This is a genomic window from Paracoccus luteus, assembly GCF_004522155.1.
Lineage (GTDB): Bacteria > Pseudomonadota > Alphaproteobacteria > Rhodobacterales > Rhodobacteraceae > Paracoccus > Paracoccus luteus.
In genome coordinates this window covers 168,007-223,245 of record NZ_SDEA01000002.1, presented here as the reverse complement: position 1 = coordinate 223,245, position 55,239 = coordinate 168,007, and the positions used below count along the sequence as shown (strand labels likewise).

Sequence of the window (55,239 nt, the reverse complement as noted above, 5' to 3'; positions counted from 1 at the left end):
CCATCCGTTCCATCACGGACAGGATGAACTGCCAGATATCGCTGAACACGCCGGTCATGGCGCGACCATGCCTTGCGGCGCGGCGGCAGGCAACCGCGCCGGTTCAGCCCCCCGCGGCCGCATAGCGCAGCCAGACCGCGTTCGCCCCCAGCCGGGCGACAAGAGCCGCGTGGGCCTGCGCCTCGGCCGCGGTCAGGCGCGGGGGCAGCGGCACGGGCCGGGGCGCGCGGGGGCGCAGGTCGGTCGCGGCGCCGCCCACCGGTCCGCGCGTGGGCGCGACCAGCACCAGATCCGGCTGGCGGCCGCCGATCAGTTCCAGATAGACCTCGGCCAGCAGCTCGCTGTCCAAAAGCGCGCCGTGCAGCGTCCGCCCCGAGTTGTCGACGCCGAACCGCCGGCACAAGGCGTCCAGCGTGACCGGCGCGCCGGGGAACTTTTCCCGCGCCATCGCCAGCGTGTCCAACGCGCGGGGCTGCGGCAGAAGGGGCTGGCCGCAGCGGCGCAGTTCGGCGTTCAGAAAGCGCATGTCGAAGGACGCGTTGTGGATGATGATCCGCGCGTCGGTTCCGATGAACGCATTGAAGTCGCTGCAGATTTCGTGAAACCTGGGCTTGTCGCGCAGGAACTCGGACGTCAGGCCGTGGACCGCCAGCGCCTCGGCCGGCATGTCGCGGTCGGGGTTGATATAGACGTGGAAATGCCGGCCGGTGGGCAGGTGGTTCAACAGCTCGACCGCGCCGATTTCGACGATGCGGTCGCCGCGGTCGGGGTCGAGGCCGGTGGTTTCGGTGTCCAGAACGATTTCACGCATCGGCTTGTCCCAGGATTTCGGCGCGGATCGCATCCACCGCCGCGCCGGCGCGGGCCGGGGTGTCGGTCGGGATGACCCAGGTGGCGCGGGCGCGCTTGGCGGCGTCGGGCATCTGGCGCGACAGGATGAGGTCCAGCATGTCGGCCGTCATGCCGGGGCGGGCCAGCACGCGGGCGCGCTGGATATCGGGCGGGGCCGACACGACGGCGGTGCCGTCCATGAGGGCGTCCGCGCCCGTTTCGAACAGCAGGGGGATGTCCAGCACGACCAGCGCCGCATCGGCATGACGGGCCACAAAGGCCGCGCGGTCGGCGGCGACCAGCGGGTGGACGATGGATTCCAGCCGCGCCAGCGCCTGCGGGTCCACGGCCAGCGCCGCTTTCAACGCGGCGCGGTCGATGGCGCCATCCGCCAGCGCCGCGGGAAAGGCAGCGTGAACCGGGCCGACCGCCGCGCCGCCCGGCGCGTAAAGCCGATGCACGGCCGCGTCGGCATCCCATACCGGGTGGCCGCGGTCCGCGAACAGCCGTGCGGTCGTGGTCTTGCCCATGCCGATGCCGCCGGTCAGTCCCAGCCGAAAGCTCATGCGAGGACGACCCGGCGCAATTCGTCGTCCACCTGCGGGCGCACGCCGAACCAGCGTTCGAACCCCGGTGCGGCCTGGTGCAGCAGCATGCCGAGGCCGTCCACCGTCTCGCATCCCCGCGCGCGGGCCTCGCGCAGGAAGGGCGTGTCGAGCGGGGTATAGACGAGGTCGGTGGCCAGCGCGCCGGGGGCCAGGGCCTCGAACGGGATGCGCAGCGGCTGCTTGCCGTCCATCCCCAGCGAGGTGGCGTTGACGACGGTGGTCGCACCTTCCAGCATGTTGCCGACCTGCGCCCAGTCATAGACGACGACCCGCGCGCCGAATTCGGCCCTGATCTGGTCGGCCCGGATGCGGGTCCGGTTGGCGATGCGCAGTTCCGGCACGCCGCATTCCAAAAGCGAGGCGACGACCGCCCGCGCGGCGCCCCCCGCGCCGATCACGGCGGCCGCACCCGCCTCGGGCGCCCAGCCGGGGGCCATCTGCCGCAGATTGGCGACAAAGCCGTAACCGTCCGTGTTGTCGGCGTGAATCTTGCCGTCTGGCCGAAAGACCAGCGTGTTGGCCGCCCCGATCAGCGCAGCGCGGTCGGTTACGCTGTCGGCCAGCGCCAGCGCCGCCTGTTTGTGCGGGATCGTGACGTTCAGCCCGACGAACCCCGCGCGCGGCAGCGTATGCAGCACCTGGGCCAGATCCTCGGGCGCGACCGGCAGCGGGACATAGTGCCCCGCCAGGCCATGCCGCGCCAGCCAATGGCCGTGCAGCCGCGGCGAGCGGGAATGCGCGACCGGCCAGCCGATGACGCCCGCAAGGGGGATCTGCGCCGGTGGCGGTGCGGGATCGGCTGGCTGTTGCAGGTCTGTCATGGCGGGGTCCGGGGTGATCGGCGCAAGGTTAGCCCGCGCCGCTCGCAGGGGAAAGTGGCCTGGGTGGGGACAGGGCTGTGGACAGATCGCCGGGGCGGCAGGGGATCGTCGGGGGGAAGAACGGGCGCTGGCCGGGCAGGATCGCGGTGATGGGGAAAACCCGTGAGATCAAATCAGGAACGCCCGGATTCCTTCCACAACAGGACAAGCAGGTCGGAAACTATCCACCGGCCGGGGAACATGCCGGTTATCCACATTGGTTAATGAACGGTTAATTCTTTTCCGTTCAACATCTTCACGGATTGCCTTCTCAAAATTTCCCGGATTTGTCCACAGGCCGGATCGTTGTGGACAAGCGTGCGACGGGTCGCGGGATTCACGCATCAACAGGGCCAACATCATCATCTTCCCTTTCTTTACCTTATCTAAGAAAGAGAAGCAGGAGGTGGCGCGATGACTGATCTGCTGGCGGCATGGTATCCCTGGACCAAGGCGTTCCACGTCATGGCCGTGATCTCGTGGATGGCGGGGCTGTTCTATCTGCCCCGGCTGTTCGTCTATCACGCCGAACGCGGCGGAACCGGGGCGGAACCGGTCGAGAGCTTTCGGATCATGGAGTTGAAGCTGCTGCGCGTCATCATGGGTCCGGCGTCGATCGCCACATGGATCGCAGGACTGGCGCTGGTGTTCACGCCCGGGATCGTCGACTGGTCGATGATCTGGCCCTGGACCAAGGCCGCGGCCGTGATCGGGATGACGCTGTTTCACCACTGGCTGATGATCGAGCGCAAGCGCCTGGCGCGGGGCGAGGGGGGCACGGGACGCAGCTATCGGCTGATGAACGAGGTGCCGACGCTGCTGATGGTCGTCATCGTCGCGTCGGTGATCGTCAAGTTCTGAGGCAGCGCCATCATTGACCGGCAGCGTCAAGGTCGCTATTGGGTCTGTCGCGTGCCGTCCGGCGCGATTCCTTCCGACCCCTGATTCCGCCACGGCGCCGTTCCGGCGCGGATAAGGCGCATGGTGACCCGATGAGCGACGAACGCCTCAACCTGGCCGATCTGAAAGCCAAGAGCCCCGCGGACCTGCTGGCGATGGCCGAAGAGTGGGAGGTCGAGAACGCCTCGACGATGCGCAAGGGCGAGATGATGTTCTCGCTGCTGAAGGAACATGCCGAAGACGGGTTCGACATCGGCGGCGACGGCGTGCTGGAGGTCGTGCAGGACGGCTTTGGCTTTCTGCGGTCGCCCGAGGCGAACTATCTGCCCGGCCCCGACGACATCTATGTCAGCCCCGACATGATCCGCCAGCATTCGCTGCGCACCGGGGACACGGTCGAGGGCGTGATCCGCGCGCCGGGCGAGACCGAGCGCTATTTCGCCTTGACCAAGGTCGAGAAGATCAACTTTGAATCGCCCGAAAAGGCGCGGCACAAGGTCGCCTTTGACAATTTGACGCCGCTGTATCCCGACGAGCGGTTCAGGATGGAAATCGACGATCCGACGGTCAAGGACCGCTCGGCCCGGATCATCGACCTGGTGGCGCCGATCGGCAAGGGACAGCGGTCGCTGATCGTGGCCCCGCCGCGCACCGGCAAGACGGTGCTGTTGCAGAACATCGCCCATTCGATCGAGAAGAACCACCCGGAGTGCTATCTGATCGTGCTGCTGATCGACGAGCGGCCGGAAGAAGTCACCGACATGCAGCGGTCGGTCAAGGGCGAGGTCATCAGCTCGACCTTTGACGAGCCCGCGACGCGGCACGTGGCCGTCAGCGAGATGGTGATCGAAAAGGCCAAGCGCCTGGTCGAGCACAAGCGCGACGTGGTCATCCTGCTGGATTCGATCACCCGTCTGGGGCGGGCGTTCAACACGGTGGTGCCGTCGTCGGGCAAGGTTCTGACCGGCGGTGTCGATGCCAATGCGCTGCAGCGGCCCAAGCGGTTCTTTGGCGCGGCCCGCAACATCGAGGAGGGCGGGTCGCTGACGATCATCGCCACGGCGCTGATCGACACCGGGTCGCGGATGGACGAGGTGATCTTCGAGGAGTTCAAGGGCACCGGCAACAGCGAGATCGTGCTGGACCGCAAGGTCGCCGACAAGCGCGTCTTCCCGGCGATGGACATCCTGAAGTCCGGAACGCGGAAAGAGGAACTGCTGGTGGATCAGAAGGATCTGCAGAAGACCTATCTGCTGCGGCGCATCCTGAACCCGATGGGCACGACGGACGCGGTCGAGTTCCTGATTTCCAAGCTGAAACAGACCAAGACGAACGCCGATTTCTTCGAGTCGATGAACGCCTGAGGGTGGCATGGACACCATCTTTGCCGAGGCGACGCCGCCCGGGCGCGGCGGGGTATCCGTCGTCCGCCTGAGCGGACCGGACGCCCGCGCCATTGGCGAGGCGGTGGCCGGTGCCTTGCCGGTGGCGCGGCGCGCCGAGTTGCGCAGCCTGCGCGATGGAGAGGTGATCGACCAGGCGCTGGTGATCCGGTTCGACGCCGGCGCAAGTTTCACCGGCGAGGACGTGGTCGAGTTCCAGTTGCACGGTGCGCCGGTGGTTGTGCGCAGGCTGCAGTCCGCCCTGCGCACGCGGGGCGCCCGGCTGGCCGAGGCGGGCGAGTTCACGCGGCGCGGATTTCTGAACGGGTGCATCACGCTGAGCGCGGCCGAGGCGCTGGCGGATCTGCTGGCGGCCGAAACCGAGAGCCAGCGGCGTCAGGCGATGCAGGTCGCAGGCGGGGCGTTGGACCGGTGGGCCGGGACCGTCAGGGCGCGTCTTGTGCGCGCGGGTGCGCTGGTCGAGGTGACGCTGGACTTTGCCGACGAGGAGGTTCCCGAGGAGGTCCCCGGCGAGGCGTTCGACCTGCTGGCGTCCGTGCGCGACGACATCGGGGCGATGCTGCGCGGCTATCCGGCGGCCGAGCGGCTGAGGGAAGGTTTCGAGGTTGCGATCATCGGCCCACCGAACGCGGGCAAATCGTCGCTGCTGAACCGTATCGCCGGGCGCGAGATGGCCTTGGTCAGCGACACGGCAGGCACCACCCGGGATGTGCTGGAGTGGCATGGCGATCTAGCCGGGCTGGCGGTGACGTTCCTTGATACGGCCGGGCTGCGCGAGACGGGCGATCAGGTCGAGCGGATGGGCGTGGCGCGCGCCCGTGGTCGTGCGCAGGCGGCTGATCTGCGGATTCACCTGTCGCGCGATGGTGGCCGTGACGCTACCTTGTGGCAGGACGGCGATATGGTGGTGCGGTCGCACAGCGACCTGGGCGGCGGCGACGTGTCGGCGTGGACTGGTGAGGGGGTCGTGGAGTTGTTGGACAAGGTGCGCGGCATCTTGGCGACGCATGTTGCGGGTGCCGGGCTTGTGGCCCGGCGCCGCCAGGCGGAGGCGTTGGGCGCAGCTGCTGCGGCGCTGGATGTGCCCCGGTCCGCCCCGCCAGAGATACTGGCCGAGGCGATCCGTGCCGCCGCGCAAAGATTGGAGGAGCTGGTTGGACGAGTCGCGCCAGATGATTATCTGGACGATGTGTTCGCAAGCTTCTGCATCGGGAAATAGGTGCTTCACGTGAAACAGTTCGACGTCATCGTTATCGGTGCGGGTCACGCGGGCCTGGAGGCAGCGTCGGCCGCCGCCCGGATGGGCGCGGCGGTCGCGCTGGTCACGCTGAGGGCAGATGACGCAGGCACCATGTCCTGCAACCCCGCCATCGGCGGTTTGGGCAAGGGCCATCTTGTGCGCGAAATCGACGCGCTGGACGGGGTCATGGGGCGGCTGGGCGATGCCGCCGGCATACAGTTCCGCCTGCTGAACCGCCGAAAGGGACCGGCTGTGCAGGGGCCGCGCGCACAGGCAGATCGTGCTTTGTACCGTGCGGCAGCGGCGCGGGAACTGTCGCTTGCAACCGGCATCACCTTGGTGCTTGGCGAGGCTTCCGAGCTGGTGATAGAAGGCGGCAGCGTGCGCGGCGTGACGCTGGGCCAAGGACCGGAACTTTGCGCGCCGGTGGTCATCATCACCGCCGGCACGTTCCTTAACGGACAGATTCATATTGGCGAGAATGCGCGGCCCGCGGGTCGCTGGGGTGCGGACCGATCCGGCGGACTGGCTGCGGCGCTGCTGGGACTTGGCTTGCCTATGGGCCGTCTCAAGACAGGCACTCCGCCGCGGCTGATTCGCAGCACCATCGACTGGGACGCGTTGGCGCAGCAGCCGGGTGACGACGACCCCGTGATGTTGTCGGTGATGTCGGATGGGCCCGCGGTGCCGCAGGTCAGCTGCGCGATCACCCACACCAACGCCGACACCCACGACATCATCCGCCGCAACCTGTCACGGTCCGCCATGTATGGTGGGCACATCGCCGGCGCCGGACCCCGCTATTGCCCGTCGATCGAGGACAAGATCGTCCGGTTTACCGACAAGACGTCCCACCAGATCTTCCTCGAACCCGAGGGTCTGGACAGCGACCTGGTCTATCCGAACGGGATCTCGACCTCATTGCCGGAAGACGTGCAGCTGGCCTATGTCCGCAGCATCCGCGGACTGGAAGACGCGCGGATCGCGCAGCCGGGCTATGCGGTGGAATACGACTATATCGATCCGCGCGCGCTGCATCCCACGCTGGAAACCCGCGAGGTTCGGGGCCTCTATCTAGCCGGTCAGGTTAACGGGACGACCGGATACGAGGAGGCGGCGGCGCAGGGTCTTGTCGCCGGCATCAACGCGGCGCGGCAGGTGTCAGGCGCGCCGCCCGCGATCTTCAGTCGTACGGAAAGCTATATCGGCGTGATGATCGATGACCTGGTGACCCGCGGCGTGACCGAGCCGTATCGGATGTTCACCTCGCGCGCCGAATTCCGCCTGTCGCTGCGCATCGACAACGCCGACCGGCGCATGACGCCGGCGGGTATGCAACTCGGCTGCGTGGGTCCAGGCCGCGCGGCGCATTTTACCGAACGACAGCGCCGGTTCACCACGGCTCGCGCCAGGGCCGAGGCAGTGGCGTTCACTCCGGCCGAGCTGGCCGCCAAGGGTATTCTTGTCCGACAGGATGGTCAGCGCCGAAGCGTATTTGCTTTGCTGGGCCAGGCCGACCTGGATCTTTCGCCGCTTGCCGATGAACTCACGGGCATCGACGACCAGACACTCGACGGGCTGCGGGCCGAGGCGATGTACGGGCAGTTCACCGAGCGGCAGAGCCAGGACGCTGCCGAGCTCAGGCGCCACGAGGCGATGACCATTCCCCATGATCTGCCCTTTGCGGCGATTGCCGGGTTGTCCAAGGAGCTCGCCGGAAAGCTGGAACAGACCCGCCCCGCGAGCTTGGCGGCGGCCGCGCGGATCGAGGGCATGACCCCGGCCGCCTTGACGTTGCTGATCGCAACGATCCGGGCAGGGCGCAGGGCGGCGGCATGAATGCTTCACGTGAAGCGGAGCGGCTTTCGTCCTACGCCGCCTTGCTGCGGAAGTGGAATCCCGCCATCAATCTTGTCTCGCCGTCCACCCTTGCCGATCTTGAGGCGCGCCACATCGCCGACAGCCGGCAACTTGCGGGCATGGTTCAGAACACTCCAGACACCTGGCTTGACCTCGGCAGCGGCGGCGGCCTTCCCGGCATGGTTCTCGCAATCTGCCACCCCGCGCTGACGGTCACCCTTCTCGACGCCGACAGCCGCAAGGTTGCGTTTCTTCGGACGGTCATCCGTCAGCTGCAACTCGAGAACTGCAGGGCTGTCGCTGCCCGCATCGAACAGCATGCGCCCGCCCACGCCGCCAACGTCAGCGCGCGCGCGCTTGCCCCTTTGGACCGCCTCATGCCATATCTGGTTCGGCATCTGGCGGAAGACGGGACGGCTTGGCTGATGAAGGGGCGCAACTGGCAGCAGGAAACCGACGTCGCCCGGCGTCATTGGCGTTTCGACGTGATTGCGCATCCCAGCACGACCGATCCTGGCGCGGCCATCCTGCAGATATCCCGGATCGCGCGTCATGGGTGACGCCATCATCGTCGCCGTGGCGAACCAGAAAGGCGGGGTGGGAAAAACCACCACCGCCATCAACCTGGGCGCTGCCTTGGCCGAACGCGGGCAGGCGGTCACCGTCATCGACCTCGACCCTCAAGGCAACGCCTCGACCGGGCTGGGCATCGGCGGTGGTGACCGAAGCCCCAGCAGCTATGATCTGCTTGCCGGCGACACCACGATCGCGGCGGCGACACGGCCGACTGCGCTCGCCAATCTGTCGATCGTGCCCGCGACCGCCGATCTCTCCTCGGCCGAACTCGACATTGCGGGGCGCGCGCGGCGGACTCACCTGCTCGCCGACAGCCTCAAGGATGCCAGCGGGATCGTTCTGATCGACTGTCCCCCGGCACTGGGTCTGCTGACGATCAATGCGATGGTGGCTGCCGAGGCCGTGATCGTCCCTCTGCAGGCCGAATTCTATGCACTGGAAGGGCTGTCCCAGCTGATGCTGACCATCCGCCAGGTCCGTCAATCCGCCAATCCGGCGCTGCGGATCGAGGGCGTGCTCCTCACCATGTCCGACAGCCGCAACAACCTGTCGCAACAGGTCGAGGCGGACGCCCGCAACACCCTTGGCGCCGTCGTGTTCGATACGGTCATCCCCCGCAACGTCCGCGTGTCGGAATCGCCTTCGCACGCGATGCCCGTCATCCACTACGATCCGGCATCCAAGGGCAGCGCCGCCTATCGCGCGCTGGCGGTCGAGTTGCTGGCCCGCCGAAAAAAGGAAAACGCCCGTGGCTGATCACAGGTTGCGCAAGGGTGGGCTGGGGCGCGGTCTGTCCGCCCTGATGGCCGAGGTCGATCTGACCGGCCCGCCGTCCGAGACGACGACCACCGTCCCGGTGGAACAGCTGACGCCGAACCCCGACCAGCCACGGCGCAGCTTCGATCCGCAGCTGCTCGACGAACTCGCCTCATCGCTCAGGTCGCGCGGCGTCCTGCAGCCGCTGATCGTGCGACCGCATCCTGCCGAAGGCGGCCTTTACCAGATCGTCGCAGGCGAACGGCGCTGGCGCGCGGCCCAGATCGCGCAACTGCACGAGGTGCCGGTCCTCATCCGCGACCTCGACGATACCGAGGTGCTGGAAGTCGCCCTGATCGAGAACATCCAGCGCGCCAACCTGAACCCGATCGAAGAGGCCGCGTCCTTTCGCCAGCTGATGGACCGTTTCGGCCACACGCAGGAAAAGCTGGCCGAGGCGATGGACAAAAGCCGCAGCCATATCTCGAACCTCCTGCGCCTGCTGAACCTGCCCGATCAGGTTCAGTCCTGGGTGCGGGAAGGCAAACTGACCGCGGGCCATGCGCGCGCCCTCATCACCACCCCGGACCCGGTCGCGCTGGCGCGCCGCGTCATCGACCGCAGCCTGTCCGTCCGGGACGCCGAGGAACTGGCCCGCCGCGCGACCGAAGGGCCTGCAGCCGAGGCCAAGCGGCGGGTGCGCTCGGAAAAGGACGCGGACACGCGGGCGCTGGAAACCGACCTGTCAGCGCATCTCAGGATGCGGGTGCAGATCGACCACGTCGGACACGACGGCGGGCGGCTGACCATCACCTATCGCGATCTCGACCAGCTGGACCGGCTGTGCCAGATGCTCGGCGGCTCGGCGTAACCGTCAACAAAGGTCGCTGATCAAGCCAGTTCGCGCAGGATGGCGTTCAGGATCGGACGGCCCTGCGCCGTCGCCCGCAGCCGGCCGTCGCTGACCTCGACCATCCCCATGTCGGCCATGCGCGCCACGGCCTCGGCCGACAGGGGCCGCCCCGCCAGCCGCTGAAACCGCGCCATGTCCGCGCCTTCGGCCAGCCGCATGGCCATCAGCAGATATTCCGTCGCCTGCTCGTCCGCCGGCAGCAGCACGCGGGGCATCTCGCCCGAACCCGCAGTCTCGACCGCCGAAAGCCATGCACCGGGCGGACGGGGCGCCTCGGTCGCCCATCTTTGCCCCTGCAGTGTCAGACGCCCGTGTGCCCCGGGCCCGACCGCCGCCCAGTCGCCCTGCCGCCAATAGACCAGGTTGTGCCGGCTTTCCGCACCGGCGGCGGCATGGTTCGACACCTCATAGGCCGGCATCCCCGCCGCCGCGCATATATCCTGCGTTTCCAGATACATGTCGGCCGCCACCTCGTCATCGGGCAACCCCCGCAAGCCCCCGGCAGCGGCGCGCGCGCCAAAGGCCGTGCCCGGCTCGACCGTCAGCTGATACAGGGACAGATGATCCACCGCCATCGCCAGCGCCTCGCGCAATTCGGCTGCCCACGCGTCGCGCGATTGATCCTGCCGCGCATAGATCAGGTCAAAGCTGACCCGCCTGAACACGCCCCGCGCAACGTCGAAGGCCGCCCGCGCCTCGGCCACCGAATGCAGCCGTCCCAGCCGGCGCAAATCCGCGTCGTTCAGCGCCTGCACCCCCATCGACAGCCGGTTTACCCCGGCGTCGGAATAACCGGCAAAGCGGCCCCGCTCGACGCTGCCGGGATTTGCCTCCAGGGTGATCTCGATGTCGTTGGCAAACCCCCAGGCGGCTCGCGCGGCATCGATGATGCCCGCGACGACAGCCGGGTCCATCAGCGACGGGGTGCCGCCGCCGAAAAAGATCGACCCCAACACCCGCCCCGGCGTCTGCTCGCCCAAGCGGCGGATCTCGGTGCGATAGGCGTTCAGCCATCGCGACTGATCGACCGTTGCCGACACATGGCTGTTGAAATCGCAATAGGGGCACTTGGACGCGCAGAACGGCCAGTGGACGTAAAGGCCGAACCCGCCCGCCCGCCAATCGGCGGCAAGATCGTCGGCATTGTCATGGGATAAGGGCTGCATCCCGGCGTCTTAACGGCGGCGTCCGGAAAAACCCATCACTCTTTCATCGCGGTCACTTCGACCTCGATCAACATCTCGTCGCGGATCAGCCTGGCGATGACCATTGTGGCTGCAGGCCGAACCTCGGCCAGAACATCGGCCAGCACCGGCGCAACCTCATCGATCCAGGCGCGGTCGCTCAGCGTATACTGCACCCGCACGATGTCGCCCATCGCAAAGCCCGCCTCTTCCAGAACCCCGGCGATGGTGGCGAAACAGTTGCGCGCCTGCGCCGCGGCGTCGGGCGGCATCGACATCGTGGCATAATCATATCCGGTCGTCCCGGACACAAAGCACCAGTTCCCCTTGACGATCGCGCGGCTGTAACCGAACGCGGCCTCGAAAGGTGACCCGGTCGCGATCCTACGCAAGCACCTGCTCCAGCAGGGCGAAGGCGCGGGCGCGGTGGCTGATGCGGTTCTTCTCGGCGGCGCTCATCTCGGCATAGGTCCGCGTGTCGCCGTCGGGCACAAACATCGGATCATAGCCGTGCCCCAGTGCGCCCCGCGGCGGCCAGACCAGCCGTCCGGGGGCAACGCCCTCGAACACCGCCTCCTCGCCATCCGGCCACATCAGCAGCAGCGTGGCGCGGAACTGGGCGGTCCGCGGCTCGGGCACGCCGCGCGCGTCCAGCTCGGCCCAGGTCCGGGTCATCGCCTGCATGAAATCGCGGCCGCTGGGCGTGTCCGCCCAATCCGCCGTGCGAACCCCCGGCGCGCCGTCCAGCCCGTCGACGGCGATCCCGCTGTCATCGGCCAGAACCGGCAGGCCGGTGGCCTGCATCGCCGCGCGGGCCTTCAGCCGCGCGTTGCCGACAAAGCTGTCTTCCGTCTCGGCCGGCTCGCCCAGCCCCATCTCGGCGGCGCCCACGACCTCGATCCCGTGCGGCGCGAACATGGCGCGCATCTCGTCCAGCTTGCCGGCGTTGTGGGTGGCGACCAGCAGCTTGCGCTCGCGCAGCGTTCTCATGCGATCGCGGCCTTCTGCGCGGCCACCAGCCCCTGCATCCCGGCCTCGGCCAGATCCAGCAGCCGCCCCATCTCGTCGCGCGAAAACGCAGCGCCTTCGGCCGACATCTGCACCTCGACCAGCTTGCCCCCGCCGGTCAGGACGAAATTGCCGTCCGTGCCTGCGGCGCTGTCCTCGGCATAGTCCAGGTCCAGCACCGGCTGCCCGGCATAAAGCCCGCAGCTGACTGCGGCGACGTGCTCCATGATCGGATCGCTGGTCACCAGACGCGCCGTGATCAGCTTGTTGACCGCCAGCCGCAGCGCGACCCAGCCGCCGGTGATTGCCGCGCAGCGGGTGCCGCCGTCGGCCTGCATCACGTCGCAATCGACGACGATCTGGCGTTCCCCCAGCGCCAGCCGGTCCACGCCAGCGCGCAGGCTGCGCCCGATAAGTCGCTGTATTTCCTGCGTTCTTCCCGACTGCTTGCCGGCCGCGGCCTCGCGCCGGTTGCGCGTGTGGGTGGCCCGCGGCAGCATCCCGTATTCGGCCGTCACCCAGCCCTGCCCGGTGCCCTTCAGGAAGGACGGCGGCTTTTCCTCGATCGAGGCGGTGCACAGCACATGCGTGTGCCCCATGCGGATCAGGCACGACCCCTCGGCGTGGCTCATCACACCGGTTTCGATTGAAATCGTCCGCAGTTCGCCTAAATCTCGGCCAGAGGGTCGCATCCGTCGTCCTTTCCCTTGCCCGTCGCCGGGCCGGTGCCATTGTGGTGCCAGTTACAGGCCCACTGCCCCGAACCGCAACCCAGCCATGCCCGCGCCCAGCCTGCTTTCCGACCTGAACGACCGCTCGCGCGAGGTGTTCCGCCGCGTGGTCGAATCCTATCTTGACACGGGCGAACCGGTCGGCTCGCGCACGCTGACCCGCGGCATGGCGGTGTCGGCGGCGACGATCCGCAACGTCATGCAGGATCTTGAATATCTCGGCCTCTTGGAAAGCCCGCATGTCTCCGCCGGGCGCTTTCCCACCCAGCTTGGCCTGCGCCTGTTCGTCGACGGGCTGATGGAGGTCGATCCCGTCGGCCCCGAGGACCGCGCCCGCATCGCCGAGATCATCGGCCCCGACGACCGCGACACCGGCGCCCTGCTGGACCGGGTCAGCATGGCGCTGTCGTCGCTGACCCGCGGCGCGTCGGTGGTGCTGATGCCCAAGCAAGAGGCGCCGCTGCGCCATATCGAGTTCGTCAGCCTTGCCCCCGACCGCGCGCTGGTCATCCTGGTCTTTGCCGACGGCCGGGTGGAAAACCGCATCTTCACCCCGCCGCCCGGCCAGACGCCCAGCTCGCTGCGCGAGGCGGGCAACTTCCTGTCCGCCCAGGCCGAGGGGCGCACCCTGTCCGACCTGCGCGGCGCCGTCGCCGCGCATATCAGCGAGGGGCGGCGCGAACTGGACAGCCTGGCCGCCGATCTGGTCGCCGCGGGGCTGGCGGCGTGGGATCCGCAGGCCGCCGACCCGCGGCTGATCGTGCGCGGCCGCGCCAACCTGCTGGCCCATCAGGCGGCCGACCTGGACCGCATCCGATCCCTGTTCGACGACCTGGAACGCAAGCGCGACATCGCCCGTTTCCTTGAACTGGCCGAGCATGGCGACGGCGTGCGGATCTTCATCGGATCGGAAAACGAGTTGTTCTCACTTTCGGGTTCCTCTCTTGTGGTTTCGCCCTATATGAACGCTGACCGCAAGATCGTGGGCGCGGTCGGCGTGATCGGCCCGACCCGGCTGAACTATGGCCGCATCGTCCCGATCGTGGATTATACCGCGCAGCTTGTCGGGCGGGTTCTGTCCGACAGGAAAGGATGACCAGATGAACGACACCCCGACCCCGCCCACCGACCTGCCCATCGACGGCGACCCGCTGGCGGATGCGCTGGCCTATCCCTCGGCCGACGCCGAGGCGCTGGCCGCGGCGACAGCCGAGCGCGACGAATACCGCGATCGCTTCATGCGCGCGCTGGCGGATGCGGAAAACGCCCGCAAGCGCGCCGACAAGGACCGGCGCGAGGCCGAGAACTATGGCGGCTCCAGGCTCGCGCGCGACCTGCTGCCGGTGCATGACGCGCTGACGCGCGCGCTGGATGCCGCGGGCGACGACCAGCCCGCCGCCGCCGCCGCCCTGATCGAGGGGGTGGAACTGACCCTGCGCGAGCTGGAGAACGTGTTTTCCCGCCACGGCATCCGCGTGATCGCCCCCGCCATCGGCGAGCGTTTCGACCCGCAGCTGCACGAGGCCATGTTCGAGGCGCCCGTCCCCGGAACCAGCGCCGGCGACATCATCCAGGTGATGGCCAGCGGCTTCATGCTGCACGACCGGCTGCTGCGCGCGGCGCAGGTGGGCGTCTCGTCCAACACCGCCGACTGACATCAGGCAATGCCGGACAGCGCCGCAGGCCTTGCCGGCGGCGCCGTCCATCGCCGGACCGGCCATGCCCGCGCCCCCCCGCAATACAACCTTGATCGCACTTGATTTGCGGACCCGCTTGGCGCGAACCTCTCGCCATTGGGTCTATCGGAGGAAGGATCATGGCTGACACTGCTGGGGTAAGGATTCATCCCGCCGTCGATCACGGAATCAAGCCTGCCACCCCCGGCTTTGCGGGGGGCGAGCTGCATTGCAAATGCGCCACCAACCCGGTCCGGGTCCGTGTGAACGCCCAGACGGCGCATAACCACGTCTGCGGCTGCACCAAATGCTGGAAGCCCGAGGGCGCCGACTTCAGCCAGGTGGCGGTGGTCTCGCGCGACGCCGTCGAGGTGGTCGCGAACGGCGACAAGCTGGAAATCGTGAACAAGGACGCCCCGATCCAGCGCTATGCCTGCAAGGGGTGCGGCGCGCATATGTATGGCCGGATCGAGAACAAGGAACATCCGTTCTACGGGCTCGACTTCGTTCACACCGAACTGTCCGACCAGCCCGGCTGGGCCGCGCCCGAGTTTGCGGCCTTCGTGTCCTCGGTGATCGAATCCGGCGTGTCGCCCGACCGGATGCCGGCGATCCGCGCCCGGCTCAGGGAACTGGGACTGGAGCCCTATGACGCGCTGTCGCCGCCCCTGATGGATGCGATCGCCACCCATGTCGCGAAAAAATCCGGCAAGCTCGCCGCCTGACGCGACGAAAAGATGCTGTCGCAGGGGCCGCGTCGCACCGGCCCCTGCCGCCATGACTGACCGGCCCTCGGCCGCCGCAACAGGAGCAGAAGAATGAGAACCCGTGCCGCCGTCGCGCTGGAAGCCGGCAAACCGCTGGAAATCATGGAGGTCAACCTGGAAGGCCCCAAGGCCGGCGAGGTGATGATCGAGATCAAGGCCACCGGCATCTGCCACACCGACGAATTCACCCGTTCGGGCGACGACCCCGAAGGCATCTTCCCCGCCATCCTGGGCCACGAGGGCGCGGGCGTCGTGGTCGAGGTCGGGCCGGGCGTCACCAGCGTCAAGCCGGGCGACCACGTCATCCCGCTCTACACCCCCGAATGCCGCCAGTGCGCGGCCTGCCTGTCGGGCAAGACGAACCTCTGCACCGCGATCCGCGCGACGCAAGGCCAGGGCCTGATGCCCGACGGCACCAGCCGGTTCTCGATGCTGGATGGCACGCCGATCCACCACTACATGGGCTGCTCGACCTTTTCGAACTATACCGTGCTGCCGGAAATCGCCGTGGCCAAGGTGCGCGAGGACGCGCCCTTCGACAAGATCTGCTATATCGGCTGCGGCGTGACGACCGGGATCGGGGCGGTCATCAACACCGCCAAGGTCGAAATCGGCGCCAAGGCCGTGGTGTTCGGGCTGGGCGGCATCGGGCTGAACGTCATTCAGGGGCTGCGGCTGGCAGGCGCCGACATGATCATCGGCGTCGACCTGAACAACGACAAGAAGGACATGGCCGAACGCTTCGGCATGACCCATTTCATCAACCCCAGGGAAATCGACGGCTCCGTCGTCCAGGAGATCGTCAACCTGACCAAGACGCCCTTCGACCAGATCGGGGGCGCGGACTACAGCTTTGACGCGACCGGCAACACCAAGGTGATGCGCGACGCGCTGGAATGCACGCATCGCGGCTGGGGCCAGTCGATCATCATCGGTGTGGCCGCCGCCGGCGCGGAAATCAGCACCCGGCCGTTCCAGCTGGTCACCGGCCGGGTCTGGAAAGGCACGGCCTTCGGCGGCGCGCGCGGCCGCACGGACGTGCCCCGGATCGTGGACTGGTACATGGACGGCAAGATCGAGATCGACCCGATGATCACCCACACCATGCCGCTCGACGACATCAACAAGGGCTTTGACCTGATGCACGCCGGGGAATCCATCCGCTCGGTCGTCATTTACTGATCCTTGAGGGATGCTTAGGTAAGGATGCGGCGGGGCTGGTCCCCGCCGTGCCATTGAAAGGATGCCCCGATGCTGCGCGCTTTTCCGCCCCACCGACTTGATGACGACGACCCCGACGAAGAGGACGAGCCGCGCAAGGACGACCAGAAGGGTGAGGATCTGGGCCTTCCGCAGTCCCCGGCGATCGACAAGCTGTATTTCCGCTCGCGCACGGTGATCGTGGCCGGCACGATCAACGACAAGCTGGCGCAGCGCACCGTCTCGCATCTGCTGGCGCTGGCCGAGGATGGCGACAAGCCGATCAACATGCTGATCTCGTCCCCCGGCGGCCACGTCGAATCGGGCGACATGATCCATGACGTGATCAAGTTCATCCGCCCGACCGTGCGGACCATCGGCTCGGGCTGGGTCGCCAGCGCCGGGGCGCTGATCTTTGTCGCGGCGAAAAAGGAAAACCGCTACTGCCTGCCCAACACGCGGTTCCTGATCCACCAGCCGTCGGGCGGCATCGGCGGCACGTCGTCGGACATGATGATCCAGGCCGAGCAGGTGCGCCTGATGCGCGAGCGGCTGAACCAGATCTTTGCCGACGCCACCGGCCAGACGGTCGAGCGGATCGAGCAGGACACCCAGCGCGATTTCTGGCTGAACACGCAGGAGGCGCTGGATTACGGCCTGCTGGGCCGCGTGATCCGCAGCGTTGACGAACTGAAGTGACTATCGCGGCGGGGTGCGCGGCGCGCCCCGCCCCCCACCTTTGCCGGGCGCGACGCGCCGCCCGGCGCCGCCAGCCACTTTCACCGGCGGGACGCTGACGGCCCGCGCCGATCCGACGAAAGGACCGTTCCATGACCATCGAGACCCTGTCCGAGAACCGCAGCTTCGGCGGCACCCAGGGCGTCTATCGCCACCGCAGCCAGTCGACCGGCACCGACATGACCTTTGCCGTCTATCTGCCGCCCGATGCCGACGGCGGCACCGTTCCGGTGCTGTGGTATCTGTCGGGCCTGACCTGCACGCACGAGAATGCGATGACCAAGGCCGGCGCCCAGCAATGGGCCGCCGAATCGGGCATCGCGCTGATCTTTCCCGACACCTCGCCCCGCGGCGAGGGCGTGGCCGACGACCCGGCCTATGACCTGGGGCAGGGCGCGGGGTTCTATGTGAACGCGACGCAGGATCCCTGGCGGCCGCATTTCCGCATGTGGGACTATATCGTGGACGAGCTGCCCGGCGTCGTCTTCGACGCCTTCCCGCTGGACCCCGAGGCGCAGGGCATCACCGGCCATTCGATGGGCGGCCACGGCGCGCTGACCATCGCCATGACCCACCCCGACCGCTATCGGTCGGTGTCGGCCTTTTCGCCCATCGCCAACCCGACCGAGTCGGACTGGGGCCGCAAGCAGTTCAGCGCCTATCTGGGCGACGACGCGGCCGCGTGGCGGCCACACGATTCCAGCCTGCTGATGCTGGATCGCGGCTATCCCGGCGAGGTGCTGATCGACCAGGGCGCCAGCGACCAGTTCCTTGACCTGCTCAAACCCGAAACGCTTGCCGGCGCGATGACCCGCCGCCGCCAGCCCGGCTGGTTCAGGATGCAGCCCGGCTATGACCACAGCTATTTCTTCGTGCAAAGCTTCATCGGCGACCACGTGCTGTGGCACGCCGAGCGTCTGGGCTGACCGGGGGCGGCTGCGTTCCTGATATATCCGGAAAAAATACGTTCCAAAACTTCCTGCCATGCTGCAGCATCCTCCTAAGACTTTCCGGTGAAACCCCGGCCCACGTCGTTGACGGATGGGCGGGGCGCCTGAAGGCTGGATCAGGCGTCGAGTGCCGCGAGGAAACGGTGCCGATGTCCAACGTGGAGGAGGACGCATGAACTATCTCGTCAAGGGCGCAACTATGGCGTTCCTGCTGTCGGGCACGGCCGCGCTGGCCAACGACAGCCTCAAGGACGCCATCGCCAACCCGGCACAATGGGCCATCCAGACCGGGGACTATGCCAACACCCGCTACTCGACCCTCGATCAGATCAACCGCGACAACGTGGGCGACCTGCGCGTCGCCTGGACCTTCTCGACCGGCGTGCTGCGCGGGCACGAGGGGTCGCCGCTGGTGATCGGGGACGTCATGTATGTCCACACCCCGTTCCCCAACAACGTCTTTGCCCTGGACCTGGCGAACGACGGCCGCATCCTGTGGCGCTATGAGCCGCAGCAGGATCCGTCGGTCATCGCGGTCATGTGCTGCGACACGGTCTATCGCGGCCTCGCCTATGCCGACAACACCATCCTGCTGGCCCAGGCCGACACCACCGTCGTCGCGCTGGACGCCACCACGGGCGAGCCGAAGTGGTCCACCAAGATCGGCGATCCCGCCATCGGCGAGACGCTGACCGCCACGGTGATGGTCGTCAACGACAAGGTGATGGTCGGCGTGTCGGGCGGCGAATACGGCGTGCGCGGCCGGATGACGGCGCTGAATCTGGCCGACGGGACCGAGGCGTGGAAGGCCTATTCCACCGGTCCCGACGCGGAAATGCTGGTCGACCCGGAAAAGACCACCCATCTGGGCAAGCCCATCGGCGCCGACAGCTCGCTGAACAGCTGGGAAGGCGACCAGTGGAAGATCGGCGGCGGCACCATCTGGGGCTGGTTCTCGTATGATCCCGACCTGAACCTGATCTATTACGGCACCGGCAACCCCTCGACCTGGAACCCGTCGCAGCGTCCGGGCGACAACCGCTGGTCGATGACGATCATGGCCCGCGACGCCGACACCGGCATGGCCAAGTGGTTCTATCAGATGACGCCCCATGACGAATGGGACTTCGACGGCGTCAACGAGATGATCCTGACCGACCAGGATTTCGACGGCCAGCCGCGCAAGCTGCTGACCCACTTCGACCGCAACGGCTTCGGCTATACGCTGGACCGCGAGACGGGCGAGCTGCTGGTCGCCAAAAAGTTCGACCCCGCCGTCAACTGGGCGACCGAGGTCGTGATGGACCCGAACAGCGACCAGTATGGCCGCCCGCAGGTCGTGGCCGAATACTCGACCGAACAGAACGGCGAGGACACCAACTCGACCGGCATCTGCCCGGCCGCGCTGGGGACCAAGGACCAGCAGCCGGCGGCCTTCTCGCCGGAAACCAACCTGTTCTATGTCCCGACGAACCACGTCTGCATGGACTATGAACCGTTCCGGGTCGCCTATACCGCCGGCCAGCCCTATGTCGGCGCCACGCTGTCGATGTATCCGGCCCCGAACAGCCACGGCGGCATGGGCAATTTCATCGCCTGGGACAACGTCAAGGGCGAGATCAAGTGGTCGCTGCCGGAACAGTTCTCGGTCTGGTCGGGCGCGCTGGCGACGGCGGGCGACATCGTCTTCTATGGCACGCTGGAGGGTTATCTGAAGGCGGTGGACGCCGAGACTGGCGACGAGCTTTACAAGTTCAAGACGCCGTCGGGGATCATCGGCAACGTCATGACCTATGAACATGGCGGCAAGCAGTATGTCGGCATCCTGTCGGGCGTCGGCGGCTGGGCGGGCATCGGTCTTGCGGCCGGCCTGACCAACCCGAACGAGGGGCTGGGTGCCGTGGGCGGCTATGCGGCGCTGTCGGATTACACCGAACTGGGCGGCCAACTGACCGTGTTCGAGCTGCCGGGCGAAGGCTCGGGCAACAGCGCATCGGCGACGGATGCGGCGGCGACGACCACTGCCGCGGCGCCTGCGGCTGATGCCTCGGCCGCGCCTGCGGCTGAAGCCGCTGCGGCCCCCGCTGGCGGCGCTGCTGCGGCCCCGGCTGCCCCGGCTGCTGACGCCGCCGCGGCCCCGGCCGACCCGTCGGCCCCGGCCGAAGGCCAGGGCGCGGGCAAATCGACCGCGACCGGCGGCGTCCCGATGGAACCGGCGGCCGACGCCGCGGCCCCCGCCGCTGATGCCGCCGCCGCGCCCAGCGATCCGTCGGCCCCGGCCGAAGGCCAGGGCGCGGGCAAATCGACCGCGACCGGCGGCGTCCCGATGGAACCGGCGGCCGACGCCGCGGCCCCCGCCGCTGATGCCGCCGCCGCGCCCAGCGATCCGTCGGCCCCGGCCGAAGGCCAGGGCGCGGGCAAATCCACCGCGACCGGCGCCGTCCCGATGGAGCCGGCGGCCGATGCCGCGGCCAAGCCGTCCAACTGATACTTTCGTCCAGCCGACGAAAGTGTGACTGCACAATCACCGCCCCGGGGATAACCTCGGGGCGGTTCCATCTGGAGGGGGTGGCACCGCAATGGGAGAGAGCTTGACCATGACCGTTTCGACGACCGCCAGCGTGCTGGCCTTCAGCCTGGTGCTGGCGAATGCCGCCTTTGCGCAGACCGCCACGCCACCGGCCGACCCGGCCGCCGCAGGCGCGGGCGCCGCCGCGGCGACCTCGCCCGCCGCCCCGGCCGATGGCGGTGCCCCCGTCCGCGGCGCCCCCGCCGCCATCGACCGCACCAAGAACTCGGTCGAGATGCAGGTCAACGCCGCAGGCTCTGCCGTCGCGACCGGCGTGGGGGCCGTCTCGCCCGGCCATGTGACCGGCGTCGCCCAGATCAACCTGCCGGACGGCCCGCAGGATCTGACCCCCGCGAACATGGAAAACGGCCGCTGGTATAACGCCGACGGCATCCCGACCTTCAAGGTCGATGAGAACGGCGAACTCGATTACGCGTCCTTCTCGGGTTATCGCCGCTATCACGCGGAATGCCATGTCTGCCACGGCCCGGATGGCGAGGGCTCGACCTATGCGCCCGCGCTCAAGGACTCGGTCGTCCACAAGATGGACTATTACCAGTTCCAGCAGATCGTCGCCTCGGGGATGCAGAACATCGGCTCGGGCTCGGCCAACCAGGTGATGCCCGCCTTCGGCACCAACAAGAACGTCTGGTGCTATGTGGACGACATCTATGCCTATCTGCTCGCCCGCGGCACCGAGTCGATCCCGCGTGGCCGCCCTGCGAAGAAAGCCGCCAAGTCCGACGAGTTCGCCGCGCAGGAAAACTCGTGCATGGAGGGTTGAGGATGCGCCACGCCCGCGCCGCGCTGCTGGCCGCCGCGCTGTTGGCGGCGGGGACGCAGGCCGCCCCGGCGCAGCTGGCCGAACTGCGGTCCACGACGGCGTTCCGCGTCTGCGCCGATCCCGCGGCCGATCCGCTGTCGTCGCAGGACGGATCGGGGTTCGAAAACAAGCTGGCCGAGCTGATGGCGGCCAAGCTGGGCCTGCCGGTGGAATACAGCTGGTTCCCGCAGGGCAGCGGCTTCATCCGCCGCACGCTGCGCGCGGGCACCTGCGACGTGGTCATGGGCTATGCCCAGGGCGACGAGCTGGTGCAGAACACCAACCATTACTATACCTCGGTCTATGGCATCGTCACCCGCAAGGACGGCGAACTGGCCGGGGTGGACCGGCTGACCGACCCCGCGCTCAAGGACCGTCAGCTGGGGGTCGTGGCGGGCACGCCGCCCGCGACCCACATGGCCCGCGCCGGGCTGGCCAAGGACATGCGCGGCTGGGATCTGTTCGTGGACCGGCGGGTGGAAAACCCGGTCGGCGACATGCTGGCGGCGGTCAAGGACGGCACACTGGACGCCGCCGTCCTCTGGGGTCCGCTGGCGGGTCCGCTGGTCAAGGCCGACCCGGAGTTGCAGTTCACCCCCCTTCTCAAGGAAGAGGGCGGGCCCAAGCTGTTCTATCGCATCACGATGGGCGTGCGCCCCAGCGAACAGGACTGGAAGCGCGAGCTGAACAGCCTGATCCGCCGCAACCAGGCCGAGATCGACGCGATCCTGCATCAGGCGGGGGTGCCGCTGGTCGATGACTTCGGCAAGGCGCTGAAGCCATGACGGCGCGGGCCGCCGCGGTGCTGGCCGTGGCCGCCCTGCTGTGCGCCCCCGCGGCCGCCCAGACGGTGCCCGAGCCGCCGGGCTATCACGGCGAGCCGTATCGCGCGCCGGTCCCCGCGACGCTGGCCGGCGCCACCGTCCTGGACGCGGGCGGCACCGCCGAATGGCAGGCGCAGGGCGCGGTGCTGATCGACGTGCTGCCGCAGGTCCGCCGCCCGGATGGCCTGCCCGCGGGGACCGTCTGGCGCCAGCCCGTGCATCTGTCGATCCCCGGCGCGGTGTGGCTGCCCGACACCGGCTATGACCGGCTGTCGCCGCAGGCCCAGGCGGGCTTTGCCGCTGCGCTGGAATGGCTGACCGCCGGCGACAAGGGCGCCGCGCTGGTGTTCTTCTGCAAGGCCGACTGCTGGATGAGCTGGAATGCCGCCCGCCGCGCGGTCGAGATGGGCTATGCCAGTGTCGCCTGGTTCCCCGGCGGGGTCGAGGATTGGCAGGCCGCTGGCGGCGAGTTGACCGAGATCGCGCCCGAGATCCGCTAGCGGCCGACCCTAGGGCGCGTCCGGCCCGACGAACATCCCGAACGACCGCGGACCCGCGGGCACGTCGATCTCGGCCGTGACGGTTTGCGTCGCCGCGTCGATCACCGTCAGCCGGTCCGCGTCCCAGTTCGCCAGCGCCACGCGCCGCCCGTCCGACAGCGCCGCGATCCCCTCGGGGTAATCGCCGACCTCGATGGTGCCGGTGGCGGCCAGCGTCCGGGGATCGAACACCGTCACCTTCGCGGCATACTGGTCGGTGACGAAGCCCTTTCCGCCCGCGAAGGCCACGCCATAGGGATGATCGCCCGTCTGGACCCGCGCCAGAACCGCCCCGCTGGCCGCGTCGATCACCGTCAGGCTGTTCGACTGCACGTCGGTCGTCCAGAACCGGCCGTCGTGAAAGACCACGGCATAAGGGTGGCTGCCGGTCCGCGCCGTCCACAGCGCGCGCCCATCACCCGCGTCGAACGCCGACAGCCGGTCGTCGTCGCGGTCCGCCGTCACCACCACGCGCCGGTCCCCGGACAAGGCGACGCCAGCGGGCGCGCGCCCGGTCGGGGCCGACCAGACCTCGGCCCCGTCAGGCGTCAGGCAGCGCAGGCGCGCGCCATACCAGTCGGCCACGAACAGCCGCCCCCCGCCCACGGCGATACCAAAGCTGCCCTCGCCCAGATCGGCGCGCTGCAGGACCGCGCCGGTCGTGTCCAGCACGGTCAGCCGGCCGGTCTCGGCGGCGATGACATAGGCCCGCCCCGCCGCCGGGTCATAGGCGACGGGCGCGGGCGCGCCCTCGACCGGCACCGTCGCGCGGACCCGTCCCGCATCCAGATCGACGATGCTGATCGATCCCGCATTCTGCGACGTCACGAACGCGATGTCCCCCGCCACCGCCGGGGATACCATCACGCAGACGGCCAGCGCCGCGCGGATCACTCGGCCTTGCCGAAGCGTTCCGCCAGCGCGTCCAGCCCGGCCTGATAGATGCCGGTGACGGCCGCTGTCGCCGCGTCGTCGTTCAGTTCGGCCGGCGGGTCGTTGTTGGGAAAGCCGCGATAGAACCCGCCCTTCCACACGACCCTGGCCTTGCCGTCCTGATCGTTCACGCACAGGGTCGAGGCATAGTTGGTCACCGGCAGGACCGTCACCTCGACCGCCGTGATGCGATAGGCATAGCAGCGCTTTTCCGGCTGCCACTTGGTCAGCTGTTCCGTGATCGTGGGATCGCCCGCATCCGCCCGCAGGTGCAGGACGCGGGTCGATTTCTCGGGCTCGGTGGCCGAGGCGCTGTCGGCCGTCATCTCGGTCGTGGCGACGGCGGGATGCCAGCCCATGTCGTCGAACTTGCCGATGGCGGCCCAGACCTCGTCGGGGGCGGCGTTCAGGGTCTCGGTCAGTTCGACCTTCAGGCGGACGGGCCCGTGCGCGTGCGCCGCCCCGACCATCGACAGCATGGCGGCAAGCGCCACCGTCAGCACAGGCTTCATCCTTACTCCTCGCGAAAGATGATGTTTCTCAGCAGATAGCTGTAGCCGCGCCGGAAACTTTCGTCGTTGTTCCCGCGGATGTCCACGGCGCCCGCGCGCACGTTCTTGCCGGTCTGGGCGTCGCGCACATACAGGTTTACCGCCAGGATCAGGTTGGACACCTTCTGCACCTCGCCGGAAATAGCATAGCGCGCGCCCATCCCGGCCGCGATCCTGGTGTCGCGGTGGTTCGAGTTCACGGGGTTCTTGATCGCCGCGACCTTGTCCGCCGGCGGTTCGATCAGGGTGAAGCCCCGCGCGGTCAGGTCGTCGGCGATGAAATCCTCGATCATGGCGATGCGCGCGGTCTCATCCGCGCGCACGCCCTGGATCGCGCCCTCGGTCGAGGTGTCGATGAAATGCAGCCCGAACCAGACCGCCGTGCCGGGTTCCGGCGGCGGTCCGTAAAGTGGCGTGGCGGCCATCGTGGCCAGCGCCGCCAGCGTCAGCAGCAGGGGGCGGATCCATCTCATCCCCGCAGCATGGCGCGGCCGGCCGGCGGCGTCCATCATCCCTATGTCGCAGGCAAGATCGGCATTGATTTCCGGGACATTTTGCGGGGTTGCGCGAACAGGTCGCAGCGCCAAGACTGACCGGCGGAGGATGACGATGCGACACACGACGGTTCTGCGCCGCGCGCTGGCGGCCGCGATGATCGGCCCGATTCTGGCGGGGGCGCCGGGCCTGCCCGCAATCGCCCAGCAGGCGGCGCCCGCCACGCAACCCGCCGCGCAGCCCGCGCCGCAGATGATCCGCATCGGCGTCCTGCGGGTCGATCGGGCCGGGTTGCCCCCGATTTCGCGGCTGGAACTGCCGCCCCCCGACCTGGGCTTTGCCGGGGCGCGGCTGGCCATCGACGACAACGACACCACCGGCCGCTTCATGGGCCAGGACTTCGACGCGGTCGAGGTTGCGGCCACCCCCGAAACCGCGGCGGCCGGGCTGGACGGCCTGCTGGCCCAGGACATCCGCTTTGTCGTCGTGTTGGCCGATGCCGCGACGACGCTGGCGCTGGCCGACCGGGCGGGCGACCGCGCCCTGATCCTGAACGCCCGCGCGCGCGAGGATGCGCTGCGCGGCGCCGATTGCCGCGCCAACGTCATCCACGCCGCGCCCAGCCACGCGATGGCGGCCGACGGGCTGGCGCAGTTCCTGATGTGGAAGAAATGGCCGCGCTGGTTCCTTGTCACCGGCAGCCACCCCGAGGATCAGGCCCTGGCCGACGCCTATCGCCGCGCCGCGACCAAGTTCGGCGCGAAAATCGTCGAAGAGCGCGTGTTCGAGGATACCGGCGGCGCCCGGCGCACCGATTCGGGCCATGTGCAGGTGCAGGCCCAGATACCGGTCTTTACCCAGCGCGCGCCCGATTACGACATCATGATCACCGCCGACGAGGCCGGGATCTTCGCGGGCTACATGCCCTATCACACATGGGATCCGCGCCCCGTGGCCGGGTCCGCCGGGCTGGTGCCGCGCAGCTGGCATCCGGCGATGGAGGCCTGGGGCGCGACCCAGTTCCAGAACCGGTTCGAGGCGCTGGCCGCCCGCCCCATGCGCGAGGAGGATTACCAGACCTGGATCGCCCTGCGGATGGTGGGCGAGGCCGCGACCCGCGCCCGGTCCGCCGATCCCGACGTGCTGCGCGATTTCATCCTGTCGCCCGATTTCAACGTCGCAGGGTTCAAGGGCCAGAAGCTGACCGTCCGCGACTGGGATCACCAGCTGCGCCAGCCGATCCTGCTGACCACCGGCTTGCTGATGGCCAGCGTCAGCCCGCAGGACGCGTATCTGCATCAGGTCACCGCGCTGGACACCCTTGGGATCGACCGCCCCGAAACCGCCTGCAAACTCTGAGGGACCGATGAAAACCGCCGTGCTGATCCTGCTGCTGTCCGCCACGCCCGCGCTGGCCAACAAGGTGTTCGTGTCCAACGAAAAGGGCAACGACGTGACCGTCATCGACGGCGACACGCTCGAGGTGCTGGGCAGCTATCCGGTGGGCAACCGCCCGCGCGGCATCGCCATCTCGCCTGATGGCAAGGAGCTGTATATCTGCGCGTCCGACGACGATCTGGTGCGGGTGTTCGACCCCGAGACGATGCAGGAGCTGCACACCCTGCCCAGCGGCCCCGACCCGGAACTGTTCGTCCTGCACCCGTCGGGCAACCCGCTGTATATCGCCAACGAGGATGACAACCTGGTCACGGTCGTGGACACCAAGACCCACCAGATGCTGGCCGAGATCCCCGTGGGCGTCGAGCCCGAGGGGATGGGCATCTCGCCCGACGGCAAGGTCGTCATCAACACGTCCGAAACGACGAACATGGCGCATTTCATCGACGCCGAGACGTATCAGATCACCGCCAACGTGCTGGTGGACCAGCGCCCGCGCTTTGCGCAGTTTTCCGACGACGGCACGCGGCTTTACGTCAGTTCCGAAATCGGCGGGACGGTCAGCGTCATCGACCCGGCGACGCAGGCGATCATCCACACCATCAGCTTTGACATCCCCGGCGTCCTGCCCGAGGCGATCCAGCCGGTCGGCGTGCGCGTCACCGCCGACGGCAAAAAGATCTTCGTGGCGCTGGGACCGGCCAACCGCGTGGCCGTGGTCGATGGCGACAGCCTTGAGGTGACGGACTATATCCTGGTCGGCCAGCGGGTCTGGCAGATGGCCTTCACCCCGGACCAGAGCCAGCTTTACACCACCAACGGCAATTCCAACGACGTCACGGTGATCGACGTGGCGACGAACAAGGCGGTCAAGTCGATCCCCGTGGGCCAGCAGCCCTGGGGCGTCGTCGTCGCCCCGAACTGATCGAAACCAAGGGAGAGAGAGATGACCCGACTGATGATCGCGGCCCTCATGGCCGCGGCGCTGGCTGCGCCCGCGCTGGCACAGACCGCCCCGGAAACCCCCGCGCCTGGCGCCGATGCCGCGCAGGCCGATGCGGCGACGCCCGCGCCGGCCGGCGAAGACGACGACGACGATGATGACGCCGCGGCGGCGGCACCTGCGACGGCGGGGGCTGCGGTGCAGCACCACGACTATGGCCCTTCGGGCATCATGGTGCGATCCAACCGCGAGGATCTGGAACCGCTGACGCTCGCCTCGGGCAAGCCGGTCGCGGGGGGCGAATACACGCTGAAATCCGGGGGCTATTACCGCATCAACATCGTGGCCGACGGCAGCGCGGAACTGGCGCTGTCGGGTGGCGATTTCTTCCGCGCCGTCTGGGTGAACGAGATCATCGTCAACGACATCGAGATCCGCCCGATGGGTGTCCACTCGATCGAGTTCGACGCCGCGGGCGAGGCCGAGATCAGCTTTGTCGCCATCGTGCCCGGCCGCTATACGCTGTCGGTCCCCGGATCGTCCGGCGAGACGCAGGCCGCGCATTTCATCATCCAGTGACGCAGGCCCCCGGCGGGCCTTGACGCCGCCCCCGCGGCGTGGCCCGCTGGCACCCACGCCATGACCGGTCCCGAACGTGCCCCCGCGCTGGACATCAGCCACGTCAGCCACGCCTTTGGCGCGGTCAAGGCGCTGGACGACGTGTCGCTGACGGTGCCGCGCGGCGCGTTCACCGCGCTGCTGGGGGTGAACGGGGCGGGCAAGACCACGCTGTTCAGCCTGGTCACGCGGCTTTACAACAACACTTCGGGCACCATCCGGGTGGCGGGCCATGACCTGCGGCGCGCGCCCTCGCAGGCGCTGCGGCGGCTGGGGGTGGTGTTCCAGTCGCGGGCGCTGGACGCCGACCTGACGGTGCGGCAGAACCTGATGTATCACGCCGCCCTGCACGGCATCCCCCGGCGCGCGGCCGCCCTGCGGCTGGCCGAGGTGCTGGCCCAGGTCGATCTGGCCGACCGCGCGGGTGCCCGCGTCTCGGCCCTGTCCGGCGGGCAGGTCCGCCGGGCGGAGATCGCCCGCGCGCTGATCCACAGCCCCGAACTGCTGCTGCTGGACGAGGCGACGGTCGGGCTGGACGTCAAGTCGCGGGCCGAGGTGCTGGCCCTGACCCGCCGCCTGATCGCCGACCACGGCGTCTCGGCGCTGTGGGCCACGCATATCCTGGACGAGATCGCGCCCGCCGACGGGCTGGTGATCCTGCACCGGGGCCGGGTTCTGCACGACGGCACCGCCGCCGGTGCCGCGCCGGACGGCGACCTGACCGGCGCATTCCTGGCGCTGACCGGGGTCGCGGCGTGACCGTCCCCCAAATCCCTGCCGATCGCGGCCTGGCGGGCTGGCTGACCGCCTTCGCCGGCATCGCCCGGCGCGAAACGCTGCGCTTTGTCAACCAGCGCGGGCGGTTCCTGGCCGCGCTGGTGCGGCCGCTGGTCTGGCTGTTCATCTTTGCCGCCGGGTTCCGGGCGGTGCTGGGCCTGTCGATCACGCCGCCCTATCAGACCTATGTCCTGTATGAGGTCTATGTCACCCCCGGCCTTTGCGCGATGATCCAGCTGTTCAACGGCATGCAGTCGTCGCTGTCGATGGTCTATGACCGCGAGACGGGGGCGATGCGGACCCTGCTGGTCAGCCCCTATCCGCGCTGGTTCCTGCTGGCGTCCAAGCTGGTGGCGGGCGTGCTGGTGTCGGTCATCCAGGTCTATTCGTTCCTCGCCATCGCCTGGTTCTGGGACGTGCGCCCGCCGGTCTGGGGCTATGTCGCGGTGCTGCCGGCGCTGGTGCTGTCGGGGCTGATGCTGGGCGCGATGGGGCTGTTCCTGTCGTCGGCGATCCGGCAGCTGGAGAACTTTGCCGGGGTGATGAACTTTGTCATCTTCCCGATGTTCTTCGCGTCCTCGGCGCTTTACCCACTGTGGCGGATGCGGGAATCCTCGACCCTGCTGCACGACATCTGCGCGGTGAACCCGTTCACCCACGCGGTCGAACTGATCCGGTTCGCGTTGTATCTTCAGGTCAACTGGCTGTCGCTGGGGGTGGTGCTGGGGTGCCTGGCGCTGTTCTTTGGCGGGGCGGTGTTCATGTACGATCCCGGCCGCGGGCTGGGCGTGCGGCGAAAGGGGGGATGATGCGCTGGTTTATCCTGTTGGGCCTGCTGGCCGGGCCGACTGCGGCCTGGGCGGCGCAGGCCACGCCCGACTGGCCCTGCATCCAGGGCCGGCAGGACCATCTGTCGCTGGGCCAGGTCTGGACCGGCCCGCCCGCCGACCCCGACCGCCGCGCCGATCCCGCCATCACCGCGCTGGCCGACCGCGTGGTGCAGCGCCGCATGCCCTTGCCGGACGCCGAGGCCGCGATCGCCGATTTCGCCGCGGACGCCGACGACATGCGGCTGGCGGCCCTGATGCAGGCAGTGTTCGACCGCATCGACCACCAGCGCAGCAACCTGATCGCGGGCATCTCGCGTTATGGCCACCAGCAGGCGCGGCTGGCCGCGCAGGTGGACGCCCGCCGCGCCCGCATGGCGGAACTGGGCGCGGCCGCCAGCCCCGATTTCGACGCCATCGACGCCGAGGAAAAGGCGCTGGACTGGGACACGCGCATCTTTACCGACCGCCAGCAAAGCCTGACCTATGTGTGCGAGACGCCGGTCATCATGGAACAGCGGCTGTTCGCGCTGGGCCGGGCCATCGCGTCGCATCTGAACCCCTGACCCCGCCCGCGCGTTCATGGATGACGCACGGCCGGGGCCGCGCTAACCTTTGCCCAGGTCGCGCCCGACCGGGATCGCACGAGGATCGAACGATGCCGCAGAAACTGCTTGCCCCAGTGATCGCCGCCCTGCTGACCCTGCCCGCGCTGACCGGCGCGGCGCTGGCGCAGACAGCCGCCACGGCGCCCGCCGCGACCCCCAGCCCGACGCCGGCCCCGGACCCCGCCGGCGCGCCGACCCCCCCGGCCGAGTCCCCCGCCGCGCCAGCGGGAACCGCGCGCGCGGTGGAACCTTCGACCGGGCCGACCGTGGCCACCGCGCCGCCGCCGCCCGCGGACACGACGACCGGCCCGTCCGTCACGACCGACCGCGATCCCGCCGTGACCGAGCCTGCGCAGACCGAAACGCCCGCGACCACGGCCGAGGCGATGGCCGAGACCGGCGCGACGCCCACCGGCAACCCGGCCCCGCCCCCTGCGCCGTCGGCGACCGACGCCGCACCGGCTGGGACCACCGCCGCGCCCGCCACGACGACCACTGCTCCGGCGACCGGCACGGGGGCCGCTGACACGACGACGGCTGCATCGCAGGCCGATGCTGCCGCTGCCGCCCCGCAGGCCCCTGCACCCTCGGTCGGCAGCGGCGCGGCGACGGCGGCTGCGACGGCACCGGCCGCCAGCCCCGCGCCGCTTGCGGCCGCCCCCACCGCAACGACCGGCCCGACGCCCGCCGCAACAACTGCCCCGACGACTGCCGCCGCAGCGCCAGCACCTGCGCCAGCCGCCGCGGCCCCCGACGTCCCGATGGTCGCCCAGAACACCGACACGCAGCCCGCCCCCGCCGGAACCCCGGCCGCGGCGGCGCAGAACCCGCCGTCGGATCAGGCGACCGCCGGGGCTATCGGCGATGCCGCGCCGGCGGCCTCGGACGGGGTGGCCACCGCCGCGACCCCGCCGGTTCCCCAGCGCGCCGACGGCACGGCACCCGCGGCGTCGGGATCGACCGGCTGGACGGGCGGGACGGGCGGGTCGATGATCGGGACCAATCCGGCCGGCGCGGTGCCGGAATCCAAGACCTGGCAGCCGCCGACCGCGCGCGGGCTGGATCTGGGCGGCTGATCGCAGCCGGGCCGCGCGCCCCGACAGCGCGCGCGGGAACCGAACCTGCCACGGGGGGGGAACATTGGCGGAGGAGAATGGGAGTCGAACCCACCCGGGACAGGCGCGCTGCCCCAACCGGATTTGAAGTCCGGCCGCCCCACCGGGGACGATTCTCCTCCGTTCAGGCGAACAGATCGGCCCGATGGGGATTGATGCGGCGTAAATCGCCCCGGCGCAAGGTCACCCCCTGCCGGTCGAAAAAGTCCATGATCTCGATCGCGACCTTGCGGCCGTTCTGCACCCGGTCGCGGAACGCCGCCGCCGTGACCCAGCCGTCGGGTGCGGCGGCCTGAACCTCGGCGATGATGCGGACCATCTCGGCGGTGGTGGTGCGCAGGAAGAAATGGTCCGGCCGGATCTGATCGACGCGGCCCTGCCGTGCGGCCATCCGCAGGACGCGGCGCACGTCGCCCTCGGGGACGGCCCACCCGGTCGCCATGTCGCGAACGCGCGGCGGGCGGAACCGCGCCGCGCCGCCCAGTTCGGGCAGGATGCGGGCCAGCAGGGCCTCGTCCTCGGGGGTCATGCGGGCGGTGTGGCCCGGCAGGCGCAGGAACGCGCCCTCGACCACCACGGCGCCCGCATCGACGCGGGCGGACAGCCACGCCGCGAACCCCTCGCGCGGCAGGCGCGGCGTCACCGCCAGGCGCAGCCGCTCGCGGCCCATGCCCTGCATCTCGGCGTTGGCGGCGTGGAAATCCGCCAGTGTGCCCTCGACCGCCGCCGCCAGCCCGCGGGCGGTCGCATGCGACAGCGCCAGCCGGGTCGCGCCCGCGTCGATCACCGTGACCGCGCCGGCCAGCGCCGCCGACTGGTCGGGCGACAGCGCCCTGTCGCGCGCAAAGGCGGTGAGGTCCACGACCAGCGGCGGCACGGCCAGCATCGCTGCCAGCGCCCGCGCGGGGTCGGGCAGCGCGGCGGCGTCCAGCGCCGCCAGCCGTTCCGGCGTCCGCCGCCGCCGCGCGGGCGCGCGCAGGTCAAGGCAGGCGCCCCCGCCGATGGTGCGCCGGGCCGACACGTCGCGCAGGATGAAGCGGTCGCCCACCGCCGCGGCGACCGGGGCGTCCAGCACAAGCTGCACCGGCCCCGCCTGTCCGGGCTGAAGCGGTTCGGCCAGCGGCACGACGCGCGCCCCCACCTCGGCCGCGCCGATGTGCAGGCGGGCGGGGAACCAGACGCCAATGGGCCGGGGCTCGGACGCCAGCACGCGCAACCGGGCGTCTATGCGGTCCGTGGGCGCGTGCAGCGCGGGCGCCAGCACGACATCGCCGCGATGGACCCCGTCGCGCGTGACCCCGTCGCCCGCAAGGTTCAACGCGCAGCGCTGGCCCGCCACGCCCTGCGCGGCGGGCTGGTTCTGGGCATGGATCGCCCGCACCCGCGCCGTCAGCCCGCGCGGTGACAGGGTGACGGTATCGCCGACCGCGACGCGGCCCGACAGCACGGTGCCGGTGACGACCGTGCCCGTCCCCTTCAGCGTAAAGCTGCGGTCCACGGCCAGCCGGAATGCCGCATCGGCGGCGCGACGGGCGGTCTGCGCCTCGGCCAGCGCCAGCGCGTCGCGCAGGTCCGCGATGCCCTCGCCCGTCAGGGCCGAGACAGGGATCACCGGCGCGTCCGCCAGCCCGGTGCCCGCCAGCGTGGCCGCGATCTGCGCCGCGACCTGCGCGCGGCGGTCCGCGTCGGCAAGGTCGGCCTTGGTCAGCGCGACGATGCCGCGATGGACGCCCAGCAGGTCAAGGATCGCCAGATGCTCGCGCGTCTGCGGCATTACCCCGTCGTTGGCGGCGACCACCAGCAGCGCCACGTCGATCCCACCCGCGCCCGCCAGCATCGTATGGACGAACCGTTCGTGCCCCGGCACGTCCACGAAACCCGTGACCGAGCCGCCGCCCAGATCGGCATAGGCAAAACCCAGCTCGATGGTGATGCCGCGCGCCTTTTCCTCGGCCAGCCGGTCGGCATCGACGCCGGTCAGGGCGCGGACCAGCGCGGTCTTGCCGTGGTCGATGTGACCTGCGGTCCCGACGATCATAGTCGCGTCAGCGCGCCCAGCAGGTCGCCGTCGTCGGCCAGACAGCGCAGGTCCAGGACCAGCGCGCCGTCGCGGATGCGCCCGATCACCGGCAGCGGCAGGGCGCGCAGCCGCGCCGCCAGCCGGTCGGGCGCGTCGCCCCCCGCGCCGGTCAGCGCCAGCGCGGCCGAGGGCAGGGTTTCCACGGGCAGCGCCCCCGACCCGATCTGGCTGGCGCAATCGATCACCGCCACGCGGTAATCGGGCAGCATCGCCGCCACAGGCGCCACCAGCCGCGCGGCCTGCGCCGCGATGTCGTCGCGCGTCCGCGTCAGCAGCCGCAGCGTCGGCAGGCGGTCGGCCAGCCGGTCGGGGTCGCGATACAGGCGCAGCGTCGCGTCCAGCGCCGCCAGCCGGATCTTGTCGAGGCGCAGCGCGCGTTTCAGCGGGTTGCGGTCGATGCGCTCAATCAGCTCGGCGCGGCCCACGATAAAGCCTGCCTGCGGCCCGCCCAGCAGTTTGTCGCCGGAAAACGTCACCAGATCCGCGCCCTCGGCCACCGCCTGCGCAACGGTGGGTTCGGCGGGCAGGCCCCAGCGCGTCATGTCGACCAGCGTCCCGGACCCCAGATCGTGCAGCATCGGCACGCCCGCGCCATGCGCCAGCGCCGCCAGTTCGTCCCCCGGCACGGCGGCGGTGAACCCGTCGATGCGATAGTTCGAGGGATGCACCTTCATCACCAGCGCGGTTTCCGGGCGGATCGCGTCGCGATAGTCGCGCAGATGGGTGCGGTTGGTGGTGCCCACCTCGACCAGCCGCACGCCCGCGCGGGCCATGATGTCGGGGATGCGGAAGGCGCCGCCGATCTCGACCAGTTCCCCGCGCGAGACGATGCCCTCGCCCCCGTCGGCGACCGTGTTCAGCGCCAGCAGGACGGCGGCTGCGTTGTTGTTGACGATCGTGGCGGCCTCGGCCCCGGTCAGTTCGCAGATCAGCCGGGCGACGGATGCATCCCGTTCGCCGCGCCGGCCCGAGGACAGGTCGTATTCCAGCGCGACCGGGGCGCGCATCGCCTCGGCCGCGGCGGCAATGGCGGCGTCGGCCAGCAGGGCGCGGCCCAGGTTGGTGTGCAGGACGGTGCCGGTCAGGTTCAGGACCGGGCGCTGCGCGGGCAGGCGGTCGGCGTCCAGCCGCGCCGCGGCCAGCGCGCAGATCGCGTCGGCGTCGGGCGCCGCCGCGCCGCCGCGCACCGCATCCCGCGCATCGTCCAGCGCGGCCCGCAGCGCGCCGGTCGCGGCCTGCCGCCCGTGGCGTTCCGCCAGCGCGCGGCCCGCCGCCGCCGACAACAGCCGGTCGACGCCGGGCAGGGCGCGCAACCCGTCCATCAATAGCCGGTCAGGAACGGGTCGAACCCGCCGCGCCGCCAGCGCCCGCCCTGCATCAGCGCGTCCAGCCCAAGGCTGGCCACATCGTCCGCGATCGGGTCCAGCGAAGGGTTCTTGTGCTGGTCCATCTGCTTGACCCATGCGTCACATTCGTCGCAGGTCTCGGCCTTGACCTGCGCGTCGCCGGTCCCGTCGTCCAGCGACTGGAATCCGATGCCCTTGGTGGACCCGCAGGACAGGCATTTCACCCGCACCTCGTTCCACAGCGTCTGGCAGCCGGCGCAGGCAGCATAGCGCGCGCCCTCGGCCCCCATGACGCCGGTGACGACCGACGCCGCCGGCTTTCCGCCGCAGCAGGGGCAGACGCCGGTGCGGATGGCGACCAGCTGGCCCGCGTCCAGCCCCGCCGCCAGCCGCGCCAGATGCAGCTGCACGGCGGCGGCCACGAACAGATGCGGGGCCACGCTGTCGGCGGGGATCGCGTCGTCCAGGATGTTGGCGATCAGCCAGCGCCGATCCTCGGGCGCGGCGTCGGCCAGCGCGTCCAGCGCCAGCCGCGCCGGGGCGGGCATGTCGATGTCGCGCGCGGCGGCGATCACCGCGTCCAGCGTCGCGGCCAGCGCCGCGTCGTCCAGGACCGCGTGGCGGTCGATGGGCGGCATGCGGGCGGCGCGGGCCAGCGCCACCCGGTCCGGGTCGGGCGCGGTCGCGGGCGGCAGCGTGTCGGCAAGCCGGGCCTGCGCGCGGGTCAGATCGGCCATGAACCGCAGATAGGGCGCAAGGCGCGAGCCGTCGGCCAGATGGGCGAAACGGTCGGCGCGGGCCGCGAACAGCCGCGCGGGCCGGGGCAGAATGGCCAACGGCGGCGTCGAAACGCCGCCGATCATGTCGGGCCGGGCCGGAATGTCCTGCGTCATCGTGATCCTTCGCTGAGGCGAAGGGTCACTCTGCCGGATCGACCTTCTGGCGTCCAGCCAGTTCCCGCAGCCACTTGCGGTGGTGCCGCCACGCCCAGCCGCCCGACACGTTGCCGGTCGTCATCGCCGACAGCGTCCCGCGCGTCCAGATGGCCGCGAAGACGTGGATGATGAACACCAGCAGGATCAGCACCGCCGAGACGGAATGCACCAGCATGGCCACGCGCCGCGTGGGGATCGTCACCAGCCCGCCGAAATACTGTTCCCAGATCATGATGCCCGACACGATCAGGATCATGATCAGCCAGAACATCGCCCAGAAGATGAACTTCTGGCCCAGGTTGTATTTGCCCAGTTCCGGCAGCCGTTCCTCGTGGCCGCTGACCACGTCGCGGAAGTGGCGTGCCCAGACCAGATCCTCGCGGCGCATGATGTTGTATTTCACCAGCTGCAGGAACAGCAGCAGGAAGCTGGCGACCAGCACGATGCCAAGGAACGGATGCAGCCAGCGCGTCGTCTGGCCGCCGCCGAACAGGGCCGTCAGCCCGTAAAGCGACGGGTGGAACAGCGCGAAACCCGACAGCGCCAGCAGGATCAGGCTGATCGCCGTGATCCAGTGGTTCAGCCGGGTCAGGCCGCGATAACGGTTCACCGAGACCGGATCGGTGGACACGATCCGGTCGCCGGGTTCGGAATAGACGCGACGTGCCATTCAGACCTTCTCCTGCCCTGGGGTCGGCTGGACGGGCAGCCCGGCCGCGGCGCGGTCCACCATGTCCTCGGCCTGCTGTTCATCCTCGGGCGCGACGGCGCTGCGGCTGAACAGGCCCATCGCCAGGCTGCCGACCGCAGCCAGACCGATGGCGGCAAGCCCGACGGTCTTGGTCGGACCCTTCCACCCCTCGACCACCGAGGAAATCCGCGGCTCTTCGGGAAGGCTGTTGTAGATGCCCGGCTTGTCGGCGTGGTGCAGCACATACATGACATGCGTTCCGCCCACCCCTTGCGGGTCATAGAGGCCGGCGTTGGCATAGCCCCGCGACTTCAGATCCTCGATCCGCTCGGCGGCGTGGATCTTCATGTCCTCCTTGGTGCCGAACACGATGGCCTGGGTCGGGCAGGCCTTGGCGCAGGCCGGGCCCTGTCCCACCGCCACGCGGTCGGAACACAGCGTGCATTTATACGCCTTGTGATCCACCTTCGAGATGCGGGGGATGTCGAACGGACAGCCCGACACGCAATAGCCGCAGCCGATGCAGTTCTCGTGGATGAAATCCACGATGCCGTTGGAGTACTGCACGATGGCGCCGGGCGCCGGGCAGGCTTTCAGGCAGCCCGGATCCTCGCAGTGCATGCAGCCGTCCTTGCGGATCAGCCATTCAAAGTTCCCGTTGTCGGGGTTGTCGTATTCGGCAAACCGCATCAGCGTGAACATCTCGGGCGTCAGGTCGTGGGGGTTTTCATAGACCCCCACGTTTTCTTCGATTGCGGGCTTGGTGTCGTTCCATTCCACGCAGGCCGACTGGCAGGCCTTGCAGCCGATGCATTTGCTGACGTCGATCAGCTTGGCGACCTCGGTCAGCGGCGTCGGGTTCTCGGCCACCGGGCCGCCGGCGGACGATCGCTTGACCGCCGGCTGGCCGAGGTTGGAATAGCCCGGCTGCACCGGCGGGTTCGACACGGCGGTCCGGGGGCTGTCCTGAGTGTTCACGGTGGTCACGACACGGCCTCCCCGACGGCGGGTTCGATGTTGACGAGGAACGCCTTGAACTCGGGCGTTTCAACGTTCGCGTCCCCGACAAAGGGCGTCAGGCTGTTCGGCCCCCAGCCCTTGCGCGCCGCACCGACAAAGCCCCAGTGCAGCGGGATGCCGACGACATGGACGGGCTTGCCGTCGCAGATCAGCGGCTTGATGCGCTTGGTCACCAGCGCCTTGGCCCAGACCTCGCCGCGTTTCGACCAGACGCGGACGCGCCCGCCGCGTTCGATGCCGCGTTCCGCCGCCAGCTCCTCGCTGATTTCCACGAAGAACTCGGGCTGCAGCGAGGCGTTCACCACGTTGTGCTTGGTCCAATAGTGGAAATGTTCGGTCAGGCGGTAACTGGTGGCGACGAACGGGAACTCGGCCGAGGTGCCCAGCTGCGCCGCGTCCTTTTCAAAGACGCGGACCACCGGGTTGCCGCGCATCCGGTCGTTGAAGACGTTCTGCACGGGGGATTCGAACGGCTCCATGTGGGTCGGGAAGGGTCCGTCCCGCATCAGTCCCCGGGTGAACAGGCGCGAGACGCCCTCCTGGTTCATGATGAAGGGCATCACCTCGCCCGGCTTGGCCGTGGGCGAGATGTCGGGCACGTCATAGCCCGACCATTTCTCGCCGTCCCACTCGATCAGCTTGCGCGTGGGATCCCACGGCTTGCCGTTCAGGTCGGCCGAGGCGCGGTTATACAGGATGCGCCGGTTCAGCGGCCAGCTCCAGGTCCAGTTCGGATAGGCGCCGGTGTCGTCGGGGTCGGTGTTGTCGCGCCGGGCCATGTTGTTGCCCGCCTCGTTGAAGCTGCCGGCATAGATCCAGCAGCCCGACGCCGTCGTGCCGTCATCGCGCAGCTGGCTGAAGTTCAGCACCTGCTTGCCCGTTTCCACCAGCACCTTGGTCGGATCGGTGGTGTCCATCACCGGGGCCAGCGCGCGGCCGTTCATTTCGCGCGACAGCTCCTCGGGGTGGGGCTCGTTCTCGTCCTTGTAATCCCAGGTCAGGTTCAGGATCGGGTCCGGGAAGGCGCCGCCCTCGGTGCGGTAGAGTTCCCGCACCCGCAGGAAGATCTGCGACATGATCCAGACGTCGTTCCTGGCATCGCCCGGCATGTCCGAGGCTTTCCAGTGCCACTGCAGCCACCGGCCCGAGTTGACCAGCGCGCCCTCGTCCTCGGCAAAGCAGGACGACGGCAGCTGGATCACCTCGGTCTGGATGGACGCGGTGTCCACGTCGTTGTGGGCGCCGTGGTTTTCCCAGAACCGCGAGGTTTCGGTTTCCAGCGGGTCCATCGTGACCAGCAGCTTCAGCTTGCTGAAGGCGCGGGTCAGCTTGCCGCGGTTGGGCGCGGCAAGCAGCGGGTTGAAGCCCTGGCAGAAGTAGAGGTTGACCCGGCCTTCGTCCATCAGCTCATACATGCGCAGCATGTCATAGGACGGCACGTCCAGTTTCGGCAGATAGTGATAGGCCCAGTCGTTGTCCTTCTGCGCCGCCTCGCCCCACATGGATTTCATGAACGAAACCATGAACTTGGGATAGTTCTGCCAATAGCTGGTCTGGCCCGGAAGCAGCGGCTTGAAGGCCCGCGACTTCATGTAGGTCGGCCAGTCGGGTTCCTTTTCGGTCGGGATCGCCAGATATCCGGGGATCAGGTTCGACATCAGCCCGATGTCGGTCAGCCCCTGGATGTTGGAATGTCCGCGCAGCGCGTTCATGCCGCCCCCGCGCACGCCGATGTTGCCCAGGATCAGCTGCAGCATCGCCATGCCGCGGATGTTCTGGGCGCCCTTGGAATGCTGCGTCCAGCCCAGCGCATACATCGAGGTCATCGTCTTGGTGGGAGACGAGCATTCCCCGATCATTTCCGCGATCTTCAGGAACCGGTCCCTGGGCGTGCCGGTGATGCGCTCGACCATCTCGGGCGTATACACGTCGACATGCGCCTTGAGCATGTTCCAGACGCAGCGCGGATTCTGCAGCGTCGGGTCGGTCGCGGCAAAGCCGTCCTCGCCGATGACGTAATCCCAGCTCGACTTGTCATAGTCGCGCTTTTCCTCGTCATAGCCGGTGAACAGCCCGTCGGCCCAGCCGAAGTCGTCCCGCACGATCAGCGCGGCGTTGGTATAGGCCTTGACGTAGTCCCACTGGACCTTGTCGTTCTCGATCATCCAGCGAATCAGGCCCATCAGGAACGCGATGTCGGTCCCGGGACGGATCGGCGCATAGTAATCGGACACGGACGCCGTGCGCGTGAACCGCGGGTCCACGACGATCAGTTTCGCGCCGCGATGGTGCTTGGCCTCGGTCACCCATTTAAAGCCGCACGGGTGCGCCTCGGCCGCGTTGCCGCCCATGACGATCACGAGGTCGGTGTTCTTGATGTCGGTCCAGGAGTTCGTCATCGCTCCACGGCCAAATGTCGGGCCCAAACTGGACACCGTGGGGCCGTGTCAGACGCGCGCCTGGTTATCGAATCCTACAACACCCATCGACCGGACCACCTTGTAGGTCGCCCAGGCGGTTTCGTTCGTCGTCGCCGATGCGGCCAGGAACCCGGTGGTCGTCCAGCGGTTCACCGGCACGCCGGCCTCGTTGGTGGCCAGGAAGTTGGCGTCGCGGTCGTCCTTGATCGCGCGGGCGATCCGGTCCAGCGCGTCTTCCCAACTGATCGGCTCGAACGCCGCCGCGCCGGGCTTGCGGATCATCGGCTGGGTCAGGCGCGTCGGCGCGTTGACGAAATCCTTCAGCGCCGCGCCCTTGGGGCACAGCGTTCCGCGGTTCGTCGGGTGGTCTGCGTCACCCTCGATGTGGACCACGCGGCGTTTGCCGGCGTCGTCTTCGCGGGCATAGATGATGATGCCGCAGGCGACCGAGCAATAGGGACAGGTGTTGCGGGTTTCCGTGGTGGCCGCCAGCTTGAAATCGCGCACATGCGCCAGTTCGGCTGCCTCTGCCTCGCCGAAGCCCAAGGCCCCCAGCGACGTTGCCGCGACACCCGCACCCGCCAGCCGTAAAAAGCTGCGGCGTGAGAGGTCGATGTTCATCCGATCCTCCGTATTTTGCCTGTCCACCAAGATAGGTAACCTTCAGTCTGACGCGGGAACCCGCCGAAAGTCAACGGGCTGCGGGGGTGCCGCGTCGGGCGGTGGCGGCGTCCCGTGGCGCCTCGGACAGCCGCTGGCGCCAGCGTTCGGGCGTCTGCCCCTCGATGTCGCGGAACACGCGGATCAGGTGGCTGGCGTCGCAAAAGCCGGTTTCGTCCGCGATCTGCGTCACGGTGCGGCTGGTGCGTTCCAGCAGCATCCGCGCCTGCGCCAGCCGGATGCGCACCCCCGCCTCGGCCGGGGACAGTCCCAGCGCGGCGGCGAAATGCCGTTCCAGCTTGCGCCGCCCGACCCCCAGCAGCGCGGCCATCGCCGCCACCGTGGGCGGGCTGTCCAGGCGCTGCTGCATCGCCAGCAGGGCGCGGCGCACCAGCGGATCGTCGGTGGACAGTTCCAGCGGCAGGCCGGGCTGGGGATGATCCTCGCGCTGGGGGCCGTCGATCATCATGATCGCCAGGCTTTTGCGGGCGGCGGCGCGGCCGATGTGGCGGTCCACGACGAAGGCCGCCAGATGCGCCGCGCTGACGCCCCCCGAACAGGACAGCCGGTTGCCGTCCACGACAAAGATCTGGTCGCTGACCGGACGCAGCCCTTCGAACTCGGCCAGGAAATCGTCGTGGTGAAACCAGCTGACGCAGCAGCGGTGCCCGTCCATCAACCCCTCGCGCGCCAGGATGAACGCGCCGGTGCAGATCCCGGCCAGGGGCACGCCCGCGGCCGCCGCGCGGTGCAGGAACGCCGTCAGTTCCGGCGCCAGCGGCTGCACCGCGCCGATCAGCCCGCCGATCACCACGACATAGTCGTATTGCGCCGGATCGTCCGGGCGGGCGTCGGGTTCGACCCGCGTGCCGCAGCTGGCCGGGATCGGCGTGCGGTCGGGCGCGATCACCGCCCAGCGGCACAGGATCGGGCGCGAGCGGTCGCCCTCGTCCGCGGCCAGCCGCAGCACGTCCACGAAATTGGCGAAGGCCGACAGCGTGAACCGTCGCGCCAGCACAAAGGCGATGTTCAGGCGGGGGCGGGTGCTGGCGGCGGCGGGTTGCATGATTGCGACAGCAAAGCGCCCCGGCCCGGCCTTGACAAGCCCGGCATCGGGGGGCCTGTAAGTCCGAAACCACAAGGAGCCGCGCGATGACCGACGCCCCCATCCGCCTGTCGCAGCTGTCCCACGGGGGCGGGTGCGGCTGCAAGCTGGCGCCCGCGGTCCTGCGCGAGCTGCTGGCCGACCAGCCGATGACGCAGGCGTTCCCGCAACTGCTGGTCGGAACCGAGACGTCCGACGACGCCGCCGTCTGGCAGGTCAGCGACGATCTGGCGGTGATCGCCACGACGGATTTCTTCATGCCGATGGTGGACGACCCCCACGACTTCGGCCGCATCGCCGCGACGAACGCGATTTCCGACATCTATGCGATGGGCGGCCGCCCGATCATGGCGCTGGCGATCCTGGGCATGCCCATCGCCACGCTGCCCGCCGCCACCATCCGCGCGATCCTGGAAGGCGGGCGCGCGATCTGCGCCGAGGCGGGGATTCCCGTCGCCGGCGGCCATTCCATCGACGCGCCCGAGCCGATCTATGGGCTGGCCGTGATCGGGCTGGTGCACCCGGCCAAGCTGCGCCGCAACGCCGACGCGCGGCCGGGCGACGCGCTGATCCTGACCAAGGGACTGGGCGTCGGCATCTATTCCGCCGCGATCAAGAAAGCCGCGCTGGACGACGCGGGCCTGGCCGAGATGGTGGCGACGGCCACGCTGTTGAACCGCATCGGCCCCGATCTGGCCGACGATCCGGCGGTCCATGCGATCACCGACGTCACCGGCTTCGGCATCCTGGGCCACGGGCTTGAGGTGGCGCGGGGGTCGAACGCGCGGCTGGTGCTGGACGCCGCCGCCCTGCCGCTGCTGGGGCAGGCGGCGGCCTTGGCGCAGGCGGGGTTCGTCACCGGCGCGTCGAACCGCAACTGGGCGGCCTGCAGCGATGGGGTGACGCTGCCGGACGGGTTCCCGGACTGGATGCGGGCGCTTTTGACCGATCCGCAGACCTCGGGCGGGCTGCTGGTCGCGGTCGCCCCCCAGGCGGCGGACGCCTGGGTCGCGCGCCTGCGGGCCGGGGGTTATCCCCTTGCCGCCATCGTGGGCCGGGTCGAGCAGGGCGCGGGCGTCACGGTCGTCTGACACGCCCTCTGTCCGGGCCGGTCAGGGCCGGGCGTGCCCGGTTTCGGCCCGGTCCGGGCGGTCCGCCCAGTGGTAATCGACGGCATAGCCCAGCTTGCTGATCCCCCAGCCGGGCCGGATCAGCACGTCAAAGGTGGCCGTTCCGGGCTGGCCCGCGCCGGCGGCGGGGACGCGGTATTCGTTGATCGCCGAACAGCGCATGTTGCCGCCGCGCGGGGACGCGGGCCAGCCGTCGCGGCCGGTGTCGGCATTGAACTCGGCCACCTCGATCATCGACACGATGCGGCCGCCCAGCCGCAGCTTGCGGCAGATGCGTCGCAGGTCGGCCGCGGCGGCGGCGTGGTTCAGCGCGGTGACGCGCAGCTGTCCCCAGCCGGTCCATCCGTCCGGCGCGGGCAGCACGATGGCGTCGAACCGCAACGGCGGACGATCCGTCGTGCGCATCTGCCCTTCGGCCCTGAACATGGCGGCTTGCGTCCCTTTCCCTGGGAATGCTGCGGCGGGCGAGCCAGAGAGGCTCAGTCCTTGGCGCGCTCGACATAGGAATCGTCCTCGGTGTTGATGACGATCCGCGTGCCCACGCCGATATGGGGCGGCACCATCACCCGCACGCCGTTGTCGCACATCGCGGGCTTATAGGAGGACGAGGCGGTCTGCCCCTTCACCACCGGCTCGGTCTCGGTGATCTGGACGGTGATCCGCTGCGGCAGGGTCATGGCGATGGGCAGGCCGTTGTGGACCTGCAGGAAGACGCGCATCCCTTCGGTCAGATAGACCTTCTGGTCGCCGATCATGTCGGCGGCGGCGGTCACCTGCTCATAGCTTTCCGGCTCCATGAAGTGGAAGCCCTCGCCGTCCTCGTACAGGAAATCATAGCCGCGCTCGTCCACATGGGCGCGTTCGACCTGTTCGGTCGTGCGCCAGCGCTCGCTGACCTTCACCCCGTCGGCAATGCGGCGCATGTCCACCTGGGTCACGGGCGTGCCCTTGCCGGGGTGAAAGTTCTGGGCGGTCAGGACGACATACAGCTTGCCGTCCAGTTCGACGACGTTGCCTTTGCGAAGGGTCGAGGCGATGACTTTCACGGGCGTCTTTCTTGCGATCTGGGGATGCGTGGATTAATCCCCGGCTCCCTAGCGCAAACGCGGGGAAATCGCCAGAGGAACGCGGATGACCCCTGACACGCCCTGGTGGGACGCCGCCCGCCACGCCGACCGCCGCCCGCTGCTGGCCGCGCGCAACCGCATCCAGCGCAGCATTCGCGGCTGGCTGGACGAGGGCGGCTTTACCGAGGTCGATCCCGCCGCGCTGGCCGTCAGCCCGGGAAACGAGGCGCATCTGCACGCCTTCGCCACCGACGCCATCGGCCACGACGGGACGGCGCGGCGGATGTATCTGCACACCTCGCCCGAGTTCGCGATGAAGAAGCTGCTGGCGGCCGGGGAAACCCGGATCGCGGCCTTCGCCCATGTCTGGCGCAACCGCGAACGCGGGCCGCTGCACAGCCCCGAGTTCACGATGCTGGAGTGGTATCGCACGGGCGCGGACTATACCGTCCTGATGGACGACTGCGCGGCCCTGCTGCGGCTGGCGGCCGGCGCGGCGGGCGCCCGCGAACTGCGGTTCCGCGACCGGAGCTGCGATCCCTTCGCCGCGCCCGAACGGGTCAGCGTGGCCGACGCCTTCGCCCGCCACGCCGGCATCGACCTGCTGGCGACGGTCGCGCCGGACGGGGCGACCGACCGCGACGGGCTGGCCGCGCAACTGGCGGCCGCGGGCATCCGGTCGGCGCCGGACGACGGCTGGTCCGACATGCTCAGCCGGGTCTTGGTCGAACGGGTGGAACCGCATCTGGGCCACGGGCGGGCCACCATCCTCGACCGCTATCCCGCGCCCGAGGCGGCGCTGGCCCGCCGCACCGCCGACGATCCGCGCGTGGCCGAACGGTTCGAGCTTTATGCCTGTGGGGTCGAACTCGCCAACGGCTTTGGCGAGCTGACCGACCCCCACGAACAGCGCCGCCGCTTTCTGGCCGAGATGGACGAAAAGCACCGCGTCTATGCCGAACGCTATCCGCTGGACGAGGATTTCCTGGCCGCGCTGGCGCATATGCCGCCCGCGTCGGGGATCGCGCTGGGGTTCGACCGGCTGGTCATGCTGGCGACCGGCGCGCCGCGCATCGACGACGTGATGTGGGCGCCGGTGGACTGAGCCGGCGGGCTGCGCCGGCGGGCTGCGCCTTTCATCGTGGCGCAAATATCCCGCGGGGGATGAACGGGGCCGCGGCCCCGTTCATGGGGGCGCGCAGCCCCCGCCTAGACCTCGACCACCACCCGCCCCAGCGGGTGCGAGCAGCAGGCGAGGATCCAGCCCTCGGCGATCTCGTCCTCGGTGATGCCGCCGTTGTGGACCATGTGGACCTCGCCGCCGGTCTTCATCACCTTGCAGGTGCCGCAGAGGCCGAAGGTGCAGCCGGACGGGATGTTCAGCCCGCTGGCCTTGGCCACCGCCAGCACGGTGTCGGTTTCGGTGCAGCGCGCGGCGACGCCCGACATGGCGAACACCACCTCGGCGCGCGCCGTCTCGTCGGGGACCACGTCGTCCAGCGCCGGCACCTCGGCCTCGGTCCGGGCCGGGGCGCCGAAGCTTTCCTGGTGATAGCGGTCCATGTCATAGCCAAGCGCGCCCAGCATGTCGCGCACCGCCTGCATGAACGGCTCGGGGCCGCAGCAGAACACCTCGCGGTCCAGATAGTCCGGCGCCATCAGCCCCAGCATGATCTGGTTCAGCCGACCGCGATAGCCGGACCACGCGCGGAACGGGTCCGTCTCCTCGACGGTAAAACGCAGCTGCAGGCCCGGCACGCGGTCGGCCATGCCTTCCAGCCGCTGGCGGAAGATGATCTCGGACGGCGTGCGGGCGGCGTGGACGAAGACGATGTCCGGCATCTCGCCCGAATCCCACATCCACGTCGTCATCGACATCATCGGCGTGACGCCCGACCCGGCCGAGATGAACAGGTATTTCCCCGCCGGGTGACGGTGGTTGGAAAACACTCCGGCCGGTCCGAAGGCCCTGATCCGCGTTCCCGGCCGCAAATGGTCCAGCATCCAGCGCCCGCAGACGCTGTCGGGCTGCGCCTTGACCGTGATCCCGATCGACAGCGGCCGCGACGGCGACGAGCTGATCGTATAGGTCCGCTGCACGTTGCCGCCGGGCAGCGGCAGGTCCAGCGTCAGGAACTGACCGGGCTGGAAATCGAACCACGCCCCGGACGGCGCGCGAAAGGTGAATGTCGCGGTGTCGGCCGTTTCCGGCACGACCATCGCGCATTCCAGCTGTTCGGCATCCGTCCAGGCCGGGCCGGACAGGGGCCGCGTGACCGGGCCCGTCATGCGCCCCGCCTCATTCCGCGGCCAGCGCCTGCGGCTGCGGCGACAGGCGGTCGGTCATCCTGCGGCAATACCAGTCGACAAAGTGGATCACGCCTTCCTCCTGCCGGGGCGAATAGGGGCCGGGCTGATAGGCGGGGGACCGGATGCCGGCCTGGTTCTCCTCGACGACGCGGCGGTCCTCGTCGTTGGTGGACAGCCACACCTCGGTCAGCGCCTTGAGGTCATAGTCCTGCCCCTCGACCGCGTCCTTGTGGACCAGCCATTTCGACGTGACCTCGGTTTCGGTCGGGCTGATCGGCAGCAGGCGGAACAGGATCGCGTGGTCGGGCAGGAAATGGTGCCAGCTGGACGGGAAGTGATAGAACATCAGCGAGCCTGCGTCGTTCCACGGGATCGTGCCCATGCGCCGCGACACCGCCGCCTTGGTCGACATGGTGAACGACTCGGCGTGGTTCATCAGCGGCACGCGGGCCAGCCGCCACTGCATGTCGTCCTGGTTGACGAAACGCGACGCGATCCCCGCCGCGTCGCACCGGTCCCAGTGCGACAGGATCTCGGGGGATGCGGAATGCGGCCCCTCCATCACCGTCATCAGCGGGTCGTCGGAATAGGTGCGGCACAGCGACGGGTGGCTGCCCGAACAGTGATAGCATTCGCGGTTGTTCTCGATCACCAGCTTCCAGTTGCCGTTTTCCACGATGGTCGAGGAATGGGCGACCTTCGCATCCTCCAGCAGCCCCGAGGGCGCGAGGTAGTCCTGCAGGATGCCCTGCAGCCGGTCGAACTCGGGCGGCTGTTCGCCGAGGCAGATCCAGACCATGCCGCCGGCGTTGCGGCAGTGGACGGGCTTCAGCCCGAACTGGCCGGCGTCGAAATCCGGCCCCATGTCGCGCGCGAACAGCAGGCGGCCGTCCAGGTCATAGGTCCACTGGTGATAGGGGCAGACCAGTTTCGCGGCCGACCCGCAGGGCTTGGCCGACAGCCGCTGGCCGCGGTGGCGGCAGACGTTGTGGAAGGCCCGGATCTCGCGGTCGGCGCCGCGCACGATGATGACCGGATAGGCGCCGACCTGCAGGGTGGCATAGTTGCCGGTCTTGGGGATCTCGGCGGCCGGGATGGCGAACAGCCATTCCTTGTACCAGACCTGGTCAAGGTCGGCCTGGAACACGCCCGGATCGCAGTAAAGATCGCGTTCCAGCGCATGGGCGGGGCGGCGCGCCCGGATGCGGGCAAGCGTCTGGTCGGGGTCGAGCATGGCGGCGGTTCCATCCAGCGAAAACATCGCCCCAGATCTGCACCCGGCGCGCGCGCCCCGATGCGCCGAATCCGACATCGCACGGCCGGAAACGGACATATTGTCGCAGTGTGATCGCCAGTTGTGCGAAGGGGGTGCCGGGCGCTAGGCTGGCGCAGACGTTCCGACAAAGGGGTTATCCATGTTCACCAGAAAAGTCCTCGGCCTTGCGGCCGCCGCGCTGATCGCCGCCACCGGCGTCAGCGCCGCGCAGGAAATGACGTTCTTCCGCATCGGCACGGGCGGCACGGCGGGCACCTATTACCCGATCGGCGGGCTGCTGGCGAACGCCATCTCGGCCCCGCCCGGATCGCGCTCGTGCGAGGATGGGGGCGCCTGCGGCGTGCCCGGGCTGGTCGCCAGCGCGCTGGCGGCGAACGGATCGGTCGCCAACGTGAACGCCATCGTCGGCGGCACGCTGGAATCGGGCTTTGCGCAGGGCGACGTCGCGACCTGGGCGCAGACCGGCACCGGCATCTGGGAAGGCAAGCCCCCGGCCGACACGCTGCGCGCCATCGCCAACCTTTATCCCGAATCGATCCACCTGATCGCCAGCGCGGGATCGGGCATCAACTCGGTCGCCGACCTGAAGGGCAAGCGGGTGTCGCTGGACGAACCGGGTTCGGGCACGCTGGTCGACGCGCAGCTGATCCTGGCCGCCGCGGGGCTGAGCGAAAAGGACATCAAGCCCGAATACCTGAAACCCGACCAGGCGGCCGACCGGATGAAGGACGGCGCGATGGACGCGTTCTTCTTTGTCGGCGGCTATCCCGCCGGGGCCATCGCCGAACTGGCCAGCCAGCAGGACGTCAAGGTCGTCCCGATCGACGGCGAGATCGCCGCCAAGGTGCTGGAAAACAAGTTCTTCGCCACCGACACCATCCCCGCCGGCACCTATGAGGGGACGGACGCGGACGTGACGACCATCGCGGTGGGCGCGCAGTGGGTGACCTCGGCCAGCCAGCCCGACGACCTGATCTATGGCATCACCAAGGCGCTGTGGAACGACGCCACGCGCAAGCAGCTGGACGCGGGCCACGCCAAGGGCAAGCAGATCGTGCCCGAAAATGCGCTTGCAGGCGTCGGCATCCCGCTGCATCCGGGCGCCGAACGCTTCTACAAGGAAGCCGGGCTGCTGAAGTAAGCCGCGAACCGGGGGGGGCGCGGGCCGCAAGGTCCGGCGCCCCCGCCAGCCAACAGGGAACCCCATCATGACAGACCCTCGCCACGACCCGCAGCGGCCGCAGCACTATGACCAGCCCGACGTGCTGGACGCCGACGCCCTGCAGGCGCTGGAGGAGAAATACGACCCCGAGATGCGGTTCCGCGATCTCGTGCGGCCGGTGGCGGTGATGGCCGGGGCGATCCTGTTCCTGCTGAGCTGCTATCACTATTACACCTCGGGCTTCGGCATCCCGCAGGCGACGGTGCATCGCGGCGTCCACATGGCGGCGACGGTGTTTCTGGTGTTTCTGTCGTTTTCCGCCTTCGGCCGGTCCGAGGCCGCGCGCGGGCCGCTGTCCTTCCTGGGTCTGCCGCTGATCGACTGGGCGCTGGCCATCGCGGGGGCCGCAGCCTCGCTTTACGTGCCGTGGATCTACAGCGAACTGGCGTTCCGGGTCGGCAACCCGAACACGACCGACATCGCGATGGGCACGATCCTGATCGTCGTCCTGCTGGAGGGGGTGCGCCGGTCGATGGGCTGGCCGCTGCCGGTCATCGCCATCCTGTTCATCGCCTATGCCTATTTCGGCCGCAGCATGCCCGGCATCCTGGTCCATCCGGGGGCCAGCTGGTCCAACATCGTCAACCATCTGTATCTGACCAGCCAGGGCATCTATGGCACCGCGCTGGGCGTGATCGCGACCTATGTGTTCCACTTTGTCCTGTTCGGCGTCATGGCGACGCGGATCGGGCTGGGGCAGCTGTTCATCGACGTCGCATCCGCCTTCGCGGGACGCTTTGCGGGCGGCCCGGCCAAGGTGTCGGTGATCTCGTCGGCGCTGCTGGGCACGATCTCGGGGTCGTCCATCGCCAACACCGTCACCACCGGCTCGCTGACCATCCCGGCGATGATCAAGGTGGGCTATCCCCGCCATTTCGCCGCCGCGGTCGAGGCGGCGTCGTCCACCGGCGGCCAGATCACGCCCCCGGTGATGGGCGCGGTCGCGTTCCTGATGATCGAATATCTGGGCCTGCCGCTGACCACGATCCTGGTCGCGGCCATCGTCCCCGCCTTCATGCATTTCTTCGGCGTGCTGGTTCAGGTCCACCTTGAGGCCAAGCGCCTGGGCCTGCGCGGCCTGCACGCGTCCGAGCTGCCGAACGCATTGAAGGTGCTGCGCGCGGGCTGGCTGACGCTGCTGCCGCTGGTCGTGCTGGTCTGGCTACTGGTGTCCGGGCGCACGCCGTTCCTGGCCGCGTTCTGGGCGATCACCGCCTGCATCGGCGTGCTGGCCTGGCAAGAGATGCGGGCCCGCGGCGTGGTGGGCGGGCTGAAGGGCACCGCCCACGGCGTCTATGAGGGCTTTGTCCTGGGCGCCAAGCAGTCGCTGTCGGTGACCGCCGCCGCGGCGCTGGTCGGCGTGGTGATCGGGGTCGTGACGCTGACCGGCGTCGGGTTCAAGATCGCCTACATGGTCACGGGCGTCGCCGCGGACTGGGCGCAGTCGGTGTCGGGCGTCCTTGCCGTGCTGCCGTTCGAGATCATGGGCGTGCAGTCGCTGACGCTGCTGTTCACCCTGATGCTGACCGCCGTCGTCTGCGTGCTGATGGGCTGCGGCGTGCCCACGACCGCGAACTATATCATCATGGTCGCGGTGGCCGCGCCGGTGCTGGGGATGCTGAACGTCCAGCCGCTGGTCGCGCACTTCTTCGTCTTCTACTACGGGGTGCTGGCCGACGTGACGCCGCCGGTGGCGATGGCGGCCTATGCCGGGGCGGGGATCGCCAACGCCAACGCCTTCAAGGCCGGCAACACCGCGTTCCGGCTGTCGATGGGCAAGGCGCTGGTGCCGTTCGTGTTCGCGTTCCAGCCGGCGCTGCTGCTGGTCACCGACGGATTCACCTGGGGCGCGTTCTTCCTCGCCTTCGGGGGCGCGGTGCTGGGGATCTGCGCGCTGTCGGCCGCGATCACCGGCTGGATGTTCACCACGCTGAACTGGTTCGAGCGGACGGCGCTGACCTTCGCCTCGATCCTGCTGGTGGCGCCCGATCTGGTGGCGACGATCATCGGGCTGGTGGTGTTCGTCCCCATCACCGTCCGGCAGATGATGGCGGCGCGGCAGCTGGCGGCGGCGGCCTAGCCGCCCTCGACCGCATAGCGGATCAGGCCCGTCATGCTGGCCACGCCCAGCTTGCGCTTCAGGGTGGACGTGGTGTTGGCGACGGTTTTGTAGCTGACCCCCAGCGCGTCGGCGATCTGCTGCAGGGACTTGCCCTGGCCGACCAGCGCCAGCACCTCGGTCTCGCGGTCGGTCAGCGCCTCGGTCCGGGTGCGGCCCTGCGTCGCCAGCGCCAGCGCCTGCTTGTGCGACAGATAGACCTCGCCCGCGGCAAGGGCGCGGACGGCGGCGGCGAACTCCTCGGGGGCGGCGTTCTTGGACAGGAACCCGCGCGCGCCCTCGGCCAGCGCGCGGCTGGCGAAGCCGGGCTGGTCGTTCATCGAAAACATCAGGATCGCGGCGTCGGGCGCGCGGTCCAGGATCGGGGCGATCAGCGCCAACCCGCCCGCGCCCGGCAGCGAGATGTCCAGGATCACCAGCGCCGGCCGGCGGCCCGCGTCCAGCTGGGCCAGCGCCTCGTCCCCCGACATCGCCTTGAGCACGGGGGCATAGCCCAGGTCGGCCAGCAGCCGCCCGCAGCCCAGATGGGTGATCGGATGGTCGTCCACGACCATCGCCACCGGGGCGGGACCGGCGGCGGGATCAGGTGCAGGCGTGGGCGCAGGATCGGTCATCAGGGGGCATCCGCAGGCAGGGTGGCGGTCAGTGTCGCACCGGCCGGACCGCTTTGCACGGCGAATGTGCCGCCCAGCAGGGCCACGCGTTCGCGCATGCCCGACAGGCCGTTCCCCTCGGCCGCAGCGCCAAGGCCGCGCCCGTCGTCGGCCAGCCGCACCGTCCAGCCGTCCGGGCCGTGATCGACGCGGGCCGTCACGGCGCTGGCGCCCGCGTGGCGCAGCACGTTGGTCGTGCCCTCTTGCAGGATGCGATAGATGGTCAGGGCCGTCGCCTCGTCGGGCTCGGGCAGGGCCGGGGGCAGGTCCAGCGTCCAGTCGATCTGGTCGTGGCGCGCGGCCAGGTCGTCGAACATGTCCGACAGCACCGCCGCCAGCGGCAACTGTCCCACCGCCATCGGCCGCAGCCCCGACAGCAGCGCGGTGTTCACGCGGCGGATGTCGTCGGCGATGGCGAGGATGTTTTCGGCATGCCCCCGCAGCGCGGGTTCCGCCGCGGCGTCGCGGATGGCCGACGCCTCGACCCGCAGGGCGAACAGGTTCGGGCCGTATTCGTCATGCAGGTCGCGGGCGATGGCCTTGCGTTCCTGGTCGCCGCGCCCGACCATCTGCCGCGACAGCCGCGCGCGGTCGGCCTGCGCCACCGCCAGCGCGGCCGCCAGCCGGTCGATGTCGGCGGCCAGCGGCGCAAGGTCCGGCACGGCCACGCGGCCCGCGCGCGCCGCCAGGTCGCCCCGCGCCAGCCGCCCCAGCACGGCGCGCAGCCGCCCCAGCGGCCGCAGCCCGCCCCCCAGCACCGCCGCCGTCAGCGCCACCTGCGCCACCGCCGCCAGCGCCATCACCAGCGCCAGCGCGCGGGCGTCGTCCCAGATCTCGGCGATCTCGGCGGTGGGGTCGGCGGCGATGACGGCCAGCCCGCGGATATTGCCGCTTTCCACGATCGGCAGCTCGCTGGCGTGGGCCACGGGGGCAAGGCGGCGGGCGAACCACGCGGGCGCGGGATCGCGGCGGGGGATGCGCGACACCGGCGCCAGCGTGCGGCCGGTCTGCATGTCGTAAAGCGTGATCCACGCATGGCGGGGCTGGACCAGCCGTTCGGCCAGCGCGGGCACCAGCGTCGGCCCCGGCGCGCTGTCGATCAGCGTGGCGACGCTGGCCAGCACCAGTGCGCGGGTGGCCTGGATGGACCCGTCCACCTCGGCCGCGACGGCGCCGCGGGCGTTGCGCGCCAGGATCGCGCCCACCGCGCCGGCCAGCACCAGCTGGACGACCAGCACAAGCGACAGGATGCGCGCGGTCAGCGTCATGGCGCGGTCTTGCACGACTGCCGCCCCGCAGGCAACGGCCCCGCCGCAGGGCCTTTCCCGGCCGCGGCGGGCGCTGTAACGTCCGCCCCATGTTCGACGACGCCCTGTCCGCCCGCATCCGCGCCCTGACCCACGGCGAGACCGACGAGGTCGCGCTGATGGCCACCCTCGCGTGCGAGATCCACGCCGCCGACGATCGCTGCGACTGGACCGGCTTTTACCGCGTGACGGCGCCCGAGATGCTGAAGATCGGCCCCTATCAGGGCGGCCACGGCTGCCTGAGCATCCCGTTTGCGCGCGGCGTCTGCGGGGCCGCGGCGCGCAGCCGCCGCACGCAGGTGGTGGCGGACGTGGACGCCTTCCCCGGCCACATCGCCTGTTCCAGCACCACCCGGTCGGAAATCGTGGTGCCGGTGATCGGCGCGGGCGGGCGGCTGATCGGCGTGCTGGACATCGACAGCAACCGCCCCGCCGCCTTTGACGCGGGTGACGCCGCCATTCTGGAAAGGATGCTGCATGACGTCTTCGGACAGCTGTGAACGCCACGCGTCCTGCCTGTGCGGCAAGGTCCGGGTCACGATGCGCGGGCCCTTGCCCGACGTCGCCGCCTGCCACTGCGGCCAGTGCCGGCGCTGGTCGGGCCATGTCTGGGCCGCCGTCCCCGTCGCCCACGACCGCCTGACGGTCGAGGGGGCCGACAACATCCGCTGGTTCCGCTCGTCCGACAAGGCCGAGCGCGGGTTCTGCACCACCTGCGGCGCGTCGATGTTCTGGCGCGCCTTCGGCCGCGGCGAAACCGACGTGGCGCTGGGCTGCATCGCCGCGCCCACCGGGCTGCGGCTGGAACGCCACATCTGGGTGGGCGACAAGGGCGATTACTATGACATCGCCGACGGCCTGCCGCAGGAGGAACGGCAGTGATCTGGGACACGCTGGCCGCGATCCCGTGGCCGCAGCTGACGGCGTTCGTGGCGGGCGGGCTGGTGCTGAACCTCGCCCCCGGACAGGACGTGTTCTTCGCCACCGCCTGCGGGGTGCAGGGCGGGCCGCGTGCGGGGGCGCTGGCGGGGCTGGGCGTCGGCATGGGCGTGCTGGTCCATGTCGCGCTGACCACGCTGGGGCTGGGCGCGGTGGTTGCCGCAAATCCGGGCGCGCTGGTGGCGATCAAGTGGATGGGCGCGGCCTATCTGGCGTGGCTGGCGGTGCAGGCGTGGCGCGCGCCGCCGCCCGATCCCTCCGCGCGCGGCTCGGTGCGCCCCTGGGCCGTCATCCGCCGGGGCATGCTGTCGAACCTGCTGAACCCCAAGCCGGTGCTGTTCCTGCTGGCGTTCCTGCCGCAGTTCACCAGCCCCGCCTTTGGCCCCCTGTGGCAGCAGTTGCTGGCGCTGGGGCTGATCTTTGCGTTCACCGGCACGCTGATCACGATCGGCTATGGCGTCGCCGCCGGCTGGCTGGGGATGCGGCTGGGGTCGCGGCTTGGCCTGCTGAACAAGGTCGCCGCCGTGATGTTCGGCGCGCTGGCGCTGCGGCTGGTCGCCCGCTAGGCCGCCGGGATGAGCTTTGTCTATGCGCCCACTCCCGAACAGCCGCGGCTGATCCACGACGATGACCAGATCCTTGTGGTGGACAAGCCCGCGGGCCTGCTGTCGGTGCCCGGCCGCGGCGAGGATCGCGCCGACTGCCTGATCGCCCGGCTGCGCGCGGCGTTCCCGACCGTGCTGCTGGTGCATCGGCTGGACCTGGACACATCGGGCGTGATGGTCTTTGCGCTGACCCCGCACGCCCAACGCCACCTGAACCAGCAGTTCGAGCGTCGGCAGGTCAAGAAATCCTATGTTGCCCGCGTCCACGGGCGCATGGACCGGCCCACCGGCACGGTCGAGGCGGCGCTGATCGTGGACTGGCCGAACCGCCCGCGCCAGATGATCGACCCGGAAAACGGCCGCCCCGCGCGGACCGACTGGCGGGTGATCCGCGCCAGCGATGATGAAACCCGCGTGCGCCTGTTCCCGCTGACCGGCCGCAGCCACCAGCTGCGCGTCCACATGCAAAGCCTGGGCCACCCGATCCTGGGCGATCCGCTGTATGCCAGCGGCGCGGCGGCGGATCATCCGCGGCTGATGCTGCACGCCGAAACCCTGCGCCTGCGCCATCCCGACAGCAACGTCACCATGACGTTTTCCGCCCCTGTGCCGTTCTGACCGGCGGGACCGTTTCGCGCCCCTCGCGCGTTGGGCGGCGTCGCAACGCAAAGGCCCCGCCATGATCCGCATCCGCACCCTTGCCGCAGGACTTGCCGCGCTGGCCGCCGCCATCGCCTGTTCGCGCGCCGTGATGACCCGCGTGCCCGCCGGGATCACCCCCGTCACCGGGTTTGACGTCGAACGCTATATGGGCAAGTGGCACGAGATCGCGCGCCTGGACCACCGGTTCGAACGCGGCATGACCGACGTCAGCGCCACCTATGCGCTGAACGGCGACGGCACCGTGCGGGTGGTGAACCGGGGGCTGAGGAACGGCCGGCCGAAGTCGATCACCGGCACCGCCCGGTTCCTTGGCGACCCCGCGACCGCCAGCCTTGCGGTGACGTTCTTCCCCGGCTTTCCCGGCGGCTATCACGTCATCGCGCTGGACCCCGATTACCGCTGGGCGGTCGTGTGCGGTCCCGACCGGGGCTATCTGTGGATACTGGCGCGCGCCCCGCGGCTGGACCAGG

Annotated in this window: 58 protein-coding genes, 1 tRNA gene and 1 pseudogene (2 of these 60 cut by a window edge); 33 read left to right on the top strand and 27 right to left on the bottom strand. The window is 69.4% G+C overall.

What is annotated here, in order from left to right:
- From EPA64_RS03955 to EPA64_RS03935, 5 genes are all read right to left on the bottom strand, one after another.
- Window positions 1-58, bottom strand: partial view of a YihY/virulence factor BrkB family protein gene (locus tag EPA64_RS03955; protein WP_134724953.1) — the beginning only. Its footprint begins 857 nt before the window's first position; 58 of the gene's 915 nt are visible here — the first part of the coding sequence; its start codon is at window positions 56-58; the stop codon falls past the left edge of the window.
- A 45-nt stretch (window positions 59-103) separates the two neighbouring features.
- Window positions 104-811 (bottom strand): DNA polymerase III subunit epsilon, encoded by a 708-nt coding sequence (gene dnaQ / locus EPA64_RS03950; protein WP_134724952.1) that lies wholly within the window; start codon window positions 809-811, stop codon window positions 104-106.
- A complete protein-coding gene (gene coaE / locus EPA64_RS03945; RefSeq protein ID WP_134724951.1) occupies window positions 804-1,397 on the bottom strand; it encodes a dephospho-CoA kinase in 594 nt (197 codons plus the stop codon). The genes dnaQ and coaE overlap by 8 nt, the downstream gene beginning before the upstream one ends.
- Window positions 1,394-2,260 carry a shikimate dehydrogenase gene (locus tag EPA64_RS03940; RefSeq protein ID WP_134724950.1) on the bottom strand — a complete coding sequence of 289 codons (867 nt, stop codon included), beginning with the start codon at window positions 2,258-2,260 and terminating at the stop codon, window positions 1,394-1,396. Before EPA64_RS03940 ends, coaE begins: the two co-directional genes overlap by 4 nt.
- A gap of 168 nt (window positions 2,261-2,428) precedes the next feature.
- Complete coding sequence (locus tag EPA64_RS03935) at window positions 2,429-2,665, bottom strand: hypothetical protein (protein WP_134724949.1); 237 nt, start codon at window positions 2,663-2,665, stop codon at window positions 2,429-2,431.
- Between the two features lie 48 nt (window positions 2,666-2,713).
- Between EPA64_RS03935 and EPA64_RS03930 the strand changes: the two genes are divergently transcribed.
- The 7 genes from EPA64_RS03930 (at window position 2,714) to EPA64_RS03900 (ending at window position 9,905) form a co-directional block, all read left to right on the top strand.
- The gene (locus EPA64_RS03930; RefSeq protein WP_134724948.1) at window positions 2,714-3,160 is read left to right on the top strand and encodes a CopD family protein; all 447 of its coding nucleotides are present in this window, start codon (window positions 2,714-2,716) and stop codon (window positions 3,158-3,160) included.
- Window positions 3,161-3,291: 131 nt separating this feature from the next.
- Complete coding sequence (gene rho, locus EPA64_RS03925) at window positions 3,292-4,563, top strand: transcription termination factor Rho (protein WP_134724947.1); 1,272 nt, start codon at window positions 3,292-3,294, stop codon at window positions 4,561-4,563.
- A gap of 7 nt (window positions 4,564-4,570) precedes the next feature.
- Entirely contained in the window at window positions 4,571-5,821 is a 1,251-nt protein-coding gene (gene mnmE, locus EPA64_RS03920) for a tRNA uridine-5-carboxymethylaminomethyl(34) synthesis GTPase MnmE (RefSeq protein WP_134724946.1), read from the top strand.
- 9 nt (window positions 5,822-5,830) lie between these two features.
- Window positions 5,831-7,681, top strand: a complete 1,851-nt coding sequence (mnmG, locus tag EPA64_RS03915) for a tRNA uridine-5-carboxymethylaminomethyl(34) synthesis enzyme MnmG (protein WP_134724945.1) — start codon at window positions 5,831-5,833, stop codon at window positions 7,679-7,681.
- Entirely contained in the window at window positions 7,678-8,262 is a 585-nt protein-coding gene (rsmG, locus tag EPA64_RS03910; protein WP_134724944.1) for a 16S rRNA (guanine(527)-N(7))-methyltransferase RsmG, read from the top strand. Before mnmG ends, rsmG begins: the two co-directional genes overlap by 4 nt.
- On the top strand, window positions 8,255-9,034 hold the full coding sequence (locus tag EPA64_RS03905; protein ID WP_134724943.1) for a ParA family protein: 780 nt from the start codon (window positions 8,255-8,257) through the stop codon (window positions 9,032-9,034). Before rsmG ends, EPA64_RS03905 begins: the two co-directional genes overlap by 8 nt.
- Window positions 9,027-9,905, top strand: a complete 879-nt coding sequence (locus EPA64_RS03900; RefSeq protein WP_134724942.1) for a ParB/RepB/Spo0J family partition protein — start codon at window positions 9,027-9,029, stop codon at window positions 9,903-9,905. Before EPA64_RS03905 ends, EPA64_RS03900 begins: the two co-directional genes overlap by 8 nt.
- Before the next feature lie 20 nt (window positions 9,906-9,925).
- On the opposite strand, the gene hemW is transcribed toward EPA64_RS03900, so the two are convergent.
- Genes hemW through rph form a run of 4 tightly spaced genes read right to left on the bottom strand, consistent with a single transcriptional unit; the run spans window position 9,926 to window position 12,831 of the window.
- On the bottom strand, window positions 9,926-11,113 hold the full coding sequence (gene hemW / locus EPA64_RS03895) for a radical SAM family heme chaperone HemW (protein ID WP_134724941.1): 1,188 nt from the start codon (window positions 11,111-11,113) through the stop codon (window positions 9,926-9,928).
- 35 nt (window positions 11,114-11,148) lie between these two features.
- A complete protein-coding gene (locus tag EPA64_RS03890; RefSeq protein ID WP_134724940.1) occupies window positions 11,149-11,523 on the bottom strand; it encodes a RidA family protein in 375 nt (124 codons plus the stop codon).
- The gene (gene rdgB, locus EPA64_RS03885; RefSeq protein WP_134724939.1) at window positions 11,516-12,121 is read right to left on the bottom strand and encodes an RdgB/HAM1 family non-canonical purine NTP pyrophosphatase; all 606 of its coding nucleotides are present in this window, start codon (window positions 12,119-12,121) and stop codon (window positions 11,516-11,518) included. Before rdgB ends, EPA64_RS03890 begins: the two co-directional genes overlap by 8 nt.
- Window positions 12,118-12,831 (bottom strand): ribonuclease PH, encoded by a 714-nt coding sequence (rph, locus tag EPA64_RS03880; protein WP_134724938.1) that lies wholly within the window; start codon window positions 12,829-12,831, stop codon window positions 12,118-12,120. The genes rdgB and rph overlap by 4 nt, the downstream gene beginning before the upstream one ends.
- Before the next feature lie 85 nt (window positions 12,832-12,916).
- Between rph and hrcA the strand changes: the two genes are divergently transcribed.
- The 10 genes and pseudogenes from hrcA (at window position 12,917) to EPA64_RS03830 (ending at window position 22,917) form a co-directional block, all read left to right on the top strand.
- Window positions 12,917-13,966 carry a heat-inducible transcriptional repressor HrcA gene (gene hrcA, locus EPA64_RS03875; RefSeq protein ID WP_134724937.1) on the top strand — a complete coding sequence of 350 codons (1,050 nt, stop codon included), beginning with the start codon at window positions 12,917-12,919 and terminating at the stop codon, window positions 13,964-13,966.
- A 4-nt stretch (window positions 13,967-13,970) separates the two neighbouring features.
- On the top strand, window positions 13,971-14,525 hold the full coding sequence (locus EPA64_RS03870; protein WP_134724936.1) for a nucleotide exchange factor GrpE: 555 nt from the start codon (window positions 13,971-13,973) through the stop codon (window positions 14,523-14,525).
- A gap of 161 nt (window positions 14,526-14,686) precedes the next feature.
- Window positions 14,687-15,271, top strand: coding sequence for an S-(hydroxymethyl)glutathione synthase (gfa, locus tag EPA64_RS03865; protein WP_134724935.1), 585 nt, complete (start codon window positions 14,687-14,689; stop codon window positions 15,269-15,271).
- Between the two features lie 93 nt (window positions 15,272-15,364).
- The gene (locus EPA64_RS03860) at window positions 15,365-16,495 is read left to right on the top strand and encodes an S-(hydroxymethyl)glutathione dehydrogenase/class III alcohol dehydrogenase (protein WP_134724934.1); all 1,131 of its coding nucleotides are present in this window, start codon (window positions 15,365-15,367) and stop codon (window positions 16,493-16,495) included.
- Between the two features lie 69 nt (window positions 16,496-16,564).
- Entirely contained in the window at window positions 16,565-17,212 is a 648-nt protein-coding gene (locus EPA64_RS03855; RefSeq protein ID WP_134724933.1) for an ATP-dependent Clp protease proteolytic subunit, read from the top strand.
- Window positions 17,213-17,343: 131 nt separating this feature from the next.
- The gene (gene fghA, locus EPA64_RS03850) at window positions 17,344-18,177 is read left to right on the top strand and encodes an S-formylglutathione hydrolase (protein WP_134724932.1); all 834 of its coding nucleotides are present in this window, start codon (window positions 17,344-17,346) and stop codon (window positions 18,175-18,177) included.
- A 196-nt stretch (window positions 18,178-18,373) separates the two neighbouring features.
- A pseudogene (locus tag EPA64_RS03845) lies at window positions 18,374-20,170 on the top strand (methanol/ethanol family PQQ-dependent dehydrogenase); the annotation flags it as partial.
- 628 nt (window positions 20,171-20,798) lie between these two features.
- Window positions 20,799-21,554: a c-type cytochrome, methanol metabolism-related gene (locus tag EPA64_RS16875; RefSeq protein ID WP_134724931.1), complete on the top strand. Its 756-nt coding sequence runs from the start codon at window positions 20,799-20,801 to the stop codon at window positions 21,552-21,554.
- 2 nt (window positions 21,555-21,556) lie between these two features.
- Window positions 21,557-22,378, top strand: coding sequence for a substrate-binding domain-containing protein (locus tag EPA64_RS03835; protein WP_134724930.1), 822 nt, complete (start codon window positions 21,557-21,559; stop codon window positions 22,376-22,378).
- Window positions 22,375-22,917 carry a PQQ-dependent catabolism-associated CXXCW motif protein gene (locus tag EPA64_RS03830; protein WP_134724929.1) on the top strand — a complete coding sequence of 181 codons (543 nt, stop codon included), beginning with the start codon at window positions 22,375-22,377 and terminating at the stop codon, window positions 22,915-22,917. Before EPA64_RS03835 ends, EPA64_RS03830 begins: the two co-directional genes overlap by 4 nt.
- A 9-nt stretch (window positions 22,918-22,926) precedes the next feature.
- Here EPA64_RS03830 and EPA64_RS03825 read toward each other — a convergent pair whose 3' ends face one another.
- Genes EPA64_RS03825 through EPA64_RS03815 form a run of 3 tightly spaced genes read right to left on the bottom strand, consistent with a single transcriptional unit; the run spans window position 22,927 to window position 24,913 of the window.
- On the bottom strand, window positions 22,927-23,850 hold the full coding sequence (locus EPA64_RS03825; protein ID WP_134724928.1) for a YncE family protein: 924 nt from the start codon (window positions 23,848-23,850) through the stop codon (window positions 22,927-22,929).
- On the bottom strand, window positions 23,847-24,401 hold the full coding sequence (locus tag EPA64_RS03820; protein ID WP_134724927.1) for an SRPBCC family protein: 555 nt from the start codon (window positions 24,399-24,401) through the stop codon (window positions 23,847-23,849). Before EPA64_RS03820 ends, EPA64_RS03825 begins: the two co-directional genes overlap by 4 nt.
- A gap of 2 nt (window positions 24,402-24,403) precedes the next feature.
- Complete coding sequence (locus EPA64_RS03815) at window positions 24,404-24,913, bottom strand: DUF3280 domain-containing protein (protein ID WP_134724926.1); 510 nt, start codon at window positions 24,911-24,913, stop codon at window positions 24,404-24,406.
- A gap of 274 nt (window positions 24,914-25,187) precedes the next feature.
- On the opposite strand from EPA64_RS03815, the gene EPA64_RS03810 reads away from it, so the two are divergent.
- The 7 genes from EPA64_RS03810 to EPA64_RS03780 all read left to right on the top strand — a co-directional run bounded on the left by EPA64_RS03810 (window position 25,188) and on the right by EPA64_RS03780 (window position 31,182).
- Entirely contained in the window at window positions 25,188-26,294 is a 1,107-nt protein-coding gene (locus tag EPA64_RS03810; protein WP_246026606.1) for an ABC transporter substrate-binding protein, read from the top strand.
- 7 nt (window positions 26,295-26,301) lie between these two features.
- Complete coding sequence (locus tag EPA64_RS03805; protein ID WP_134724925.1) at window positions 26,302-27,258, top strand: YVTN family beta-propeller repeat protein; 957 nt, start codon at window positions 26,302-26,304, stop codon at window positions 27,256-27,258.
- 216 nt (window positions 27,259-27,474) lie between these two features.
- The gene (locus EPA64_RS03800; protein WP_425467012.1) at window positions 27,475-27,855 is read left to right on the top strand and encodes a cupredoxin domain-containing protein; all 381 of its coding nucleotides are present in this window, start codon (window positions 27,475-27,477) and stop codon (window positions 27,853-27,855) included.
- Between the two features lie 60 nt (window positions 27,856-27,915).
- Window positions 27,916-28,653, top strand: a complete 738-nt coding sequence (locus tag EPA64_RS03795; protein ID WP_134724923.1) for an ABC transporter ATP-binding protein — start codon at window positions 27,916-27,918, stop codon at window positions 28,651-28,653.
- On the top strand, window positions 28,650-29,480 hold the full coding sequence (locus tag EPA64_RS03790) for an ABC transporter permease (protein WP_181953494.1): 831 nt from the start codon (window positions 28,650-28,652) through the stop codon (window positions 29,478-29,480). The genes EPA64_RS03795 and EPA64_RS03790 overlap by 4 nt, the downstream gene beginning before the upstream one ends.
- Entirely contained in the window at window positions 29,480-30,064 is a 585-nt protein-coding gene (locus EPA64_RS03785; protein ID WP_246026592.1) for a hypothetical protein, read from the top strand. The genes EPA64_RS03790 and EPA64_RS03785 overlap by 1 nt, the downstream gene beginning before the upstream one ends.
- 92 nt (window positions 30,065-30,156) lie before the next feature.
- Window positions 30,157-31,182, top strand: a complete 1,026-nt coding sequence (locus EPA64_RS03780; protein WP_134724921.1) for a hypothetical protein — start codon at window positions 30,157-30,159, stop codon at window positions 31,180-31,182.
- Between the two features lie 65 nt (window positions 31,183-31,247).
- Here EPA64_RS03780 and EPA64_RS03775 read toward each other — a convergent pair.
- From EPA64_RS03775 to EPA64_RS03735, 9 genes are all read right to left on the bottom strand, one after another.
- Window positions 31,248-31,343 (bottom strand) — tRNA-Sec (locus tag EPA64_RS03775).
- 2 nt (window positions 31,344-31,345) lie between these two features.
- Complete coding sequence (selB, locus tag EPA64_RS03770; protein ID WP_134724920.1) at window positions 31,346-33,259, bottom strand: selenocysteine-specific translation elongation factor; 1,914 nt, start codon at window positions 33,257-33,259, stop codon at window positions 31,346-31,348.
- Window positions 33,256-34,623 carry an L-seryl-tRNA(Sec) selenium transferase gene (selA, locus tag EPA64_RS03765; RefSeq protein ID WP_134724919.1) on the bottom strand — a complete coding sequence of 456 codons (1,368 nt, stop codon included), beginning with the start codon at window positions 34,621-34,623 and terminating at the stop codon, window positions 33,256-33,258. The genes selB and selA overlap by 4 nt, the downstream gene beginning before the upstream one ends.
- Window positions 34,623-35,540 (bottom strand): formate dehydrogenase accessory protein FdhE, encoded by a 918-nt coding sequence (gene fdhE / locus EPA64_RS03760; RefSeq protein WP_134724918.1) that lies wholly within the window; start codon window positions 35,538-35,540, stop codon window positions 34,623-34,625. Before fdhE ends, selA begins: the two co-directional genes overlap by 1 nt.
- Window positions 35,541-35,565: 25 nt before the next feature.
- Window positions 35,566-36,252 (bottom strand): formate dehydrogenase subunit gamma, encoded by a 687-nt coding sequence (locus tag EPA64_RS03755; protein ID WP_134724917.1) that lies wholly within the window; start codon window positions 36,250-36,252, stop codon window positions 35,566-35,568.
- Window positions 36,253-37,260 carry a formate dehydrogenase subunit beta gene (gene fdxH / locus EPA64_RS03750; RefSeq protein ID WP_167626576.1) on the bottom strand — a complete coding sequence of 336 codons (1,008 nt, stop codon included), beginning with the start codon at window positions 37,258-37,260 and terminating at the stop codon, window positions 36,253-36,255.
- On the bottom strand, window positions 37,257-39,728 hold the full coding sequence (fdnG, locus tag EPA64_RS03745; RefSeq protein WP_484217445.1) for a formate dehydrogenase-N subunit alpha: 2,472 nt from the start codon (window positions 39,726-39,728) through the stop codon (window positions 37,257-37,259). Before fdnG ends, fdxH begins: the two co-directional genes overlap by 4 nt.
- A gap of 12 nt (window positions 39,729-39,740) precedes the next feature.
- The gene (locus EPA64_RS17135) at window positions 39,741-40,334 is read right to left on the bottom strand and encodes a molybdopterin-dependent oxidoreductase (protein ID WP_134724915.1); all 594 of its coding nucleotides are present in this window, start codon (window positions 40,332-40,334) and stop codon (window positions 39,741-39,743) included.
- Between the two features lie 70 nt (window positions 40,335-40,404).
- Complete coding sequence (locus EPA64_RS03735) at window positions 40,405-41,439, bottom strand: GlxA family transcriptional regulator (RefSeq protein ID WP_134724914.1); 1,035 nt, start codon at window positions 41,437-41,439, stop codon at window positions 40,405-40,407.
- Window positions 41,440-41,525: 86 nt separating this feature from the next.
- Between EPA64_RS03735 and selD the strand changes: the two genes are divergently transcribed.
- The gene (selD, locus tag EPA64_RS03730) at window positions 41,526-42,569 is read left to right on the top strand and encodes a selenide, water dikinase SelD (protein WP_134724913.1); all 1,044 of its coding nucleotides are present in this window, start codon (window positions 41,526-41,528) and stop codon (window positions 42,567-42,569) included.
- A 21-nt stretch (window positions 42,570-42,590) separates the two neighbouring features.
- Here the strand turns inward: selD and EPA64_RS03725 are convergent, their stop codons facing one another.
- The gene (locus tag EPA64_RS03725; RefSeq protein ID WP_134724912.1) at window positions 42,591-43,034 is read right to left on the bottom strand and encodes a hypothetical protein; all 444 of its coding nucleotides are present in this window, start codon (window positions 43,032-43,034) and stop codon (window positions 42,591-42,593) included.
- Window positions 43,035-43,087: 53 nt separating this feature from the next.
- Window positions 43,088-43,654 carry an elongation factor P gene (efp, locus tag EPA64_RS03720; protein WP_134724911.1) on the bottom strand — a complete coding sequence of 189 codons (567 nt, stop codon included), beginning with the start codon at window positions 43,652-43,654 and terminating at the stop codon, window positions 43,088-43,090.
- Between the two features lie 85 nt (window positions 43,655-43,739).
- Between efp and epmA the strand changes: the two genes are divergently transcribed.
- Window positions 43,740-44,780: an EF-P lysine aminoacylase EpmA gene (epmA, locus tag EPA64_RS03715; RefSeq protein WP_134724910.1), complete on the top strand. Its 1,041-nt coding sequence runs from the start codon at window positions 43,740-43,742 to the stop codon at window positions 44,778-44,780.
- Between the two features lie 104 nt (window positions 44,781-44,884).
- Here the strand turns inward: epmA and EPA64_RS03710 are convergent, their stop codons facing one another.
- Together EPA64_RS03710 and EPA64_RS03705 are read right to left on the bottom strand one after the other, a co-directional pair.
- Window positions 44,885-45,964, bottom strand: coding sequence for an FAD-binding oxidoreductase (locus EPA64_RS03710; protein ID WP_134724909.1), 1,080 nt, complete (start codon window positions 45,962-45,964; stop codon window positions 44,885-44,887).
- A gap of 10 nt (window positions 45,965-45,974) precedes the next feature.
- Window positions 45,975-47,219 carry an aromatic ring-hydroxylating oxygenase subunit alpha gene (locus tag EPA64_RS03705; protein WP_134724908.1) on the bottom strand — a complete coding sequence of 415 codons (1,245 nt, stop codon included), beginning with the start codon at window positions 47,217-47,219 and terminating at the stop codon, window positions 45,975-45,977.
- 181 nt (window positions 47,220-47,400) lie between these two features.
- On the opposite strand from EPA64_RS03705, the gene EPA64_RS03700 reads away from it, so the two are divergent.
- Both EPA64_RS03700 and EPA64_RS03695 read left to right on the top strand, forming a co-directional pair.
- Complete coding sequence (locus EPA64_RS03700; RefSeq protein WP_134724907.1) at window positions 47,401-48,402, top strand: TAXI family TRAP transporter solute-binding subunit; 1,002 nt, start codon at window positions 47,401-47,403, stop codon at window positions 48,400-48,402.
- Window positions 48,403-48,469: 67 nt separating this feature from the next.
- The gene (locus EPA64_RS03695) at window positions 48,470-50,563 is read left to right on the top strand and encodes a TRAP transporter permease (protein ID WP_134724906.1); all 2,094 of its coding nucleotides are present in this window, start codon (window positions 48,470-48,472) and stop codon (window positions 50,561-50,563) included.
- On the opposite strand, the gene EPA64_RS03690 is transcribed toward EPA64_RS03695, so the two are convergent.
- Both EPA64_RS03690 and EPA64_RS03685 read right to left on the bottom strand, forming a co-directional pair.
- On the bottom strand, window positions 50,560-51,216 hold the full coding sequence (locus EPA64_RS03690; RefSeq protein ID WP_134724905.1) for a response regulator transcription factor: 657 nt from the start codon (window positions 51,214-51,216) through the stop codon (window positions 50,560-50,562). The two genes, EPA64_RS03695 and EPA64_RS03690, sit on opposite strands and share 4 nt — an antisense overlap.
- Window positions 51,216-52,523, bottom strand: a complete 1,308-nt coding sequence (locus EPA64_RS03685) for a histidine kinase (RefSeq protein ID WP_134724904.1) — start codon at window positions 52,521-52,523, stop codon at window positions 51,216-51,218. The genes EPA64_RS03690 and EPA64_RS03685 overlap by 1 nt, the downstream gene beginning before the upstream one ends.
- A gap of 89 nt (window positions 52,524-52,612) precedes the next feature.
- Between EPA64_RS03685 and EPA64_RS03680 the strand changes: the two genes are divergently transcribed.
- The 5 genes from EPA64_RS03680 to EPA64_RS03660 form a co-directional block, all read left to right on the top strand.
- The gene (locus EPA64_RS03680; RefSeq protein ID WP_134724903.1) at window positions 52,613-53,062 is read left to right on the top strand and encodes a GAF domain-containing protein; all 450 of its coding nucleotides are present in this window, start codon (window positions 52,613-52,615) and stop codon (window positions 53,060-53,062) included.
- On the top strand, window positions 53,040-53,444 hold the full coding sequence (locus EPA64_RS03675) for a GFA family protein (RefSeq protein WP_134724902.1): 405 nt from the start codon (window positions 53,040-53,042) through the stop codon (window positions 53,442-53,444). The genes EPA64_RS03680 and EPA64_RS03675 overlap by 23 nt, the downstream gene beginning before the upstream one ends.
- On the top strand, window positions 53,441-54,067 hold the full coding sequence (locus EPA64_RS03670) for a LysE family translocator (protein ID WP_134724901.1): 627 nt from the start codon (window positions 53,441-53,443) through the stop codon (window positions 54,065-54,067). Before EPA64_RS03675 ends, EPA64_RS03670 begins: the two co-directional genes overlap by 4 nt.
- A 9-nt stretch (window positions 54,068-54,076) precedes the next feature.
- Window positions 54,077-54,724, top strand: a complete 648-nt coding sequence (locus EPA64_RS03665) for an RluA family pseudouridine synthase (protein WP_134724900.1) — start codon at window positions 54,077-54,079, stop codon at window positions 54,722-54,724.
- Window positions 54,725-54,785: 61 nt separating this feature from the next.
- A protein-coding gene (locus tag EPA64_RS03660) for a lipocalin family protein (RefSeq protein ID WP_134724899.1) crosses the window boundary here: on the top strand, window positions 54,786-55,239 show its 5' portion. Its footprint extends 83 nt past the window's final position; only the first 454 of its 537 coding nucleotides appear in the window; the start codon lies at window positions 54,786-54,788; the stop codon falls past the right edge of the window.

Bases quoted from the DNA above. Each gene is read 5' to 3' on its own strand.
- EPA64_RS03785 (WP_246026592.1), top strand. From the start codon at position 29,480: ATGCGCTGGTTTATCCTGTTGGGCCTGCTGGCCGGGCCGACTGCGGCC.
- EPA64_RS03675 (WP_134724902.1), top strand. From the start codon at position 53,040: ATGACGTCTTCGGACAGCTGTGAACGCCACGCGTCCTGCCTGTGCGGC.
- hrcA (WP_134724937.1), top strand. From the start codon at position 12,917: ATGCCCGCGCCCAGCCTGCTTTCCGACCTGAACGACCGCTCGCGCGAG.
- EPA64_RS03710 (WP_134724909.1), bottom strand. From the start codon at position 45,964: ATGACGGGCCCGGTCACGCGGCCCCTGTCCGGCCCGGCCTGGACGGAT.
- EPA64_RS03870 (WP_134724936.1), top strand. From the start codon at position 13,971: ATGAACGACACCCCGACCCCGCCCACCGACCTGCCCATCGACGGCGAC.
- EPA64_RS03690 (WP_134724905.1), bottom strand. From the start codon at position 51,216: ATGACCGATCCTGCGCCCACGCCTGCACCTGATCCCGCCGCCGGTCCC.
- EPA64_RS03860 (WP_134724934.1), top strand. From the start codon at position 15,365: ATGAGAACCCGTGCCGCCGTCGCGCTGGAAGCCGGCAAACCGCTGGAA.
- selB (WP_134724920.1), bottom strand. From the start codon at position 33,259: ATGATCGTCGGGACCGCAGGTCACATCGACCACGGCAAGACCGCGCTG.
- rdgB (WP_134724939.1), bottom strand. From the start codon at position 12,121: ATGAGAACGCTGCGCGAGCGCAAGCTGCTGGTCGCCACCCACAACGCC.
- EPA64_RS03680 (WP_134724903.1), top strand. From the start codon at position 52,613: ATGTTCGACGACGCCCTGTCCGCCCGCATCCGCGCCCTGACCCACGGC.
- EPA64_RS03810 (WP_246026606.1), top strand. From the start codon at position 25,188: ATGATCCGCATCGGCGTCCTGCGGGTCGATCGGGCCGGGTTGCCCCCG.
- EPA64_RS03700 (WP_134724907.1), top strand. From the start codon at position 47,401: ATGTTCACCAGAAAAGTCCTCGGCCTTGCGGCCGCCGCGCTGATCGCC.
- EPA64_RS03695 (WP_134724906.1), top strand. From the start codon at position 48,470: ATGACAGACCCTCGCCACGACCCGCAGCGGCCGCAGCACTATGACCAG.
- fdhE (WP_134724918.1), bottom strand. From the start codon at position 35,540: ATGACGCAGGACATTCCGGCCCGGCCCGACATGATCGGCGGCGTTTCG.
- hemW (WP_134724941.1), bottom strand. From the start codon at position 11,113: ATGCAGCCCTTATCCCATGACAATGCCGACGATCTTGCCGCCGATTGG.
- rho (WP_134724947.1), top strand. From the start codon at position 3,292: ATGAGCGACGAACGCCTCAACCTGGCCGATCTGAAAGCCAAGAGCCCC.
- EPA64_RS17135 (WP_134724915.1), bottom strand. From the start codon at position 40,334: ATGAACATCGACCTCTCACGCCGCAGCTTTTTACGGCTGGCGGGTGCG.
- EPA64_RS03755 (WP_134724917.1), bottom strand. From the start codon at position 36,252: ATGGCACGTCGCGTCTATTCCGAACCCGGCGACCGGATCGTGTCCACC.
- EPA64_RS03795 (WP_134724923.1), top strand. From the start codon at position 27,916: ATGACCGGTCCCGAACGTGCCCCCGCGCTGGACATCAGCCACGTCAGC.
- EPA64_RS03905 (WP_134724943.1), top strand. From the start codon at position 8,255: ATGGGTGACGCCATCATCGTCGCCGTGGCGAACCAGAAAGGCGGGGTG.
- epmA (WP_134724910.1), top strand. From the start codon at position 43,740: ATGACCCCTGACACGCCCTGGTGGGACGCCGCCCGCCACGCCGACCGC.
- EPA64_RS03830 (WP_134724929.1), top strand. From the start codon at position 22,375: ATGACGGCGCGGGCCGCCGCGGTGCTGGCCGTGGCCGCCCTGCTGTGC.
- EPA64_RS16875 (WP_134724931.1), top strand. From the start codon at position 20,799: ATGACCGTTTCGACGACCGCCAGCGTGCTGGCCTTCAGCCTGGTGCTG.
- EPA64_RS03685 (WP_134724904.1), bottom strand. From the start codon at position 52,523: ATGACGCTGACCGCGCGCATCCTGTCGCTTGTGCTGGTCGTCCAGCTG.
- selD (WP_134724913.1), top strand. From the start codon at position 41,526: ATGACCGACGCCCCCATCCGCCTGTCGCAGCTGTCCCACGGGGGCGGG.
- EPA64_RS03835 (WP_134724930.1), top strand. From the start codon at position 21,557: ATGCGCCACGCCCGCGCCGCGCTGCTGGCCGCCGCGCTGTTGGCGGCG.
- gfa (WP_134724935.1), top strand. From the start codon at position 14,687: ATGGCTGACACTGCTGGGGTAAGGATTCATCCCGCCGTCGATCACGGA.
- EPA64_RS03930 (WP_134724948.1), top strand. From the start codon at position 2,714: ATGACTGATCTGCTGGCGGCATGGTATCCCTGGACCAAGGCGTTCCAC.
- EPA64_RS03780 (WP_134724921.1), top strand. From the start codon at position 30,157: ATGCCGCAGAAACTGCTTGCCCCAGTGATCGCCGCCCTGCTGACCCTG.
- dnaQ (WP_134724952.1), bottom strand. From the start codon at position 811: ATGCGTGAAATCGTTCTGGACACCGAAACCACCGGCCTCGACCCCGAC.
- EPA64_RS03940 (WP_134724950.1), bottom strand. From the start codon at position 2,260: ATGACAGACCTGCAACAGCCAGCCGATCCCGCACCGCCACCGGCGCAG.
- EPA64_RS03725 (WP_134724912.1), bottom strand. From the start codon at position 43,034: ATGTTCAGGGCCGAAGGGCAGATGCGCACGACGGATCGTCCGCCGTTG.
- mnmE (WP_134724946.1), top strand. From the start codon at position 4,571: ATGGACACCATCTTTGCCGAGGCGACGCCGCCCGGGCGCGGCGGGGTA.
- EPA64_RS03935 (WP_134724949.1), bottom strand. From the start codon at position 2,665: ATGATGATGTTGGCCCTGTTGATGCGTGAATCCCGCGACCCGTCGCAC.
- EPA64_RS03820 (WP_134724927.1), bottom strand. From the start codon at position 24,401: ATGAAGCCTGTGCTGACGGTGGCGCTTGCCGCCATGCTGTCGATGGTC.
- EPA64_RS03705 (WP_134724908.1), bottom strand. From the start codon at position 47,219: ATGCTCGACCCCGACCAGACGCTTGCCCGCATCCGGGCGCGCCGCCCC.
- EPA64_RS03815 (WP_134724926.1), bottom strand. From the start codon at position 24,913: ATGAGATGGATCCGCCCCCTGCTGCTGACGCTGGCGGCGCTGGCCACG.
- EPA64_RS03735 (WP_134724914.1), bottom strand. From the start codon at position 41,439: ATGCAACCCGCCGCCGCCAGCACCCGCCCCCGCCTGAACATCGCCTTT.
- rph (WP_134724938.1), bottom strand. From the start codon at position 12,831: ATGCGACCCTCTGGCCGAGATTTAGGCGAACTGCGGACGATTTCAATC.
- EPA64_RS03805 (WP_134724925.1), top strand. From the start codon at position 26,302: ATGAAAACCGCCGTGCTGATCCTGCTGCTGTCCGCCACGCCCGCGCTG.
- coaE (WP_134724951.1), bottom strand. From the start codon at position 1,397: ATGAGCTTTCGGCTGGGACTGACCGGCGGCATCGGCATGGGCAAGACC.
- selA (WP_134724919.1), bottom strand. From the start codon at position 34,623: ATGGACGGGTTGCGCGCCCTGCCCGGCGTCGACCGGCTGTTGTCGGCG.
- rsmG (WP_134724944.1), top strand. From the start codon at position 7,678: ATGAATGCTTCACGTGAAGCGGAGCGGCTTTCGTCCTACGCCGCCTTG.
- EPA64_RS03665 (WP_134724900.1), top strand. From the start codon at position 54,077: ATGAGCTTTGTCTATGCGCCCACTCCCGAACAGCCGCGGCTGATCCAC.
- EPA64_RS03855 (WP_134724933.1), top strand. From the start codon at position 16,565: ATGCTGCGCGCTTTTCCGCCCCACCGACTTGATGACGACGACCCCGAC.
- fghA (WP_134724932.1), top strand. From the start codon at position 17,344: ATGACCATCGAGACCCTGTCCGAGAACCGCAGCTTCGGCGGCACCCAG.